General features: G+C 69.7%; 49 protein-coding genes and 1 tRNA gene (1 of these 50 only partly in view). 22 read left to right on the forward strand and 28 right to left on the reverse strand.

What is annotated here, in order from left to right:
• Window positions 1-127: 127 nt before the first annotated feature.
• The 5 genes from ABZY89_RS08630 to ABZY89_RS08650 form a co-directional block, all read right to left on the reverse strand.
• A complete protein-coding gene (locus tag ABZY89_RS08630) occupies window positions 128-1,765 on the reverse strand; it encodes a polyketide antibiotic transporter (protein ID WP_355226325.1) in 1,638 nt (545 codons plus the stop codon).
• Window positions 1,765-2,700, reverse strand: coding sequence for an ABC transporter ATP-binding protein (locus ABZY89_RS08635; RefSeq protein ID WP_355226326.1), 936 nt, complete (start codon window positions 2,698-2,700; stop codon window positions 1,765-1,767). Before ABZY89_RS08635 ends, ABZY89_RS08630 begins: the two co-directional genes overlap by 1 nt.
• A gap of 55 nt (window positions 2,701-2,755) precedes the next feature.
• A complete protein-coding gene (locus ABZY89_RS08640; RefSeq protein ID WP_355226327.1) occupies window positions 2,756-3,427 on the reverse strand; it encodes a TetR family transcriptional regulator in 672 nt (223 codons plus the stop codon).
• A gap of 47 nt (window positions 3,428-3,474) precedes the next feature.
• Window positions 3,475-4,377, reverse strand: coding sequence for a hypothetical protein (locus tag ABZY89_RS08645; RefSeq protein WP_355226329.1), 903 nt, complete (start codon window positions 4,375-4,377; stop codon window positions 3,475-3,477).
• Window positions 4,378-4,478: 101 nt separating this feature from the next.
• Window positions 4,479-6,020: a carboxyl transferase domain-containing protein gene (locus ABZY89_RS08650; protein WP_355226330.1), complete on the reverse strand. Its 1,542-nt coding sequence runs from the start codon at window positions 6,018-6,020 to the stop codon at window positions 4,479-4,481.
• Window positions 6,021-6,126: 106 nt separating this feature from the next.
• Here ABZY89_RS08650 and ABZY89_RS08655 point away from each other — a divergent pair, with 106 nt between their 5' ends.
• From ABZY89_RS08655 to nagB, 6 genes are all read left to right on the forward strand, one after another.
• Window positions 6,127-7,251, forward strand: a complete 1,125-nt coding sequence (locus ABZY89_RS08655; protein ID WP_355226332.1) for an LLM class flavin-dependent oxidoreductase — start codon at window positions 6,127-6,129, stop codon at window positions 7,249-7,251.
• A 364-nt stretch (window positions 7,252-7,615) separates the two neighbouring features.
• Entirely contained in the window at window positions 7,616-8,071 is a 456-nt protein-coding gene (locus tag ABZY89_RS08660) for an HNH endonuclease (protein ID WP_350718554.1), read from the forward strand.
• A 195-nt stretch (window positions 8,072-8,266) separates the two neighbouring features.
• Window positions 8,267-9,385 (forward strand): ROK family transcriptional regulator, encoded by a 1,119-nt coding sequence (locus ABZY89_RS08665; RefSeq protein ID WP_355226334.1) that lies wholly within the window; start codon window positions 8,267-8,269, stop codon window positions 9,383-9,385.
• Entirely contained in the window at window positions 9,385-10,833 is a 1,449-nt protein-coding gene (locus ABZY89_RS08670) for a glycoside hydrolase family 3 N-terminal domain-containing protein (protein ID WP_355226336.1), read from the forward strand. The genes ABZY89_RS08665 and ABZY89_RS08670 overlap by 1 nt, the downstream gene beginning before the upstream one ends.
• The gene (locus ABZY89_RS08675) at window positions 10,830-11,735 is read left to right on the forward strand and encodes an ROK family protein (RefSeq protein WP_355226338.1); all 906 of its coding nucleotides are present in this window, start codon (window positions 10,830-10,832) and stop codon (window positions 11,733-11,735) included. Before ABZY89_RS08670 ends, ABZY89_RS08675 begins: the two co-directional genes overlap by 4 nt.
• Before the next feature lies 1 nt (window position 11,736).
• Window positions 11,737-12,534 (forward strand): glucosamine-6-phosphate deaminase, encoded by a 798-nt coding sequence (gene nagB, locus ABZY89_RS08680; protein ID WP_355226340.1) that lies wholly within the window; start codon window positions 11,737-11,739, stop codon window positions 12,532-12,534.
• Window positions 12,535-12,542: 8 nt separating this feature from the next.
• On the opposite strand, the gene galT is transcribed toward nagB, so the two are convergent.
• From galT to ABZY89_RS08700, 4 genes are all read right to left on the reverse strand, one after another.
• Complete coding sequence (galT, locus tag ABZY89_RS08685; protein WP_355226342.1) at window positions 12,543-13,637, reverse strand: galactose-1-phosphate uridylyltransferase; 1,095 nt, start codon at window positions 13,635-13,637, stop codon at window positions 12,543-12,545.
• A gap of 24 nt (window positions 13,638-13,661) precedes the next feature.
• The gene (locus ABZY89_RS08690) at window positions 13,662-15,230 is read right to left on the reverse strand and encodes a serine/threonine-protein kinase (protein ID WP_355226344.1); all 1,569 of its coding nucleotides are present in this window, start codon (window positions 15,228-15,230) and stop codon (window positions 13,662-13,664) included.
• A gap of 79 nt (window positions 15,231-15,309) precedes the next feature.
• The gene (locus ABZY89_RS08695) at window positions 15,310-16,644 is read right to left on the reverse strand and encodes an FHA domain-containing protein (RefSeq protein ID WP_355226346.1); all 1,335 of its coding nucleotides are present in this window, start codon (window positions 16,642-16,644) and stop codon (window positions 15,310-15,312) included.
• The gene (locus ABZY89_RS08700) at window positions 16,637-17,464 is read right to left on the reverse strand and encodes a PP2C family serine/threonine-protein phosphatase (protein ID WP_355226347.1); all 828 of its coding nucleotides are present in this window, start codon (window positions 17,462-17,464) and stop codon (window positions 16,637-16,639) included. The genes ABZY89_RS08695 and ABZY89_RS08700 overlap by 8 nt, the downstream gene beginning before the upstream one ends.
• 232 nt (window positions 17,465-17,696) lie before the next feature.
• Between ABZY89_RS08700 and ABZY89_RS08705 the strand changes: the two genes are divergently transcribed.
• From ABZY89_RS08705 to ABZY89_RS08720, 4 genes are read left to right on the forward strand one after another with little or no spacing between them, the layout of a single operon-like run.
• Window positions 17,697-24,008, forward strand: a complete 6,312-nt coding sequence (locus tag ABZY89_RS08705) for an Ig-like domain-containing protein (protein ID WP_355226349.1) — start codon at window positions 17,697-17,699, stop codon at window positions 24,006-24,008.
• A 10-nt stretch (window positions 24,009-24,018) separates the two neighbouring features.
• Entirely contained in the window at window positions 24,019-24,987 is a 969-nt protein-coding gene (locus tag ABZY89_RS08710; RefSeq protein WP_355226351.1) for a MoxR family ATPase, read from the forward strand.
• Window position 24,988: 1 nt separating this feature from the next.
• Window positions 24,989-26,260, forward strand: a complete 1,272-nt coding sequence (locus ABZY89_RS08715; RefSeq protein ID WP_355226353.1) for a DUF58 domain-containing protein — start codon at window positions 24,989-24,991, stop codon at window positions 26,258-26,260.
• Entirely contained in the window at window positions 26,257-28,494 is a 2,238-nt protein-coding gene (locus tag ABZY89_RS08720) for a transglutaminaseTgpA domain-containing protein (protein WP_355226354.1), read from the forward strand. The genes ABZY89_RS08715 and ABZY89_RS08720 overlap by 4 nt, the downstream gene beginning before the upstream one ends.
• 1 nt (window position 28,495) lies before the next feature.
• Here ABZY89_RS08720 and ABZY89_RS08725 read toward each other — a convergent pair whose 3' ends face one another.
• The 3 genes from ABZY89_RS08725 to ABZY89_RS08735 all read right to left on the reverse strand — a co-directional run bounded on the left by ABZY89_RS08725 (window position 28,496) and on the right by ABZY89_RS08735 (window position 30,892).
• A complete protein-coding gene (locus tag ABZY89_RS08725; RefSeq protein ID WP_355226356.1) occupies window positions 28,496-28,882 on the reverse strand; it encodes a PPOX class F420-dependent oxidoreductase in 387 nt (128 codons plus the stop codon).
• 12 nt (window positions 28,883-28,894) lie between these two features.
• Window positions 28,895-30,307, reverse strand: coding sequence for an FAD-dependent oxidoreductase (locus ABZY89_RS08730; protein ID WP_355226357.1), 1,413 nt, complete (start codon window positions 30,305-30,307; stop codon window positions 28,895-28,897).
• Between the two features lie 120 nt (window positions 30,308-30,427).
• A complete protein-coding gene (locus tag ABZY89_RS08735) occupies window positions 30,428-30,892 on the reverse strand; it encodes a DUF4383 domain-containing protein (protein WP_355226359.1) in 465 nt (154 codons plus the stop codon).
• Between the two features lie 104 nt (window positions 30,893-30,996).
• Here ABZY89_RS08735 and ABZY89_RS08740 point away from each other — a divergent pair, with 104 nt between their 5' ends.
• The 4 genes from ABZY89_RS08740 to ABZY89_RS08755 all read left to right on the forward strand — a co-directional run bounded on the left by ABZY89_RS08740 (window position 30,997) and on the right by ABZY89_RS08755 (window position 32,686).
• Window positions 30,997-31,527: a DinB family protein gene (locus ABZY89_RS08740; RefSeq protein WP_355226361.1), complete on the forward strand. Its 531-nt coding sequence runs from the start codon at window positions 30,997-30,999 to the stop codon at window positions 31,525-31,527.
• 1 nt (window position 31,528) lies between these two features.
• On the forward strand, window positions 31,529-31,936 hold the full coding sequence (locus ABZY89_RS08745; RefSeq protein ID WP_355226363.1) for a VOC family protein: 408 nt from the start codon (window positions 31,529-31,531) through the stop codon (window positions 31,934-31,936).
• Between the two features lie 61 nt (window positions 31,937-31,997).
• On the forward strand, window positions 31,998-32,267 hold the full coding sequence (locus tag ABZY89_RS08750) for a type II toxin-antitoxin system prevent-host-death family antitoxin (protein WP_355226365.1): 270 nt from the start codon (window positions 31,998-32,000) through the stop codon (window positions 32,265-32,267).
• Window positions 32,267-32,686, forward strand: coding sequence for a PIN domain-containing protein (locus tag ABZY89_RS08755; protein WP_355226367.1), 420 nt, complete (start codon window positions 32,267-32,269; stop codon window positions 32,684-32,686). Before ABZY89_RS08750 ends, ABZY89_RS08755 begins: the two co-directional genes overlap by 1 nt.
• On the opposite strand, the gene ABZY89_RS08760 is transcribed toward ABZY89_RS08755, so the two are convergent.
• Entirely contained in the window at window positions 32,667-33,824 is a 1,158-nt protein-coding gene (locus tag ABZY89_RS08760) for a helix-turn-helix domain-containing protein (protein ID WP_355226368.1), read from the reverse strand. The two genes, ABZY89_RS08755 and ABZY89_RS08760, sit on opposite strands and share 20 nt — an antisense overlap.
• Window positions 33,825-33,919: 95 nt before the next feature.
• Between ABZY89_RS08760 and ABZY89_RS08765 the strand changes: the two genes are divergently transcribed.
• From ABZY89_RS08765 to ABZY89_RS08775, 3 genes are all read left to right on the forward strand, one after another.
• Window positions 33,920-35,080: a ferredoxin reductase gene (locus ABZY89_RS08765; RefSeq protein WP_355226370.1), complete on the forward strand. Its 1,161-nt coding sequence runs from the start codon at window positions 33,920-33,922 to the stop codon at window positions 35,078-35,080.
• Between the two features lie 46 nt (window positions 35,081-35,126).
• Window positions 35,127-36,377 carry an acyl-CoA desaturase gene (locus ABZY89_RS08770; RefSeq protein WP_355226372.1) on the forward strand — a complete coding sequence of 417 codons (1,251 nt, stop codon included), beginning with the start codon at window positions 35,127-35,129 and terminating at the stop codon, window positions 36,375-36,377.
• A gap of 194 nt (window positions 36,378-36,571) precedes the next feature.
• A complete protein-coding gene (locus ABZY89_RS08775; protein ID WP_355226373.1) occupies window positions 36,572-37,123 on the forward strand; it encodes a hypothetical protein in 552 nt (183 codons plus the stop codon).
• Here ABZY89_RS08775 and ABZY89_RS08780 read toward each other — a convergent pair.
• Window positions 37,120-37,848 (reverse strand): peptidase E, encoded by a 729-nt coding sequence (locus ABZY89_RS08780; protein WP_355226375.1) that lies wholly within the window; start codon window positions 37,846-37,848, stop codon window positions 37,120-37,122. The two genes, ABZY89_RS08775 and ABZY89_RS08780, sit on opposite strands and share 4 nt — an antisense overlap.
• Before the next feature lie 72 nt (window positions 37,849-37,920).
• On the reverse strand, window positions 37,921-40,983 hold the full coding sequence (locus tag ABZY89_RS08785) for a M4 family metallopeptidase (protein WP_355226377.1): 3,063 nt from the start codon (window positions 40,981-40,983) through the stop codon (window positions 37,921-37,923).
• Between the two features lie 165 nt (window positions 40,984-41,148).
• On the opposite strand from ABZY89_RS08785, the gene ABZY89_RS08790 reads away from it, so the two are divergent.
• Window positions 41,149-41,448 carry a WhiB family transcriptional regulator gene (locus ABZY89_RS08790; protein WP_045547698.1) on the forward strand — a complete coding sequence of 100 codons (300 nt, stop codon included), beginning with the start codon at window positions 41,149-41,151 and terminating at the stop codon, window positions 41,446-41,448.
• On the opposite strand, the gene ABZY89_RS08795 is transcribed toward ABZY89_RS08790, so the two are convergent.
• Window positions 41,445-42,362 (reverse strand): sigma-70 family RNA polymerase sigma factor, encoded by a 918-nt coding sequence (locus ABZY89_RS08795; RefSeq protein WP_355226378.1) that lies wholly within the window; start codon window positions 42,360-42,362, stop codon window positions 41,445-41,447. The two genes, ABZY89_RS08790 and ABZY89_RS08795, sit on opposite strands and share 4 nt — an antisense overlap.
• A 146-nt stretch (window positions 42,363-42,508) precedes the next feature.
• Here ABZY89_RS08795 and ABZY89_RS08800 point away from each other — a divergent pair, with 146 nt between their 5' ends.
• Window positions 42,509-42,973, forward strand: a complete 465-nt coding sequence (locus ABZY89_RS08800; protein WP_355226380.1) for a carboxymuconolactone decarboxylase family protein — start codon at window positions 42,509-42,511, stop codon at window positions 42,971-42,973.
• A gap of 25 nt (window positions 42,974-42,998) precedes the next feature.
• Here the strand turns inward: ABZY89_RS08800 and pgm are convergent, their stop codons facing one another.
• Window positions 42,999-44,666 carry a phosphoglucomutase (alpha-D-glucose-1,6-bisphosphate-dependent) gene (gene pgm / locus ABZY89_RS08805; protein ID WP_355226382.1) on the reverse strand — a complete coding sequence of 556 codons (1,668 nt, stop codon included), beginning with the start codon at window positions 44,664-44,666 and terminating at the stop codon, window positions 42,999-43,001.
• A gap of 38 nt (window positions 44,667-44,704) precedes the next feature.
• Between pgm and ABZY89_RS08810 the strand changes: the two genes are divergently transcribed.
• Window positions 44,705-45,496: a crotonase/enoyl-CoA hydratase family protein gene (locus ABZY89_RS08810; RefSeq protein ID WP_355226383.1), complete on the forward strand. Its 792-nt coding sequence runs from the start codon at window positions 44,705-44,707 to the stop codon at window positions 45,494-45,496.
• Here the strand turns inward: ABZY89_RS08810 and ABZY89_RS08815 are convergent.
• From ABZY89_RS08815 to ABZY89_RS08825, 3 genes are all read right to left on the reverse strand, one after another.
• Window positions 45,478-46,278 carry a hypothetical protein gene (locus ABZY89_RS08815; RefSeq protein WP_355226385.1) on the reverse strand — a complete coding sequence of 267 codons (801 nt, stop codon included), beginning with the start codon at window positions 46,276-46,278 and terminating at the stop codon, window positions 45,478-45,480. The genes ABZY89_RS08810 and ABZY89_RS08815 overlap by 19 nt on opposite strands.
• An 80-nt stretch (window positions 46,279-46,358) precedes the next feature.
• Window positions 46,359-47,300: an oxidoreductase gene (locus ABZY89_RS08820; RefSeq protein ID WP_355226387.1), complete on the reverse strand. Its 942-nt coding sequence runs from the start codon at window positions 47,298-47,300 to the stop codon at window positions 46,359-46,361.
• Window positions 47,301-47,359: 59 nt separating this feature from the next.
• Window positions 47,360-47,968, reverse strand: a complete 609-nt coding sequence (locus ABZY89_RS08825) for a LysE/ArgO family amino acid transporter (RefSeq protein ID WP_355226389.1) — start codon at window positions 47,966-47,968, stop codon at window positions 47,360-47,362.
• 74 nt (window positions 47,969-48,042) lie between these two features.
• On the opposite strand from ABZY89_RS08825, the gene ABZY89_RS08830 reads away from it, so the two are divergent.
• Window positions 48,043-48,957 carry a LysR family transcriptional regulator ArgP gene (locus tag ABZY89_RS08830; protein WP_355226391.1) on the forward strand — a complete coding sequence of 305 codons (915 nt, stop codon included), beginning with the start codon at window positions 48,043-48,045 and terminating at the stop codon, window positions 48,955-48,957.
• Here ABZY89_RS08830 and ABZY89_RS08835 read toward each other — a convergent pair.
• The 4 genes from ABZY89_RS08835 to ABZY89_RS08850 form a co-directional block, all read right to left on the reverse strand.
• Window positions 48,936-49,283 carry a DUF6458 family protein gene (locus tag ABZY89_RS08835; protein WP_355226392.1) on the reverse strand — a complete coding sequence of 116 codons (348 nt, stop codon included), beginning with the start codon at window positions 49,281-49,283 and terminating at the stop codon, window positions 48,936-48,938. The genes ABZY89_RS08830 and ABZY89_RS08835 overlap by 22 nt on opposite strands.
• 91 nt (window positions 49,284-49,374) lie before the next feature.
• Window positions 49,375-50,598 carry an MFS transporter gene (locus tag ABZY89_RS08840; protein WP_355226393.1) on the reverse strand — a complete coding sequence of 408 codons (1,224 nt, stop codon included), beginning with the start codon at window positions 50,596-50,598 and terminating at the stop codon, window positions 49,375-49,377.
• A gap of 99 nt (window positions 50,599-50,697) precedes the next feature.
• Window positions 50,698-52,551, reverse strand: a complete 1,854-nt coding sequence (locus ABZY89_RS08845) for an acyl-CoA dehydrogenase (RefSeq protein ID WP_355226395.1) — start codon at window positions 52,549-52,551, stop codon at window positions 50,698-50,700.
• Window positions 52,552-52,667: 116 nt separating this feature from the next.
• Window positions 52,668-53,912: an MFS transporter gene (locus ABZY89_RS08850; RefSeq protein ID WP_355226397.1), complete on the reverse strand. Its 1,245-nt coding sequence runs from the start codon at window positions 53,910-53,912 to the stop codon at window positions 52,668-52,670.
• Between the two features lie 72 nt (window positions 53,913-53,984).
• Between ABZY89_RS08850 and ABZY89_RS08855 the strand changes: the two genes are divergently transcribed.
• Entirely contained in the window at window positions 53,985-54,437 is a 453-nt protein-coding gene (locus tag ABZY89_RS08855) for a nuclear transport factor 2 family protein (RefSeq protein WP_355226399.1), read from the forward strand.
• Window positions 54,438-54,529: 92 nt separating this feature from the next.
• Here the strand turns inward: ABZY89_RS08855 and ABZY89_RS08860 are convergent, their stop codons facing one another.
• The 4 genes from ABZY89_RS08860 to ABZY89_RS08875 form a co-directional block, all read right to left on the reverse strand.
• Window positions 54,530-55,162: a DUF2461 domain-containing protein gene (locus ABZY89_RS08860; protein ID WP_355226401.1), complete on the reverse strand. Its 633-nt coding sequence runs from the start codon at window positions 55,160-55,162 to the stop codon at window positions 54,530-54,532.
• Between the two features lie 35 nt (window positions 55,163-55,197).
• Complete coding sequence (locus ABZY89_RS08865; protein WP_355226403.1) at window positions 55,198-56,574, reverse strand: adenylosuccinate lyase family protein; 1,377 nt, start codon at window positions 56,572-56,574, stop codon at window positions 55,198-55,200.
• A gap of 158 nt (window positions 56,575-56,732) precedes the next feature.
• A tRNA-Gly gene (locus ABZY89_RS08870) sits at window positions 56,733-56,808 on the reverse strand.
• 50 nt (window positions 56,809-56,858) lie between these two features.
• Window positions 56,859-56,979: the 3' portion of an SGNH/GDSL hydrolase family protein gene (locus tag ABZY89_RS08875; protein WP_355226405.1), read on the reverse strand. The gene runs 662 nt beyond the window's last position; the window shows 121 of its 783 coding nt (coding positions 663-783); its start codon lies off the right edge, out of view; the stop codon is at window positions 56,859-56,861.

Here is a 56,979-nt window from a genome sequence, read left to right on the forward strand (position 1 = left end):
GCACCTACAAGCCACTCGAGAGCCAGCAGGACGGCGCCGACCTGCAGATGCAGGCGGCCAAGTCAGCTCGCGTCGAGACCGTCGCCCACTCGACCGGCGTATGTGACGCCTCGGCAGTGGCCTGGGGTCAGGCGGGGATGTTCCTGCGCCGGAAGCCGACGAAGGAGACCAGCAGCAGGATCGCGGCGACGGCGCTGAGGCCGATCATGTGCGAGGCCTCGATGGGCTCCTGCGGGTAGCGGCCGACCCACCAGAAGGGGGAGATGCCGGCGATCGAGTCCGGGAGGTCGAACAGCGGGCCGAACATGCCGGTGATGCACGTGAACGCGAAGAGCGCCCAGATGACCGGCGTGATCTTCGGGACCCAGGCATAGAGGGCCGCGGTGACAGCCATGAAGACCGCGACCGCCGGCAGGAACGCCGCGCCGCCCTTCAGGAAGGTCCCCAGCTCGACCTCACCGTTGACCAGCGCCCCTGCCCACAGCGCGAGGGCACCCGAGATCATGGTCAGTACGAACGCGCCGACCGCCACGACCGCGAGGTGCGAGCCGAACCAGCGACCGCGTGAGACCGGCTTGGCGAGCGTGATCTCGAGTCGGCCTTCGGTCTCCTCCGTCTTGGCCCGCAGGGTGGTGGCGATCGCGTACCCGGCTGCGGCCAGTGCGGCGTACAGGATCATGATCGCCAGGAACCCGGTGAGCGGGTCGTCGCCGAACATCTCGGTCCCGCCGGGCACGTCCGTCATCATCTCCTCGACTCCCTCGCCGAGGTAGGTGCCGGTCGCCCCGAACATGACGAAGGTGCCGAGGAACCACCAGAACAGAGCCGTACGCTGCTGGCGCCACGCCATCGCGATCGGGGACGAGAGGGTCCCGGTCGCCTCGGCCCGACCGGAGCGGCCGGCGAGCAGTGCGCCGTCGAAGTCGCGCTTCGAGGCCAGGAAGGCCCCGAGGGCGAGGAGCACCAGGACGGCCACGACGCTCAGCGCCAGCGGCCACCAGCGCAGGTCGACGTACGCCCTCATCTGCTGTGTCCACGCGATCGGCGAGAGCCAGGAGAGCCAGGTCCCGTGCTCGCCGGGCTCGGCCTGCAGGTCACCGATGCCGCGCACGAGCACCGCAACGCCGAGCACCGCGAGCGCGAGGCCGGTGGCGCCGCGCCCGTGGGTGGTCAGCTGCGAGGTGACCAGCGCGACGGCGGCGAAGACCAGGCCGCTGACGGCGATCGACGTGGACAGGGCGAAGGTGTCCTCGACCGCAAGGTCGCCGGCGGAGATCAGCAGCGCGCTACCGAGGACCGCGAAGACGACGTTGGCGATGACCACCGTCAGGAGCGAGGCGGCGACCGCCGCGTGCCGGCCGACCACGCGGGAACGGACCAGCTCCGCCCGCCCGCTCTCCTCCTCGGCGCGGGTGTTGCGGACGACCTCGAACATGTTCATGACCCCGAGCAGAGCGATCATCCACAGGGTCATCTCGTTGGCGAACATGGCGCCGATCGTGTAGTCGTCGAGCCCGTAGTTCGGCCCGCCGAGGAACACCGACGCCGGCTGCTCCATCAGCGCAGCGCGCCCCTCGCGGTCCTCGGCCGTGGGGTAGACGGTGCTGAGCGCGGTGACGAAGTAGGCGTACAGCGCGAGCAGCGAGACCGTCCAGACGGTCAGCCGCACCCGGTCGCGCCGCAGCATGAAGCGGGTCAGGTGCCAGGTGCCGGCGAAGGAGGTCAGTGGCGTACGCCGGGGGAGGGCCGGAGCAAGCGTGCTCATCACGCCTCCTCCGTCTCGATGACGTCGCCGTAGTGCCGCATGAAGAGCTCCTCGAGCGACGGCGGCGTGATGGTCAGGCCACGTACGTCGAGGTCGGTCAGGGTCTTGAGCACGTCCCCGACGGCGTGGTTGTCCACGTCGAAGGCGACTCGGGTCCCGGCGCCGTTCTGGCTGGTCACCAGGTCGTTGACGGCCTGCAGTCCGCTCAGCGCCGACGGGTCGCCACCGACGGTCGCGATGACGGCGGAACGGGTCAGGTGGCGCAGCTCGTCGAGCGTGCCGGACTCGACGGCGACCCCGGCCCGGATGATCGTGACGGTGTCGCAGACCTTCTCGACCTCGCTGAGGATGTGGCTGGAGAGCAGCACCGACGAGCCCGCGGCCTTGGCCTCCCGGGCGTATTCGGTGAAGACAGCCTCCATCAACGGGTCCAGACCGGAGGTCGGCTCGTCGAAGATGTAGAGCTCGGACTCGTCGAGGAAGGCCGCGACCAGGGCGACCTTCTGGCGGTTGCCCTTGGAGTAGGTGCGCGCCTTCTTGGTCGGGTCGAGCTGGAACCGCTCCAGCAGCTCGGCCCGGCGTGCCTTGCGCCTGGCCTTGTCGCCGCCCGGCTTGAGGCGGGTGAGGTAGTCGATGCACTCGCCGCCGGTGAGGTTGGGCCACAGCGACACGTCGCCAGGGACGTACGAGATCCGCTTGTGCAGCTGGACGGCGTCGCTCCAGGCGTCACCGCCGAACAGCTTGGCGGCGCCGGCGTCGGCGCGCAGCAGCCCGAGCAGGACCTTGATGGTGGTGGACTTGCCGGCTCCGTTGGGGCCGAGGAAGCCGGCCACCTGGCCGGGCTGGACGGTCAGGTCGAGGCCGTCGAGGGCCTTGAAGGAACCGAAGGACTTGTGCAGGCCCGCGATCTCGACCGCGGGGATGTTGTCGGACATGGGAACTCGCTTCCGCGTTGGGAGGATAGGAGGACGTACGCCGACGGGCCTGGCGTCATGCAGACGGGGGCTCCGTGGCGGCGTCCTGCGGCGGGTCCGGGACATAGAGCAGGTATTCGTCGAGCATCCGGCGGGTCGTGAACACGCCCTGCGTGTAGAGCTCGATCATCGGCAGGTAGCTCGTGGACAGGAAGCCACGCACCATGCCGCTGATGTCGCTCGGGTCCTGGGGCGGGTTGAGGGTGAGCTCGAGCATGAGCGTGCCGAGGGCGGAGAGGACCAGATAACGGGCCCTGGCCGTCTCGTCGCGGCTGGGCTTGATCAGCCCGGCCTCGATGCCGTGCTTGGTGTAGCCGACCGCGTCCTCGATCATCTGCTCGATGAAGGTGCGGCCGACCGGCCCGCCGTCCTGCAGGGAGCGGAGGACGTAGCCGAGCATCGGCGCGTACTCGTCCGCGGCGGCGAACCGGTGCAGGATGCCCTGGCCCGAGGCCAGCTCGTCGATCGTCTCGTTCTTCGCCGCCCGGATCTCGGCGAGCACCCGCTCATCACACTCCGCGTGGAGCTCGTCCTTGGAGCCGAAGTGATGGATCACCAGGGCCGGGCTGACCCCGGCGTCGGTCGCGATCGAGCGGACCGAGGCACCGAAACCGTCGCGTGCGAACCGCAGGATCGCCGCGTCGCGGATCCGCTCGCGGGTCGTCGGGTCGCCAGGGGCTGAACGCATGTTTAATCCTAAACACGTGTTCAGCCCCTGCGCAAGGGGTTACCCGATCAGTTGATGGTCCAGGTGAAGTCGACGGCGATCGGGAAGTGGTCGGAGAGCATCAGGCCGGTGCCGTCCTCGCGGAAGTCGGCGTCCAGGTTGCGGTAGGAGGTCGCGCTCAGGTCGACCCCGCCGCCGTCGCGGTAGAGCACCTTGTCGACGACCTCGCACTCCACGCCCGGGTTCACCTCCGGGCACCCCAGGGCGGGGCTGCCGCGGTCAGGCTCGTCCCCGCTGCGTACGAGCTCCACCCAGGCGTCGGTGAGGCCGTTGGCGGCGGCGAAGTCGGAGATCCGGTCGCCCACTCTGGTGTAGCGGGTGTTGGTGTCGCCCATGGCCAGGACGGCGTTGCCGGCGGAGTGCTCGGAGATGTACGCCGTGAGCTGCTCGAGGTTGCCGCGGCGAGCGGCCTCGTCCAGGCTGTCGTCGCCGGCGTCGGCGTGCAGGTTGTAGACATCGATCCAGGTGTCCGGGGCGATCTGCGCGCGGTGGAAGGTGAAGCCCTTCGGGGTCAGGCAGTCGGCCTGGTTGATCCAGCAGTCGTCCCAGGTGACGCGGTCGAGCGCCTCGTACGGCTGGTGGTGCAGGCTGTTCAGCCCGCTCCCGAACGGCACTCCGCCCGAGGTCGGGGTGCGGTGGGCGTGCACGTCGGTCTCGTAGAGGTAGGCGTGGTAGTTGAAGTCCTCCTGGACGTTGACGATGTCGAAGCCGTCGATGCGCCGGCCGATCTCGTTGGTGGCGGACTTGCGTGGCGTCGGGGCGCTGGAGATGGCCTCGGGGAGGCCGGCGATGTTGTACGTCAGCGCACTGAAGCTGCCTTCGGCCGCCTGCGCTGGGGCGCCGATGAGGGGAAGGGCCGCGGCGAGCGAGGTCGTGGCGGCGAGGGCGAGGAGACGCTTGATCTGAGGCACGAGAAACTCCGATCGAGTGTGGGGGTCGAGGGGCTCGTCGCGAGCCCACCCCATCGTGGCGGAGTTCATGGTGCGTGTCCGAAGATCTCCTGCGTACGTCCTCAGCCCGCGTAGCGAGCGGCCCGAGCCGTCGGCTCGCCCGGCCCGGAGGCGAGGAGCGCGAGCAGCTCGTCCTCGAGGACCTCTCCGACCCGGCGGCAGAACGTCTCCGGCTCGTCGGCGGCATCGGGGGACTCCGCGACGATCCGGTCGACCACGCCGATCTGCTGAAGGTCGACGGCGAGCACTCGCTGTGCCTCGGCCATCTCGGCGGCGTGGTCGGAGTCGCCGTACACGATCGCGCTCGCACCCTCCGGCGGAAGCGGGGAGAGCCAGGCGTGCTGGGCGGCGACCACCCGGTCGGCGGGGAGGAACGCGAGCGCACCACCGCCGTTGCCCTCGCCCAGCATCAGGCTCAGCGTCGGGGTCTCGACGTTGACGAGGGTGCCCAACGTACGTGCGATCTCGCCGGCGATGCCGCCGTTCTCCGCCTCCGCCGACAGTGCGGCGCCGGGGGTGTCGATGACGGTGACGACGGGGAGCCCGAGCCCGGCGGCGAGCTTCATCCCGCGCTGCGCCTCGCGCAGGCCCTCCGGCCCGAGGGGCTGGTGTGCCTGCTCGCGCCGGTCCTGGGCCAGCACCAGACATGGCGCCGAACCGAACCGCGCCAGCGCGATGATCAGGCCCGGGTCTCGCTCGCCCTGCCCGGTGCCGTTGAGGGGTACGACGTCCGAGGCCGCGATCCGGAGCAGCGCCCGCGCTCCCGGCCGGTCCGCGCGCCGGGACCGCGTGATCGCATCCCAGGTGTCGATCGCCGAGAAGTCGGCCCCGTCGGTCGAGGCGTCACCCGCTGACCTCTCGGCCGACGCGAGCGACGCCTCGGCCGACGTGGGTGACTTCTCGGGGCGGAGATCGAGGATGGTGAGGACACGGTCGACGAGCCCAGCGAGCTCGTCGGGAGGTACGACGCCGTCGACGAGGCCGTGGGCGAAGAGGTTCTCCGCGACCTGGACGCCGGAGGGGAAGGGGCGGCCGTTGAGCACCTCGTAGACCTTCGGACCGAGGAATCCGAGGAGCGCCGCGGGCTCGGCGACGGTGACGTGTCCCAGGGATCCCCACGAGGCCATCACGCCGCCGGTGGTGGGGTGGCGCAGGTAGACGAGGTAGGGGAGACCGGCGGCCTTGTGACGGGTGACCGCCTCGGCGATACGCACCATCTGCACGAACGCCGGCGTACCCTCCTGCATCCGGGTCCCGCCCGAGGCCGGACCGGCCAGCAGCGGCAGCCCCTCGCGGGTCGCCCGCTCCACGGCCGCGATCAGCCGCTCGGCCGACGCGCGCCCGATCGACCCGGCCAGGAACCGAAACTCGGAGAGCACCACGGCCACCCGCCGCCCGGCGATCCGGGCCTCGCCGGTGACCACCGACTCGTCGGTCCCGGCCCGCTCCCGGGCGCGCACCAGGTCGGCGGCGTACGCCTCGGGGACCTCGCCGGCTCGATTGCCTCGGGCTCCGCTTCGGCCGTGGACGGGCGGGGTGTCCCAGGACGTCCAGGTGCCGGGGTCGAGGACGAGGTCGATCAGCTCAGCGGAGGTCAGGCCCATGGATCGGACGATACCCAGGAATTGGCTCAGTGGCTGAGCCTGTCCCGAGGAGCGACACCAGATGCGTTAGTCTATTAACTCAATAGACAATTCGAAGGAGTCTGGAATGAGCGCCCCCACGAACCCCGAGCTCCTCTGGTATCTGCCCAACTTCGTCGAGGCCGGCCACCGTGGCGACACCGCAGCGACGGAGGACGGCTACGGCACCCTCGACCACCAGGTCGGCCTCGCCGAGGCGGTCGAGGACGCCGGTTGGACCGGTGCCCTGCTCGGCACCAGCTGGGGGAGGCCCGACACCTTCACCGTCGCGACGGCCCTGGCCGCGCGCACCACGACCTTCGAGCCGCTCGTCGCGATCCGCCCGGGGTACTGGCGCCCGGCCAACTTCGCCACCTCGGCCGCCACCCTCGACCAGCTCAGCCGCGGCCGGGTGCGGGTCAACATCGTCTCCGGCCAGGACGACCTGGCCGCGTATGGCGACCGCGAGGACTCGCGCGCGGTCCGCTATGCGCGGACGAAGGAGTTCATGCGGCTGGTGCGGCGGCTGTGGACCGAGGAGAACGTCACCTTCGACGGCGACCACTTCCAGGTCGCCGGCTCCACGATCACCCCGCGGCCGTACGCCGTCGAGGGCCGCCCGCACCCCAGGCTCTACTTCGGCGGCGCCTCCCCGGAGGCCGAGGCGGTTGCCGCCACCGAGGCCGACGTACAGCTCTTCTGGGGTGAGCCGCTGGACGGCATCGCGGAGCGGGTCGAGCGCCTGCAAGGCCTCGAGCGGACGCTGGACCGCGACCTGGAGCCGCTGCAGTTCGGGCTGAGGATCACCACGCTGATCCGCGACACCCGCGAGGAGGCCTGGCGCGACGCGGAGGAGAAGGTGCGCCGGATGGCCGACTCAGTCGGGGACCGCGAGTTCCGCCGTGGTCGGTCAGCGGTCGGACAGAGCCGGCTCCTCGACCTCGCCGACCGTGGCGACGTGCTCGACGAGTGCCTCTACACCGCTCCCGGGAAGTACGGCGGCGGTGGCGCCGGAACCACCTGGCTGGTCGGCTCCGCCGACGACGTCGCCGCCGCGCTGGGCCGCTACCAGGAGCTCGGCGTGACCCACTTCGTCCTCTCGGACACGCCCTACCGGACCGAGGTCACCCGGGTCGGCGAGGCGCTGATCCCGAGGCTCCGCGAGGCGGACCGGGGCGCGCTAACGGGCCCAAACGGCGTACGTCGGTCGTAGTTAACCGGAAAGACACGCTCCTGACCTGGGAAAACCGTTGGTAGCTGGAGGGTGTTCGCTCTATTCTGGTAGCACCCGGTTTCGCCGCCGGGTGCCACCACTTGACCTTTTGAAGGGCCCACCATGAGCACGCAGCACTCGACCACCGCCCCGGCGGCCTGGTCGCTGACCGCTGCGCACGAGCGCGACCCTCATGCCCGCGGGAGCCGACAGTGACCTGGGTGCATAGCCGCACCGGATCACTCCGGGCCGCTCCTGCGAGACATGTCTGTCTCGTCGGGGCGGCCCCCTTTTTGTTTCAGCCCAGTGTTTCCACCCGATCTGCACGCGATCTCTATCCGACTCTCCTGGGAGGTAACCGAGTATGACCACGACCATGGGCGCCGTGACCCTGTATAACGCCTCCTTCGAGCCGCTCGGAAGGGTGTCGTTCAAGCACGCCGTGCGGATGCTGTTCCGTGAGGTGGCGGTGGTTCACGAGCAACAGGGCGACAAGATGATCGGGCCACATCCATGGCCCAAGGCGGTGCGGCTCGTCCGCTATATCGCCATGCATTGGATGTACCGGCCGGCCGGCTACTCCCGAGAGGGAGTGCTCAAGCGCGACCAGCATCGTTGTGCTTACTGCGGCGGCCACGCCCGCACCATCGACCACTTGCTGCCACAGTCGCGCGGCGGCAGATGGACGTGGATGAACACCGTGGCGGCGTGCGGCAAGTGCAACGGCCGCAAGGGCAACCGCACCCCGGAGGAGGCCCACATGGTTCTCCGCATCGAGCCGTACGTCCCGACCCGTGCCCAGCTTGCCGCCATCATCTGACCCGCCGAGAGGTCAGTTTCTGCCCTCGAGGAGTCGATTTCTGGTCGCGAAGCGTCAGTTTCTGGTGCCGAGTGCTCCGGAAGCTGACGTCTCGATGTCAGAAACTGACCCTTCGGCGTCAGAATGTGACCTCTCGGCGAGGAAAATGCCGTGTCGACTTGACGCAGCATTAATAAGTACGATGGACTAACAAACATGTCCAAGGCGAGACGTCGTACGTTGCGGCCGATCGGTAAGTTGCTGCAGGAGGATGCGCGGCGGCATCACCGATCCCTGGTGCTTCAGCACCTCTTCGCGGTCGGTCCGGCGAGCCGCGCCGACCTGGCTCGATCCTCCGGTCTGACCCGGGCGACGGTCTCCGATCTGGTGGGCAGCCTGCTTGAGGACGGGCTCGTCGAGGAGCTCGGCGCGCCGGTGGAGAGCCGGGTCGGGAAGCCGCCGATGCTGGTCGGTCTCGCCGCCGACGCCACGCACATCGTGACCATCGACGTCTCCGGTGACGACCAGGTCGCCGGAGCCGTGCTCAACCTGACCGGCGATGTCATCCACCGCACCACCAGGTGCCGGGAGGGCCGCACCGGAAGCGAGGCCGTACGCCTCGTGAAGGAGCTGGTCACCGAGCTGATCGCGAGCACCGACCGGCCGATCCTCGGCATCGGGATCGGTAGCCCCGGTGTCGTCGCGGCCGACGGCACCGTGGTCGCCGCGCCCAACCTCGGCTGGACCGATGTCGCGCTGGCCGATCAGGTGCGCCGTGAGACCGGCCGACCGACGTACGTCGCCAACGACGCCAACACCGCGGTGCTGGGGGAGTACACCTTCGGGCAGTCCGGCGACGGCGGGCTGATGCTCGTGAGGGTCGGCACCGGTGTCGGTGCGGGCTTGGTGCTCGAAGGGGCGCTGCTGCACGGGTTCGTCGACGCCGCCGGTGAGGTCGGGCACGTGACCGTCGACCCCGACGGCCCGCTGTGCGCGTGCGGCCGCCAGGGCTGCCTGGAGACCTTCCTCGCGGTGCCGCGCCTGCGGGAGCGCCTCGAGACAGCCCACGACGATGCGCTCGTGGAAGCCGGCGAACATCTTGGAAAGGCATTGGCCCCTGTGGTCGGAACCCTGAATCTTCACGAGCTGGTCCTCTCCGGGCCGGCCGACCTGCTGGACGGACCGCTGCGCGAGACCGCCGACCGGATCATCCGCGAGCGGACGATGCCGGTCAGCGGCGAGCCGCTGGAGTTCCGTACGTCGACGCTCGGCGAGGACGTCGTCATCGTCGGCGCCGCAGTGCTGGTCCTCGCCGGAGAGCTGGGGGTGTCGTGATGCCTTCCCCGACCACCGTCGAGACCCTGGCGCTGCGCGTCCAGGTCTCCGCCTTCGCCGGCCCCACCCTGCCGCCCGGCTACGCCGACCTGCTCCGCGAGGGCCTGGGTGGAATCTGCCTCTTCGGCCCGAACACCGAGGCCGGTGAGGATTCCGTACGCAGCCTGGCGGCCGAGATCCGGGCCGCGTCCGAAGAGGGCGGCTGGGCGCCGGTGATCACCATCGACGAGGAGGGCGGGGACGTGACCCGCCTGGAGGCGCTCACCGGTTCCTCGGTGCTCGGCGCCGCCGCCCTCGGCGCGGCCGACGACCTGGCGCTGACCGAGGAGACCGGCCGGGCGGTCGGGTTCCGGCTGGCGCGAGCCGGTATCAACCTCAACCTGGCACCCGTCGCGGACGTGAACTCCAACCCCGACAACCCGGTGATCGCGACCCGGTCGTTCTCCCACGACGCCGGCGTGGCCGCCAAGCACGTGGCCGCATGGGTGAAGGGCCTGGAGTCGACCGGCGTCGCCGCCTGCGTCAAGCACTTCCCGGGCCACGGCGACACCGGCCAGGACAGCCACGTCTCGCTCCCGGTCCTCGACGCCGACCTGGCGACGCTGCGCGACCGTGAGCTGGTCCCGTTCCTGGCGGCTGCCGAGGCCGGTGCCGCCTCGGTGATGACCTCCCACATCGTGGTGCCGGCACTGGACCCCGAGCTGCCCGGCACCCTCTCCGCGCCGGTGCTGGGCCTGCTGCGCGAGCTCGGCTACGACGGACCGATCGTCTCCGACGCCCTCGACATGGCCGGTGCGTCGGCGAGCCGAGGCATCCCGGCCGCTGCGGTGCTCTCGCTCAAGGCGGGCGCTGACCTGCTCCTGCTCGGCCCCGACAAGCCCACCTCGCTGGTCCACGAGACGACCGCCGCGATCGTGGCCGCGGTCGAGTCCGGTGAGCTGCCGCTGGAGCGGCTCCAGGACGCGGTCGCGCGCATCGACCGGCTGCTCGCCGACCTCGCCGACACGCAGCGGCCGGACGGCGCGCTCGACCCCCGGTTCGAGGAACGCTCCGTCGAGGGCGCTCGCCGGGCGCTCGCGACGGCCAGCGACGACATCAGCGAGATCCCGCACCTCGCCGGAGCCCAGGTCGTGACCGTCGACACCGAGGCCAACATCGCCGTGGGCGACGTGCCGTGGGGGCTGCCGCCGGACATCGTGATCCGTCCCGGCGACCCGCTCCCGGACCTCCCCGACGCACCCCTCATCGTGCAGGTACGTGACGCGCACCGCCGCCCCGAGGTCGGCCGGACCGTCGCCGAGCTCCCGGGCGTCGCGGTGCTGGTGGAGTGGGGGTGGCCCGGGGCGTACGACCGGAGGGGCGTGCCTCGACTGTGTCCACAGGGGTTCTCCCTGCCGGGCGTGGCAGCTGTCACCGAGGTGCTGCGACGATCGGGCTGGAACCGATGAACGGCGCACGGGTAGGCCTCGACATCGGCGGCACCAAGATCCACGGCATCGCGATCGGCGCCGACGGGGCGGTGCTGGCCGAGGACCGAGCCGCCACCACCCCCGGCGGCGAGGGCGTCGTCAAGAGTGCGGCCGCGGTGGTCGCGAGCCTGCGTGACGCGCTCGACGGCGGCGAGATCCGCTCGATCGGGGTCGGCATCCCCGGCATCGTCGACACCCGCGCCGGCACCGTGAAGCATGCGGTCAACCTGGGCCTGGACGGCGACGCCTTCCCGCTCGCGGAGCTGCTCGGCGCCCGCACCGGAACGGTCGTCACCCTCGAGAACGACACCAACGCGGCGACCCTCGGCGCGCACGCCGTCGAAGACGTCGACGACCTGGTCTACCTCTCGCTCGGTACCGGTCTGGCGGCCGGTCTCTACCTCAGCGGCGCGCTCCGCCGAGGCTTCCACGGCGCCGCCGGAGAGGTCGGTCACCTCCCGGTCGACCCGGAGGGTCCGGTGTGCGGATGCGGTCAGCGCGGCTGCCTCGAGCTGGTCGCCTCCGGTGCCGCGCTCGCGGCGGCTTGGCCGACTGCCACCGGCCACCCCGCCGCGGCGCTCTTCGCGGCAGCCGCCTCGGGCGACCCGGCGGCCGTGATCGTGCGGGACCGGTTCGCCGACGGCGTCGCCGCGGCCGTACGCTCCCTCGCTCTCGCCGTCGACCCCGAACGCTTCGTCATCGGCGGGGGTGTTGCGACGGTCGGCGAGCCGCTGCGAGAGGCGATCGCGCTCGCGCTGGCCCGCCAGACCGAGACCTCGCCTTTCCTCGCCTCCCTCGAGCTCGCCTCGCGCCTGCGGGTGGTCTCGGCCGCCCCGGTCGCCGCCATCGGCGCCGCCCTCATCACCCCGACGAAGGACTGACATGGAAGTAGTTGTCCTCGACACCCCCGCCGAGGTGGCATCCCTCGCCGCGGACACGATCGAAGACGTCGTACGCCGCCGGGCGGCCGCCGGCACCCCCGCGGTGCTCGGGCTGGCCACCGGCTCGACGCCGCTGGCGACGTACGAGGAGCTCATCCGGCGCGCCCGGGACGGTCGTGGGCCGTCCTACGACGGTGTGGAGACGTTCAACCTGGACGAGTACGTCGGCCTCCCCGACGGGCACGAGCAGTCCTATCTGGCGACCATCCGGCGCGAGTTCACCGACGCGATCGGCATCCCGCCCGAGCGGGTCCACGGACCCGACCCGACCGAGGAGACGCTGCCGACGGCGGGGGAGCGCTACGAGGCGGCGATCGTGGCTGCGGGCGGGATCGAGGTGCAGATCCTCGGCATCGGCTCCGACGGCCACCTGGCCTTCAACGAGCCCGGCTCGTCGCTGGCCTCGCTGACCCGGATCAAGACGCTCACCGCCACGACGCGCAAGGACAACGCGCGCTTCTTCGGCTCACCCGAAGCCGTGCCGCACCACGTGCTCACCCAGGGCCTCGGCACCATCACCCGCGCCGGCCACCTGCTCCTCCTCGCCACAGGCGAGGGCAAGGCCGAGGCGGTCGCCGCCGCGGTCGAGGGGCCGGTCTCGGCGACCTGCCCGGCGTCGGTCCTGCAGCTCCACGGCCACGTCTCGGTCCTCCTGGACGAGGCCGCCGCCTCCCGGCTCGTACGCCGCGACTACTACCGCGAGGTCTACGCCGGGAAGCCGGACTGGCAGGGGCTCTAGAGCCGGCCTCAGAACGCAGCGCGGAGCCGCTCGGCAGCGGTCTCCGGCGGGATGTCGTTGACCCAGAGCGCGACGCCGGACTCGATGCCGGCCAGGTACTTCAGCCGCCCCGGCGCCCGCCGGATGGTGAAGATCTCGGCGGCCAGGTGCCAGGTGTCCTCGCGGCCGGTCGGGGCCTGCTGCCAGCCGGCGATGTAGGGCACCGGGCCGGCGTCGTCGAGCCCGTCCATCCGCCGCAGGCACTCCTGGTACAGCGAGGCGAGGTCGTCCATCTCCTCGGCGGTCAGTCCGGGCAGCGAACCCACGTGGCGCCGTGGCACGACGCGGATCTCGTAGGGCCAACGACCGGCGTAGGGGACGTACGCCACGAACGTCCCGTTCTCGGCCACCACCCGCGACCCGTCGGCGATCTCATCGGAGAGCACCGCACACTGCAGGCACTCGCCGGTCTCGTCGCGATGGGCGTCGGCGGCGTTCACCAGGGACTCGATCCGCGGCGGCAGCACCGGCATCGCGTAGATCTGCCCGTGCGGGTGCTGCAGCGTCACCCCGATCTCCTCGCCGCGGTTCTCGAAGCAGAAGACGTACGCCACCTCCGGCATCGCCGTCAGCTGCTCGGTGCGGTGGGCGAGCGCCGCGAGCACCGTGCGCACCCGCTCGGGAGGAAGGTCCACGAAGCTCTGCTCGTGGTCGCTGGTGAAGCAGACCACCTCGCACCGGCCACGCCCCGGCTGGGAGACGAACGGCTCCCCGGTCGCCTCACCGACCGCGACCGTCGAGAGCGCGGGGAACCGGTTCTCGAAGGCGACCACGTCGTAGCTCTCGGCCGGGATCTCGGTGAGCCGCCCGTCGACCGACGGGCACAGCGGGCACTCGTCCGAGGGTGGCTTGAACGTACGCGTCTGCCGGTGACCCGCCACCGCGGTCCAGGTCGCGGTCAGCCGGTCCCAGCGCAGCTGCGACCCGCCCGCCCGCGGCTCCAGCGGCCGCTCGTCGTGCACCGACCGCAGCGTCGGCTGCTCGTCGAAGAACCAGATCTCGCGTCCGTCCGCCAGCTTCGCTGACGTCGCCACCGGGTTGGTTGGCGCAGGGGTGTTCGGCATGCGCCCAGTATCGCCTGCGCCGCGCTACTTGCTGACGCAGGCCTGGGCAGCGCCCTGGGAGACGTTGCCGTTCTCGCCGAGGGAGCGGACCTGGATGCAGACCTTGGTGGCGCCTTCCAGACGTACGACCGCCTTGGGGCGGTCCACGTTGCCGCTGGTGGAGTTGTCGCCGACCCACTTGTAGCCGGTCGCTCCGGGCACGCCGGACCAGGTGAAGACGGCGCGGTTGCCCTTGAGGGTGCCCTTGACCTTGCCCGGGGCGGCGGGGCCGGTGACACCGGGGAGGTCGGTCTCGACAGGCGGGGGCGGGACCTCGTCGGGCTTCTCGTCCTCACCGCCGCGGGAGAGCACGATGCCGATGGCGGCGGCGACGAGGAAGAGGACGACGACGCCGATGATCGCCGGGGTCTTGCTGCGGCTCTCCGAAGGGCGCGCGCCGGTGAGGACCGAGGGGCCCTCCTCCGTCCGCGGGTAGCTGAACCGGGTGCGGTCGGCCGAGGCCGAGCCGGCATCAGCCACCGGCGCCGACGCGAGCGCTGCTGGCGGCTGGGTGATCGGCGCCTGCGCGAGCACCTGGGACGGCGGCTTGAGCTCGGTGGCCTTCTCCATCTCCGGGTCGGAGGGCGGAGAGGGGAGACGCGAACGGCCCGAGCCCGTGGTCGGACCCTCGCCCCGCGCGGCCGGGATGTCGGGAACGACCGGGATCGACCCGCTGCCACCGGCATCGCGGTCGAGGACCTGCACCTCGGTGCGTCCCAGCCGCAGCTCCTGCTCGATCCGCTGGAAGTGGCGGGCCAGGTCGAGGACCGTCCGCGGCCGGTAGGTCGGGTCCTTCGCCATCGCCTGCTGCAGCACTCGGTCCAGCGACGGAGGTACGTCGGGCCGGCCCGTGGCCGGCGGAGCGGTGTGCAGGATGCGGGAGAAGACGGCGCGGTCGGAGTTGTTACCCCGCTCCGCGAAGGGCGAGCGGCCAACGAGCAGGTGCCAGACGGTCGCGGCCAGCGAGTAGACGTCGGAGGCGACCGAACCGTTGGACGCCGAGGTGAGGACCTCGGGCGGCGACCACGGCAGCGAGACCCCGATGTCACCCTCGTCGTCGCGCGGGCGGCCGGCGATGCCGAAGTCGGCCAGACCGGGCACGTCGTAGCGGGAGAGCAGGATGTTGGACGGCTTGATGTCGCGGTGGATGATCCCGGCGCGGTGGGCGGTCTCGACTGCCGACGCCATCTGGATCCCGAAGCGCAGCGCGTCCTGCACCTTCATCGGGTTGTTGCGTACGCGGGCACCGAGGTCGGCGTTGGGGTAGTAGCCCATCACCAGGTAGGGCCGGCCGTCCGGCGTCTCGCCCGCGCTGTGCACCGGAACGATGAACGGGTGCTCGGCCAGCTCGGCCATCACCGCTGCCTCCGCGGCGAACTGCGCCCGCTGCGCCTCGGCGAGGTCGGAGGACCGCATCAGCTTCACCGCGACCCGGACCTTCGGGTGGTGGCGCTCATAGAGGTAGACGTCGGCGAAACCGCCCGAACCGAGCCTGCCCAGGCAGTTCATCCCGGGCAGCTCGGGGCCGAGCTCCGGGTGTGGTGTCTGAGTCACGCGACCACATCCGTAGCGCAAGCGCCAGGATACGGACGTGGCCGCGTGATGATTCGATGGCTCACTCGCTGGCGCTCGTTCACCCGAGGACCTCGTAGTTCAGGTTGATCGAGCCGGCCAGGCTCACCACGGCGCCGGGCTCCAGGGCGTACTCCTCCATCGGCCGCATCTGCTGCGGACGTCCGCCGGGCAGGGTCAGGTAGGACCCGTTGGCCGAGCCGAGGTCGCGGACGAGCACCTGCCACTCCTCCAGGCGCACCTCGGTGTGCAGCCGGCTGATGTCGGGCAGCATCACCTTCACCAGATGCGGAGGTACGCCACCAGCCCCCGTGTTGCCACTGGCATCGGCGCGCGGCGACCGCCCGAAGACGGCACCGCGGTCCAGGATGACGACCCGGCCGTCGCCGAGCTTGAGCTGGCCCAGCGCGGGGCGCGGGACCGAGACCGGCTGCTGGTGCGGCGGCAGCGCCATCCGGCAGATGCGGCAGGTCGGGGAGTAGGGCGGCGAGGCGTGGCCCTGCGGGCAGTAGACCGCCCACACCGTCGGCCCGCCCGCCGGCGGCACCGGGGTCGGCGTCGCGACGTCGCGGACCCGGGTCGCCATGTCGTTGGGCGGCGTGGGCGCCGGCGCCGGCATCGGGGGAGGAGGCACGGAGGGACGAGCCGCGGGCGGCGCGGCGGGCGGGGGCGACGGCTGCCGGTCCGGCGGGCCCCACGCGTTCGGGTCGGGCTTCTTGGCACCCTTCTTCCGCCACGGAAGCCCGTCGATGATGCCCTTCTTGGACTCGGGCGCAGGCTGGGGCGGTGCCACCGGTGGCGGCGGCACTGGCGACGGGGGAGGGCTCTGGAAGGACGGGACGCTCGGCACGCCAGGAGGGGGCGACGCGGGCGGCGGAGAGGCCGCCAGGTCCGAGCGCCGGATGGTGTGGTCCAGCGGCATCATGGTCGATTCGGCCTGAACCTGAGCATAGAAGTCGGGGTCGAAGACGACGTCCAGCGAGCGTGCGTGGGCGGTGTCGACCAGCGGCTGGTCCTCCTCCATCCCGCCCCAGGCCCCGTTGGCGAGCTCGGCGCGCTCGGGGACGGCGGCGAAGTGGCCGTCGGCCCACTTGCCGGAGACGTCGATGCCGTCGATGAAGACCGGCACCTCGTTGACGACGGCGGTCACCTTGGCTGGGGAGCGCACGGCGTACCGCACCCGCGGGCCCTCGCGCCCGATCAGTGCGAAGCCGGGGGCTCGCGGTCCGTCGACGGAGAGCAGCCCGGCGATCGCGTCGACCGGATGGGGGTCGGCCAGCGCGGCCTGGACGCCGCCGACCCGCGGGTCACCGGGCCCGAGCTGCACCAGCGCCCAGCACCGGTCGCCCTTCAACGCGAGCCAGTGCCCAGCACAGTAGGTAGCGGTATCACTCATGGGACGACGAGACGTCCCCTGCGGATCGGGAGGAGCCTGATGTCGAGACGTCAGTCTCCGCGGGCGCGGTGAAGAGCGAGGGAGGGGGTGTCACGAGTACCACAGTGACATTGTCCCGCCCGCCCGATGCAACCGCAGCGTCCACCAGCCTCTGGGCGAGGTTGTCGATGCTTCCGCCCACACCGAGTGTCTTGGACGCGATCTCATGGATCTCGTGGTCCTCGAGCTCGCCGGTGAGGCCGTCGGAGCAGAGCAGGAAGAGGTCGTCGGGGGAGACGGCCATCAGCCAGGTGTCCGCCACCGGCGACGGGTAGGTGCCGAGCGACCGCGTGATGACGTTGCGCAGCGGGTGGACGCGGGCCTCCGCGGCGGTGATCATCCCGGCCTCGACCATGACGGCGACCTCGGAATGGTCGATGGTCACCTGCGTGACGCCGGCCGGCGAGAGCCGGTAGACGCGCGAGTCGCCGACGTTGAAGACCAGCCAGTGGGGTGCGCCCTCCGACTCGACGAGGGCAACCCCGGTCAGGGTGGTGCCCATGCCCTGCTTCTCGGAGTTGCGCGCCGCCTCCGAGGTGATCGCGGAGTTGGCGGCGTGGACGGCGTCCTGGATGTCCTCGGGGACCGGGCAGATGGTCGCGAAGCGGCTCTGGAAGGTCTCGACCGCGAGGGCACTGGCGACATCGCCGCTGGCATGACCGCCCATCCCGTCGGCGACGACCGCCACCGCGGGCAGCATGACGAACGAGTCCTCGTTCACCTCGCGGACCCGGCCGACATCAGTCGCCCCCGCGGCACGCAGGGCTGGGTAAGCGGTCATGCTGTTCCTTTGCGGTGCCAATTATCTGGGGCATCCCGGGCAGGATGCGAAAATAGTGGTGCTGGAAGCGGACACTTTAGAACATCCCGTACGGTATCGGTGAGCGTGTTCACTGAGCCGTGTGCCACGTTTGGCTAGTTCGTGTGGCTTCTACCCTGAGGCGCGCCTAGAGTAAGCCAGACTTTTTGTGTCGGCTGGCCATTTGGCATGGAAGGACTTGGGGAGAGTCTTGGTGGCACGTTTCGGGATGGCGCCCGGGTGGATGCGGCGTCATCGGACCTCCATCGCGTCCTGGGCAGCTCTTGCCGTCGTTGCGAGCGGTTTGACCGTCTACGCGATCCAGTCGACCGGCTACCCCGTGCACAAGGCCGATCTCGACGACGGCGGCATCTGGGTGACCAACCAGTCCTGGGGCACCCTGGGCCGCCAGAACCGCCCCGTCGCCCAGCTCGACGGTGTCGTCTGGGCGGGCAACGAGACCGGGTCCAGGTCCGAGCGCGCCGGCCTCGACGTGGTGCAGAACGGCATCGCGGTGGCCTCCGTCGACCGCGACGCCCGCACCATCACGCCGGTCAACACCAAGCTCGCCGAGGGCATCGACGACGACGCGGTGACCGTGAAGGACAGCCGTGTGGTGATGGGTGGCAACACCATCGGCGTCGCCGAGCAGAAGACCGGCAAGGTCTGGCTCACCTCCGTCGACCCGACCGCCGGCGTCGGCGACCTCTCCGACCTCTCCGGCTCCACGAAGCCCACCGAGACGGTCGGCGCCGACGCGGTGCTCACCATCGGCACCGACGGGACTGCGTACGCCGTCTCGGCCGCCAAGCGGACGCTGACCTCCTTCGCCCCGGACGGTGAGCGGTTCGCCGATCCCGAGGAGACCAAGCTCCCGAAGGCTCCTGAGTACGCGGAGACCCCGACCTCGGCGACCGTCGTCGGCGACGACGTCATCACCCTCGACCAGGCCGGCTGGCTGCTCGGCGCCTCCAAGGGCTCCGACATCGCCGTGGACTTCGGTGACACCGCGGAGAGCGCGGTCCTCCAGCAGCCCTCCGTCAAGGCCAAGGAGGTGCTCGTCGGCGACGCGACGGGCCTCAAGGCCGTCGCCCTGAGCAACGGCGAGATCCGCCACGTCGCCGAGTCCGCCGGTGACCCGGCCGCCCCGGTCCGGCTCGGCGACTGCGTCTTCGGTGCCTGGGCCAACGGCTCGACCGGCTCGGTGGTGACCCAGTGCGGCGAGGGCGAGCCGATCCTGGGCGAGATCCCGACCCTCGGCCCGGCGGCCGAGCTGGAGTTCCGGATCAACCGTGGCCAGCTGGTGCTCAACGACCTGCGCAACGGTGATGTCTGGGAGATCGACGGCGCCGACATCAAGAAGATCTCCAACTGGGAGGCGTTCCAGCCGCAGACCCAGAAGCAGAACCAGAAGAAGGACAAGCAGCAGCAGCAGACCAAGGCCGCCCAGGCGCCGAAGGCCAAGGACGACCAGCTCGGTGCCCGCGCCGGACGCACCACGGTCCTGCACGTCCTCGACAACGACTCCTCGGCCAAGGACTCGATCCTGAGCGTGGTCTCGGTCGGCGAGGCCTCCGTCAAGGGCGTCGAGGCCACCATCGCCCCCGACCGGCAGTCGGTCCTGGTGACCGCCCCCGAGTCGGCGCAGGGGAAGAAGACCAGCTTCAAATACACCGTCGACGACGGGATGAAGGGCAAGGCCGGCCAGGACGACGCCAGCGTCGAGCTCAGCATCGAGGGCTCGGGCGGCACCGGCAAGCCGACACTGCGTGAGCACTACACCCCGACCGACTACACCGTCGCCGCCGGCGGCACCGTGGAGATCCCGGTGGTCGGCGACTGGCGCGACGAGCGCTACGGCGACCCGGTCACCGCTCAGTCCCCGACCGCGTCCAAGGGCAAGGCGAGCGTGACCCCTGACGGGCTGCTGCGCTACACCGCCGCCGCGGACGCGTCCGGCAACGAGAACCTCGGCTATCAGGTCAGCACCGGCGGCAAGCCGTCGAAGGACAAGGTGCGGATCAACATCGTCGCCGGAGCGACCACCGCCTCCCCGGAGCCGAAGGACGACGTCGCAGAGGGCACCCAGGGCTCCTGGGTGATGATCCGCCCGCTCGACAACGACATCCCCGGCGCCGACCCGTCCAACCTCGACGCGAGCCTCACCCTCGCCGGCGACGTCCCTCCCAAGGGCGGCCTCGAGGTGAGCACCGACCGGGAGACCGGCGTCGTGCGCGCCCGAGGGAGCTCGCCGGGCACCTACCAGCTCAGCTACAACGCCGGGTTCGGAGCCGCGAAGCCCGCCGCTGCGAAGATCCGCGTCGACGTCAAACCGGCCTCCCAGGCGGCGGACGAGCCGATCGCGACGCCGGACACGACCGCCGTCCTCGGCACCTCGACCCGCACCCTCGACGTCCTCGCCAACGACTACGACTCCCGGGGCCGGCTGCTCGCCGTGACCCATGCCGAGCCGGTCGGCGACAGCGACCTGACGGTCGCGGTGCTCGACGGGCGCTGGCTGCGGATCCAGGCGTCCAAGCCCGACATGGACCCGTCCACCCAGGCGATCCGCTACACGATCAGCAACGGCGCGGCCGAGGCCGAGGGGTCGGTGACGGTGAGCCAGCGACCGGCGCTGCGCGGCGCCGAGAACGCCCCCGAGGCGGTCGACGACGAGGCCACGGTCAGGGCCGCCGACTCCGTCTCGATCCCGGTCCTCGACAACGACTCGACGCCCTCGGGCGACCCGGTCGGCCTGGTCGTCGACCAGACCATCGAGACCAAGGGTCAGCTGCAGGTGCTGGGCCAGCCGACGGTCGGTGAGGCCTACATCGACGGCAACCGGGTCCGCTACGTCGCCCCCGAAGACGTGAAGGGGCCGGTCGACGTCGACGTCCGCTACGTCGTGCAGAACACCGGCGACCCCTCCGCGGAGCACTCCTCGGGCAACATCCGCATCCACGTCAAGCCGCTGCCGAAGAAGAAGGCCGACAACTCCGCGCCTGCGCCGAAGGCGCTGGAGTCGCGGGTGGTCCAGGGCGACGAGGTCACGCTGCGGCTGCCCACGGTCGGCACCGACCCCGACGGCGACTCGGTCTCCGTGACCAGGATCAACAGCGCGCCCGCGTACGGCCGCGTCCTGGCCCACGGCGCCAACACGATCACCTACCAGGCCTTCCCCAACGCCGCGGGCACCGACGAGTTCACCTACGAGGTCAGCGACCCGTTCGGTGCCGTCGCGACCGGCACGGTGCGGATCGCCGTCGTCGCGCCCGGCGCGCCCCAGCGCCCGGTCGCCGTCGACGACCTGGTCACGCTCGACCCCGCCAAGAAGCTGACCTACGACGTGCTCGCCAACGACCTGCGTACGCCTGGGACCGAGCTGCACCTGGCCTCGACCGACGCGACCGAGGGCTCCAACGTCAAGCAGCGCTCCGACGGCATCGTCACCGTCCAGGGCGGCTCCGGCGAGCCGTTCCAGCACGTCCCCTACCGCGCCACCACGGGGCTCCACGAGGACACCGGCGAGCTCGCGATCCGCTTTCAGGAGGGTTACGACAATCCGCCGATGGCGGGGATCGTGGTCGCCCACCCCGAGGGCGACTCGTCGACCACCACCGTCGACGTGATGACGAAGGTGACCGACATCGACGACTCGCTCGAGGACCTCACCGTCGACGCGGTCAAGGGTCCCTCGGTCGGCGAGGACGAGTCCAAGCCGAAGATCGACGACGGCAAGGTCACCCTGCCGGTCGGCGACAACACCCGGGTGTGGACCTTCCGGGTCACCGACCCCGACGGCGCCCAGGCGGTCGGCTCGATCTACGTCCCCGCTCGGCCCAAGGACGCCCCCTACCTGAAGCCGGGCTCCGAGCTCCAGCTCAACCCGGGCGAGACGAAGAACGTCGACATCACCGACTACGTCGAGGACCCCGAGGGCGACCCGGTCGTGCTGACCACGACCGACAAGATCGTGGCCGCTCCCGAGGGCATGCTCAACACCGGCGACACCACCGCGACCACTGTGAAGGTCACCGCCGGTGAGACCAAGGGTCCGGCGACCCTGACGTTCGAGGTCGCCGACCGTGAGAAGATCACCTCCGCCGACGCCCACCTCTCGGTGATCTCGCTGCCGGTCCAGATCGGCAAGGAGGAGCCGGAGATCAACTGTCCGAGCACCCCGGTCGAGGTCCCGGAGAGCGGCAACGGCGCGCTGGTCGACATCGCCGCCATCTGCCACGTGTGGACCGCCGACCCGGGCGACGCCGACGACCTCGACTTCACCGCCGAGGTCGGCGACGGGCTCGACGGGGTCGAGGTCAAGCCCGAGGACGGCGGCCTGCGGCTCACCGCCGAGCACGCCGACGCCGGTGCCCAGGGCGCCCTGGAGATCGGCGTCGAGGGCACGGACGCGACCGGACAGCTCCTGGTCACCGTCATCGCGTTGCCCGCCCCGTCGCTCTCGCCGATCAAGCCGCTGCAGACCGAGGCCGGAAAGACGGTCGCGATCGACATCGCCGACTATCTGCAGACACCGGTGCCCTCGGAGTCTCAGGAGGTGGTGATCACCAAGCTCGACCCGGTCGACGGCGACTCGCCCGACATGGGCAAGGCCAGCGGTTCGAAGATCACCTTCAACACGCCCGAGGAGGGTCATGGCCACTATCGCTACGCGATCGAGGTCAGCGACTCCGGCAAGGACTCCAAGCGGGTCAAGGCCACCGGCGTCATCGAGGTGGACGTCATCGACGTTCCGGGTGCGCCGACGGGGCTGCGTACGACCTCCGACTTCCTCTCCAACGTGGTCGCACTCTCGTGGAACGCGCCGAAGGACAACGGCGACGACCCGATCCAGCGCTACGAGGTGGAGGCCAACGGCGACCACGTCCAGGACTGTCCGTCGACCTCGTGCCGGATCACCGGGCTGAAGAACGGCGTCGTCTACGACTTCCGGGTGCGCGCGGTGAACTCCGTGGGCCCGAGCCGCGAGTGGAGCAACTCGGCCGAGGGCGAGCCCGACGCCTACACCGGTCCGGTGCAGAACCTCCGGGTCACCCGTCAGCGCGACCACAAGGTCGAGCTGAGCTGGAGCAAGCCGGCCCCGTGCGACTGCTCGGACGTGCAGAAATACCGGATCAGCTGGCCGGGCGGCGGCATCAAGGACATCTCCGCAGGTCAGACGACCTATCCGGCGGCGGTCAGCTCCAACGGCGACCCGGTGCAGTTCACCGTCGTGCCGCTCAACGACAAGGGCGTCAAGACCAACAAGGGCCCCTCCGCGACGGTCGAGGGGATGGGTGCCGGCAAGCCGGACACCCCCGCGACCCCGACCTTCGAGTGGGCCAACACGGCGAACAACTCCGGCAAGGCGGTGACCGTCTCGTGGAGCCCGGTCGCGGCCAACGGCCCGGCGCCGGTCACCTATGAGGTACGCCGCACCGGCGGCACCGGCGAGAAGATCGTCTGCTCCTGGGTGGCCGAGACCAGCTGCCGCGACGACGTCGCCAACGACGGCACGATCTACACGTACGCCGTCAGGGCCCGGAACGCTGAGGCGACCTCGCCGCGCGAGACCGGGTCCGGCGGCTCGCCGGAGGCGCACATCTCGAGCTACTCCGCGGGCGGCAAGGTCGAGGCGGCCGCGACCCCCGACGCGGTCTCCTTCGCGTCGGCGACGGCCACCGGGAACAACGGCGAGGCCGAGATCGTCTTCACGCCGCGCGCCTCCCACGGAAAGACCAACATCGTCGAGTGCGTACGGAACGGCTCGTCGTGCGGGTCGTGGACGTATTCGCCGGAGGGCGCCGGTCAGCAGACCAAGACGATCTCGGGCTTCACCAATGGGGCGGCCACCAATGTCCAACTCCGGTCGTGCAACGGCTCTGGAGGCGGCACCGGTGCTGGGACGGCCTGCGGGGCATGGGCGACGAAGTCCGTGACCACCTATGGTCCGTTGGGTCAGCCGAGCATTTCGCTGACCCGTGACGGCAACAAGATCACGTGGACGATCAATTTCAACGGTAACGGCAAGACAGGCACCTACCGAGTGACCGGTTCCAACGGCCTGGGGACAGTAGGGAACGGCACCGTGACTGCTGGCGCAGGCTCCGCCCGCAACACTGTCAGCAACCTCGAATGGGACAGGAGCTACACGTTCACTGTCACCGTCAGCGACTCTGGCCGGGCAAGTAAGTCGGCTGAGGATTCGATCAGGACCGCGCCTCCTCCGGACCCGATCCTCGAGGTGAACAAGGCCGGGGAGTGCTCGGGCGCATCCTGCCCCGAGCCGGACGTGGCGTGTGGCGGCACCTGTTGGTACGTCGGCTCGACCATCACCGACCTCGCCTTCCCCGGCAAGACCTGGGAGTGCAGCACCAACTCCACCACCTCGCGTTGGAATGTGAACATCGGGAGCAACGGCAAGGGCACGGGCAGCGGTCGCGGCTGGGTCGGCGCCAACACCCCGTTCCGAGTGACCTGCACGACCTCCGGTCGACCCAATCTTTCGAAGAACGTTACGTGGTAGGAGAGAAGAAATGACCGTCACGACCGAGCAGGCTCGTTGGTTCCACGAGACCTTCGAGAAGCTTGCCGACAACGTCGAGAAGGCGGTGCTGGGCAAGCGCAACGTGATCCGCCTGGTGCTGACCGCGCTGCTCTCCGAGGGCCACCTGCTCCTCGAGGACTACCCCGGCACGGGCAAGACCCAGCTCGCCCGCGCACTGGCCAACACGGTCCAGGGTTCGCACGCCCGCATCCAGTTCACGCCGGACCTGCTTCCGTCCGACGTCACCGGTGTGACCGTCTACGACCAGGGCAAGGGCGCCTTCGAGTTCCACCCGGGCCCAATCTTCCACTCGATCGTGCTGGCGGACGAGATCAACCGCGCCTCCCCGAAGACTCAGTCGGCGCTCCTGGAGGTCATGGAGGAGGGCCGGGTCACCGTCGACGGCGCCACCCGCGACGTCGGCCGGCCGTTCATGGTGATCGCGACCCAGAACCCGATCGAGCAGGCCGGGACCTACCGGCTGCCCGAGGCGCAGCTGGACCGCTTCCTGATGAAGACGTCGGTCGGCTACCCCGACCAGAACGCCACCGTCGAGCTGCTGATGAACTCCTCGGTCCGCGACCGCGCCACGCTGGTCACCCCGATCATCACCGCCCCGACGGTCACCCAGATGGCCGAGATGGCCGACCAGGTCTACATCGACGCCGCGATCGTCGCCTACGTCTCCGCGCTGGTCGACGAGTCTCGTCGCCACAAGCACGTACGCCTCGGGGCCTCGATGCGTGGCTGCCTCGCCCTGGTGCGCACCGCCAAGGTGTGGGCGCTCGCGGAGGGCCGCTCCCAGGTGCTGCCCGACGACGTCAAGTCGCTCGCCGAGCCGGTGCTCTGCCACCGCCTGATCCTCGACCCGGAGGCGATGTTCAACGGCGTCACGGTCGAGGACGTCATCGGCGACCTGCTCACCTCGGTCCCGGCTCCCACTGAGCGTGTCGCCTGAGATGAGCAGGCTCAGTGTCCGCAACATTGTTGCTGACCTGCGGAAACGACTCGCGCCGGTAGCGTCCGGGGCGGGTTCGGTCTACTCGTTCGTCGCCGACCGGGTCCGTCCGTGGTTCGGCACGGTGACCTCGATCGGCTGGGGTGTGCTGCTCCTCGGCGCGCTGGCCTGGGTCGCCGCGACCGCGCTCGGCTGGATCGAGGCGTCCGTGGTGGCGATGGCGGCGCTGTTCCTCGTGATCGGCGCGGCCTTCTTCATGATCGGGCGCACCCGGCTCGCGGTGGCGACCGTGGTCGAGCCGCCGCGCGTCGCGGTCGGCCAGGCCCTCACCGGCGAGCTGCGTGCCCGCAACGAGGCGCGCGGCCCGCTCGTCTCGACGAGCCTGGAGTTCCCCATCGGAGCGGGTGGGGTGACGTACGACCTGCCGATGCTGCTTCCCGGCGCCGAGCACACCGAGCTGTTCGTGGTGCCGACCCAGCGCCGCGGAGTGATCGACGTCGGTCCCGTCCGGACGGTGCGTGGCGACCCGCTCGGGCTCTTCCGGCGGGTGCAGGAGTGGACCGACCGCACCGAGGTGTTCGTCCACCCGCGCACCACCCACCTAGAGCCCTTCGGGGTCGGTCTGGTCCGTGACCTCGAGGGGTCAACGGCACAGAACACCTCGATGAGCGACCTCGCCTTCCACGCGCTGCGTGAGTACGTCCCGGGCGACGACCTGCGCCACATCCACTGGCGCTCCTCGGCACGCCACGGGCAGCTGCTCGTGCGCCAGTTCCTCGACACCCGCCGCTCCCACATCGTCGTCATCGTCGACTCCTCGCCGATGTCCTACGACAGCGAGGACGAGTACGAGACCGCGATGTCGATCGCGGGCTCCCTGCTGCGCCGCGGGATCCTGGACGAGTTCGACGTCTCGTTCGCTACCGGCGACGTGCTGATGGTGCGCGCCACCGCAGCGAGCGGGGGAGGGCGTACGGCTCTCGACGCCTGCTCCCGGGCGAAACCGCAGCAGACCAACCTGATCGAGATCGCCGCCGAGGCGGCCCGGCAGGCGCCGGACGCGTCGCTGGTGATGCTGGTGACCGGGCGCTACCCGGAGTTCGTCGCGCTGCAGCGCGCCGCCGGCCAGTTCTCGGTCGATGCCACCACCGTCGCCGTCCGGGTCGACTCCTCGCAGCGCGCCGGCTTCAAGGCCGTCGCCGACCTGCCGATGATCACCCTGCCCGACCTGGACCAGCTGCCGATCGTGCTGTCGAAGGGGTTGTCCGGATGAAGAAGCACCACGCCGTCGACGCCCTCCTCCTGTTCCTGCTCGGCACCATCGCGTTCCTCGGCTTCGACGACACCTATGCCGGCTGGACCTACCTGGTCGCCGGCGTCGCCGGGCTGCTGCTCGGGATCCTCATCTCCTTCGTCGGCCGCGGACAGCCGGTGGTCGTGCTGGCGGTCGGGCTCCTGGCCGCGTTCTTCGTGCTCGGCGGCGCGGTCGCGCTGCACGGGATCGGCGACCTCTCGTTCCTGCCGGTCCCCGACACGATCGGCACCCTCGCCGAAAACTCCGTGCACGGCTGGAAGCGACTGCTGACCACGCTGCCGCCGGTCGACGGCGGAGCGCTGCTGACGATCCCGTACATCCTCGGCCTGCTCGCCGGCTGCCTCGGCTTCGCGCTGGCGGTGCGGATGAAGGCGGCGCTGCCGCCGGTGCTCGTCGCGTTCGCGCTGATGGCCGGAGTGATCCTGCTCGGCGTGCAGGACCCGTCCAAGACCGCCCTGCTCGGCGCCCTCTTCGGAGCGATCGCGATCACCTGGCTGTGCATCCGCGGCATGCGGGCCCGTGCCCTCGCCGCCGGCGGCCGCCGCCTCTCGCGGACCGCCATCGGAGCCGCCCTGTGCCTCGGCGCGGCCGGGCTGGCGTTCCTCGCCGGGCCGCTGCTCCCGGGGCTCGCGCCCGAGCGCACCGTGCTGCGCGGCGAGATCGAGCCGCCGTTCAACGTCGGGCAGTACCCGTCGCCCCTGGCCGGCTACCGCGTCTACACCAAGGGCTACCAGACGCCGGAGGACGACCGCCGGCTCTACGAGAAGGACCTGTTCACCGTCTCAGGCCTGCCCGAAGGGACCCGGGTCCGGGTCGCCGCGATGGATTCGTACGACGGCACCGTCTGGCGCGCGGCCAACGACTCCGGCGAGACCGAAGGTCCCGACGACACCTTCCAGAAGATCAGCTCGACGCTGCGCAACCCGCTCGCCGACGGCAAGCAGGTGCGCGGCACGATCACGATCGGCGAGGACTTCGGCGGCGTCTGGGTGCCGCTGCCGACCGCCCTCACGCACATCTCGTTCGACGGTCCTGACACCGACTCGTTCCGCTACAACCTGGCGACGTCCACCGGTGTCCTGCCGTCGGCGCTGAAGCCCGGCGACTCCTACTCCTTCACCGCCTCGGTCGCCGACGAGAAGGTCGGGGAGAAGAGCGAGAACTGGTCGGGCGGGTCGCCGATCGGCGACGAGGCCGCCCAGTTCCAGGCGCTCGCCGCCGAGTACGCCGGCGGTGGTGACTCACCGATCAGCAACGCGCTCGCGGTGGCGGAGAAGCTCAAGGAGGAGGGCACCTACACCGACGGGGAGCCGCCCAACCAGCAGTACCCGGCCGGTCACTCCCTGCGTCGTCTCGCCGACTTCACCGCGAAGGGCGGCCAGCTCGCAGGCAACGACGAGCAGTACGCCGCGCTGATGGCGATCCTGGCCAACCAGGTCGGCGTGCCGGCGCGGGTGGTCCTGGGTGCCGTCGTCGGCTCCGACGGTGTCGTCCAGGGCAAGGACATGCACGCCTGGGTCGAGCTGCGGATGTCGGACGGGTCCTGGGCCACCCTGGACTGGTCCGAGTTCATGAACACCGAGAAGCCGCCCGAGCAGAACGCCCCTCAGCCCGAGGAGCTCGTCACCGGCAAGGTCGTCCCGCCGCCGGCTCCCGTACGCCCGCCCGCGACCTCCGGCGACCCGCTGGACGAGTCGGTCAACCAGAAGGCCAACTCGCGGCCCGACGGGTTCACGCTGCCCGGCTGGCTGATCGCCGTCTTCACGTACGTCGGCATCCCGCTGCTTCTCATCGCAGCCCTGTGCGGGGCGATCATCGGCGCCAAGATCTGGCGGCGACATCGCCGGCGGACACGCGGGACCCCGGTCGCCCGTCTCTCCGGTGGCTGGCGCGAGACCCTCGACCACGCCCGTGACTTCGGGGTCGGGGTGCCCGTGGGTGCCACCCGCCGCGAGCAGGCCTCCGCGCTGTCCGCGTCGCCGGGCATGGACGGTGCGCCGGGGCTGGCGCTGCTCACCGACACCACCATGTTTGCTGAGGCCGGGCCGCAGGACGACGAGGTCGCAGCCTTCTGGGAGCAGGTCGGGACGCTTCGTACGTCGATCTCCGACTCACGCACGAGGTGGCAGCGCATCCGGGCGGCGATCAACCCGCTCTCGCTGGTGCCGGCTCGGCTGTTCCGGAAGCGCTGAGTCAGTCACCGAGCCCGTAGTCCCTGATCGAGTCCGCCGTGATCCGGAGGACCTCCCGTGAGGTCCCCGGCATCGGCGGATCCACGTCCGTGAGCGCCTCGGCGGTGCCGCGGATCTCGACCATCCGCGGCTTCCACGGGTTGGTGGACTCGAGATCGTCGACCACGAAGGCCACCTGGGCGTGCTTCTGGGCGTTCCTGAACTTCCGTGATCGGCCCATCTCGTAGCCGCCGATGACGATCCGGTGCTCCTCGTCGATCGTGAACCCCACGGGGTTGTTCTGCAGACCGCCGTCAGGGGCGAGGGTCGCGAGCCTGCCCAGCGGCTGGGTGCGGAGGTAGCGCAGCTGCGTGTCGGTGAACTTCATGTCACCAGCGTCGGTGCTCATGTCGGCTTGAGGTCAAGCCTGATCCGGATCGTCGGCGCCGGGGCGTGCGAGCGGTCTCATGGCGGGCCCGTCCAGGACGGAGCCGTCGGGGGAGAACCGGGAGCCGTGGCAGGTGCAGTCCCAGCTGGTCTCGGCCTGGTTCCAGTGCAGGGGGCAGCCGAGATGGCTGCACCGGGCGCTCACGGTGTGCAAGGCGCCCGCCGGGTCCCGGTAGCCGCCGACGGTGTCGCCGTCGAGGTCGACCAGGCCGCCCTGGCCCGGTTGCAGCTCGGACACCGGACGGGCCTCGGGGTCCTGGCGACGGCCCGCGACGAGCTCCTCGCCGACCTTCAGGTTGTCCTTGATGAGCCGGCCGACGCTCCTGACGTCGCCGATGCGGCTGGCGTCGAACACCGGTAGCCACGGGTTGTCGGTGCCGGAGAGAAGATCGGCGAGCATCATCGCGGCCGCGGTCCCGCTGTTCAGGCCCCACTTCTGGAAGCCGGTGGCCACCAGGATCCTCTCGCTCGTCGGTGGATAGCCGACGTACGGCAACCGGTCCGGGGTGAGGTAGTCCTGCGATGACCAGCGGTAGTCGATCGCCTCGACGTCGAAGGTGGTGCGGGTCCAGCTTTCGAGGTCGGCGTACTTCGCCTCGGTGTCGGGTTCGGCGCCGGTCTCGTGGCCGTTGCCGACCACGATCAGCCCGTTCGGGCCGGGATCCAGCCACGGCCGGGTCGAGCGGCTGGGCGAGTCGATGCTGATCGCCATGCTGGTCGGCGCCGGGCCGCGCAGGCGGACCGCCAACCCGTACGAGCGAGAGGGCCTGGTTCGCGCGAAGTAGCCGCCGAGCAGGCCGGGCGGGAGCAGCGAAGCGACGACCACCTGGTTGGCCACCACCGTCCCGGCGGGCGTGCTGAGCTGGACGGTTCGGTCGCTCTTCTCGTCGATGTCGATGACCCGTGTTCCCTCGCGTACCTGCCCTCCGGCCGCGGTGAACGCGTCGGCGAGGCCCGCCAGGTATCTGCCGGGGTGGAAGTGGATCTGGTCGTCGAACGCAACCGCGGCCTCGACGTCGAAGGGCAGGTCGGTGCGCTCGGTCAGCCGCGCGGGGAGCCCTAGCCGAGCAGCGGCGCGGACCTCGTCCTCGATCCGGGATCGCTGCTCCGACTGCCGGGTATAGGCCAGCGCCGGCGCTCGGGTCAGGTCGCAGCTGATCTCCAGCTCCGAGGCGAGGTCGGCGACCAGCTCGACCCCGGCGCGCATCGCGCTGGCGTACAGCCGGGCGTCGTCCTCGCCGTGCCGCTCGACCAGCTCGGCGTAGATCAGCCCGTGCTGCGCGGTCACCTTCCCGGTGCTGTACCCCGTGGTGCCTCCACCCACGGTCGCGGCCTCCAGGACGGCGACTTGGAGGCCGCGCCGCTGTGCGAGGAGCGCAGTCGTCAACCCGACGATGCCTCCACCCACCACGGCCACATCGACTGCGAGATCAGCCTTCCGACCGGTTTCCGGGGTGATGGACCGCGGCCTTTCGGCCGTGGCCAGCCACACGCTCGTGCGCTCCATTCAGAGTGCGCCGGGTCGATCCGCTGTGCCCGGGGTCCGTCCCAGTCCCAGGCCGAGTGCCAGCATCCCGATGCCCAGCACCAGATGAAGCCAGTTGTCGGCGCCGTTGACCGGCACGAAGTTCGCGCTGCTGCCGTGGTCGACAGCCAGGCCGTAGATCAACAGGACCATGTAGATCGCCCCGCCGGCGATCAGGTAGGCGCGGGCTCCGCTCCAGCTGGTGGCCAGTACGAGGCCGGCGATGCCGAACAGGAGGTGCACGATGTTGTGCAGGATCGACACCTGGAAGATGCCGAGGAGCAGGGCGGTGGACTCGTGGCCGGCGAAGGCCATCGAGTCATAGTCGGTGGTGACGCCCGGGATGAACCCGAGGACTCCGACGAGCAGGAACGTTCCGGCCACGACCGTCGCTGCGGTCTGCAGCGTCGTTGCTGTCATGGACCGATAGGCAGTGGCGTCAGTCATGGCTGGTTCGGTACCCAGTTCGCCGGGGCCGCATGCCGCTCCACGGCTGCGTCGCCCCGTTAATCGGAAGGCTTGCGTCCGGAATCCGGCCTAGCGTGAGCGGCATGACGATCGAGATGACCCCGGTGATGGACGAGACCGGGACGCTGCTCAGCACGCTCGACCGGATCCGGCGTACGTTCGCCTGGAAATGCGGCGGGTTGAGCGATGAGCAGCTGCGCCAGCGGCTGGAGCCGTCCAGGATCACCCTCGGCTGGCTCCTCAAGCACCTCGCGTTCTGCGAGGACCACTACTTCACCGCGATCCTCGCCGGCAACGGCTACCCGGACGTCTGGGCGTCCTACGGCCCGGATGAGGAGGGCTGGGACTGGAAGACCGAGGCCGAGGACACCGCCGATGGGCTGATGGAGCTGTGGGAAGGTGCGGTCGCCCGCTCCCGCCGGTCGACCGCCGAAGCCCTCGGCAGGAACGGGATGGACACGCTGGCGACCAACCCCGAGTGGCAGGTCGAGGCCAACGCCCGCCGCTACGTCGCCGACATGATCGAGGAGTACGCCCGCCACACCGGCCACGCCGACCTGATCCGCGAGTCCATCGACGGCCTAGTCGGCGAGGACCCGCGAGACGGTGAATGAGATGGCCGGGATCAGGGGCGCCACAGGATGGATCGGGGTCAACCTCGCCTGTACCGACCCGCTCGCACTCGCCACCTTCTATGCGGACCTGTTCGGCTGGGAGGTCAGCAGCTCCGAACCGACGTACGCCACCGTTCTCATCCGTGATCCGTCGGGCAGCGCAACTCACAGCAACCTCGCCTTCGAGCTCGACCGCCACTACCGGCGGCCGGTCTGGCCGAGCGAGCCCAACGGCCAGCAGCAGATGGTGCACCTGGACATCGGAGTAACCGACGTGGTCGCGGCAGTCGAGGACGCCGTCGGCCTCGGTGCGCGGCTCGCAGACTTTCAGCCCCAGGACGACGTACGCGTCATGCTCGACCCCGAGGGCCACCCTTTCTGTCTCTACCTCGATCAGCCAGAAAGCTAGCGGCGCCTTAGCCCCGGTCGCTTCTGTAGAAAAGTTCTACGAGCCGGGTTATCGTAGATGCATGAGCGAAGTTCGCGTGGGGGAGTTGAACCAGCAGACGGGTCGGGTCCTGCGGCGCGTCCAGAATGGCGAGTCGTTACTCGTCACGGATCACGGCCGTCCGATTGCGGTGATCTCGCCCGCTCCGAAGAGCAGGTTCGACCAGATGGTGGCTCTCGGCCAGGTCCGCATGCCGAAGGGCACTGGCGGGGGGTGGAGGTCCGTGAAAGGCGTGTCGCGGGACGAGGACCTGGACGAGGTCCTCGCTGAGCTGCGCGAGGAGAGCATCTGATGCTTGTCTACGTCGACACCTCGGCGGCGGGTCGAATCCTGCTGAACCATGCCGACAGGCCGGCGTTGGAGGACCACCTGGACGAAGTCCTGGAGCGTGGCGATCGGCTGATCTCATCAGACCTCCTCGACATCGAGCTGGCTCGGCTCTGCGTGCGGATGGACCTTGATCCGGCTGACGTCGAGCGGGTCTGTGAAGACGTCCACTTCATGGGCATCCTTCCCGAAGTCGTCGAGTCGGCGAAGGACATCAAGCAGACACTCAAGTCGCTGGACGCCATCCATCTCGGCACCGCGCTTCTGCTGGCTGATGAAGCTGAAGGAGAAGAGGCTGTCGAGCAGGTGGTGACCTACGACAAGCGAATGGCCCAGGTCGCCGAAGAGCTCGGCTTCGAGGTGGTCAGCCCAGGGCGACGGTGAGGGCGAGGAGCATCGCGGGGTCGTCCAGCCGGTCCCCGTACACGTCGCGCAGCTGCCCCATCCGGTAGCGGACGGTCTGGGGGTGGATGAAGAGGTCGGCGGCGACCTCGTCGCGCCGGCCCTGGTGGAGGAGCCAGGAGCGGAGGGTCTCGGTGAGCTTCTCGGCGGTGGCGGGGCGCAGGTCGGCCAAGGGGGCGAGGACCTGGGCTCGCAGGTCCTCGCGGGCGTCGGTATCGGCGGAGAGGACCAGCTCGACCAGGTGCTGCTCGGTGTCGGAGCCGAGGCCCGCGTCCTGGGCGCGACGGGCGCGCTCGTACGAGACCCGAGCCTCGCGCCACGGCTTGGCGGGACCGGCGACCGACCGGCGACCCTCCAGCGCCTTCATCAGCGCCCGGCGCCGGCGGCCGTGTGCGTCGGGGACCAGCAGCAGGGTGTGGTCATCGAGGTCGCGCAGGTCGTCGTGTTCCAGGGTGCCCTGGTTGACCTTGGCGAGGATGGTGCCGACCTGGGAGTTGGGGACGAGCACGGCGGTCAGCGTGCTCGGCGGGGTCCATTCGGCCCGTACGGCCGCGTCGTCGAGCTCCTCCGGGGTCGTCTCGGCCAGCAGCTTGCGGGCGAGCCGCTCGCGAAGCTGTCGGCGTACGCGTCCGGTCGTGGCGCGCTCGTCGGCATGCCCGGCCGCCGAGGCCTCCGAGATCTCGTCGATCCAGGCGAAGACCAGCGCGGAGAACTCCACGAGCATCGCCGGTGCCATGCCGCCCTCGACAGCCTTGCCCGCGAGCTCTCGCCAGGCCACCCGGGCGCCGATGCGGTACGCGGCGAGCAGGGCCTCCATCGTGCGCCCGCTCCGAGCCTCGCCGCGCCCCAGGTCGTAGGCACCCTGGAGGGCCGGCGGAGTGGCGGCCGAGACGTCGGCGGGAAGGCCCGCGCCCGACGCGAGCGAGAGGAAGCCGCCCAGCGCCACGCCCACCGCGGTGCGGATGGTCTCGCCCATGTGTCCCGAGAGCGCGTCCTGGTAGGGCGGCACCTCGGCGATGATCGCGGCGACCACGTCCTCGCCGACCTGGGGGAGCACGGCGCGGATCGAGGCGACGACCTCGGGCGTCAGGTGGACGTCATAGGACGAAAGAGCGGGCACATCTCGGGAACTTTTGTTCGTCACGTATAAATCCGCCTATCAGATTCACGTCGCTAACACAGGAGTTTACCTCGAATAAGTAGCACCATGGATACATGGCTGAGATCTCTACATCCCCCGCCCTGTTCGCCCCGGGCGAGGTCAGGCGACCCGCGCTGCGGGAGAGGCTCTCCCGCAAGGTGTGGGGAGTCGCCGAGAAGATCGCCACGCCCCTGGCGCCGGCCGACTACCTGGACATGTTCAACCCGCTCCGACCCGGCGCTGACCTGCGAGGACGCGTCGTCAAGGTGACCCCGGAGACCGCCGATGCGGCCACCATCGAGATCAAGCCGGGCGCCGACTGGAACGGCCACACCCCGGGTCAGTACGTCCGCGTGGGTGTCGATGTCAACGGCGTACGCCACTGGCGCGCCTACTCCCTGACCCACGGCCCCCGCAAGGACGGCCTCATCTCGATCACGGTCAAGGCCGTGCCCGACGGCAAGGTCTCCAGCCACCTGGTGCGCCGCCTGCGCCCCGGCAAGATCGTCCACCTCGAGCAGGCTGCCGGCGACTTCGTCCTGCCCAGCGACCTGCGCGGCCACAAGTTCCTGATGGTCACCGCCGGCTCCGGCGTGACCCCGGTCATCGGGATGCTGCGCAACCTCTTCCCGGTCACCGACGAGGGCGTCGTCGAGCACCAGCGGCTCGACGTCACCGTCGTCCACGTCGCCCCGAGCCGCCCCGACTCGATCTTCATCCGCAACCTCGAGTCCCTCGCCGAGGCCGGCGCGATCCGCCTCGTCACCCGCTACACCGGCTCCGAGGGCCGCATCGACATCGACACCCTCACCGAGCTCGTCCCCGACCTGAGGGAGCGCAAGGCGTACGCCTGCGGTCCCGCGGGTCTCCTCGACAACCTCCAGGCCTGGTACGACGAGGCCGGCCTGCCCCTCCAGACCGAGCAGTTCCGACTGGCCACCGTGGTGACCAGCGAGGGCGGCACCGTCGCCTTCACCGGCAAGACCGTCGACGCACCTGGTGACAGGCCGATCCTCGACGCCGCCGAAGAGGCCGGCGTCCTCATGCCGAGCGGCTGCCGTATGGGCATCTGCTTCGGCTGTGTGCTCCCGATGAAGGAGGGCGCAGTCCGCGACCTCCGCAACGGCGAGCTCACCGTCGCCCGCCCGGGTGAGACCGGTCCCGAAGGGGTACCGATCCAGACCTGCATCTCCGCCGCTGCCGGCGAGTGCGTCATCGACCACCCTGCCTCCTGAGCCAAGCTCAAACGACCAGCCCCCACAAGACGAGAGCGAGACAGCCATGACCATCGCACCCGATGCCCCGGCCTACACCGGCCCGATCGCCCACCTGACCCGCGACGACATCGAGCAGCTCGGCCGCGAGCTCGACGCCATCCGCCAAGAGGTCATCGACACCCGCGGTGAGCGCGACGCTGCCTACATCCACAAGGTCATCAAGGTCCAGCGCTCGCTGGAGCTCGGCTCCCGTGCCGTCCTGCTCGCGAGCATCTTCCCGCCGGCGTTCGTCGTCGGCACCGTCGGTCTCTCGATCGCCAAGATCCTGGACAACATGGAGATCGGCCACAACATCATGCACGGCCAGTGGGACTGGATGCGTGACCCGAAGATCCACTCCACCGTGTGGGAGTGGGACAACGCCTCGACGAGCGAGGGATGGAAGCACTCCCACAACGAGCTGCACCACACCTACACGAACATCGTCGGCAAGGACAACGACCTCGGCTGGGGCATCATGCGCGTCGACGAGGAGCAGCGCTGGACGCCGTCGAGCCTGTTCCAGCCCGCGATGAACTTCATCAACATGTGCATCTTCGAGTATGGCATCGCGATGTACGACCTCGAGCTCGGCCGAGTGATCCGGCAGAAGAAGAAGGGTCGCCGCCCGTCCGCCGAGTGGCAGATGTCGGCGAAGCGTACGCTCGCCAAGATCCGCCGCCAGGCGTTCAAGGACTACGTCGCCCACCCGCTCGTCTCGATGGTGACCCTCTCCGGTCCGACCACGCTGCTGGCCAACGTGATCGCCAACTTCACGCGCAACGTCTGGACCCACTCGGTGATCATGTGCGGCCACTTCCCCGAGGGCGTCGAGACCTTCGAACTCAAGGACATCCCGGAGAACGAGACCCGCGGTGAGTGGTACGTCCGGCAGATGCTCGGCTCGGCCAACATCTCCGGCTCGAAGTTCCTGCACGTCATGTCCGGCAACCTGTCCCACCAGATCGAGCACCACATCTTCCCGGACCTGCCCTCGAACCGCTACGCCGAGATCGCCCCCAAGGTCCGAGCGCTCTTCGAGAAGTACGACCTCAACTACCACACCGCGCCGATGCCGCAGCAGGTCGCTTCAGCGTGGCACAAGGTCGTGCGCCTCTCGCTGCCCAACGGCTTCCTCGAGTCCACCAACGTGCGCAACGCCCCTTCGCAGGTCGTCAAGCTCGTCAAGGCGGTCCGCGGCGACACCCGCACCCGTCGTCGCCTGCTCAAGGAGTTCGAGGCTGCCGGCGCGGCCTCGGTCGGCAAGGCCATCTAGTTCGATACGACGGGGAGTTCTGCAGGGTGTACCAGTCGGTAACCCCTGCCGAACTCCCCGTCGTTTCCGTCGGGCGTCGTACGCGCCCGAGCGCCGCAGAGGAACACGTCGGTCACACCTGGACCACGGTGACGAATGTCGTATGGACATCCCCCGCCAGGACCGGTAGACAACTAGCCACTATGGAGAACGAGTTGATTCCCGGAACCGGGTCGCCGACCGCGGTGCGCAGCTATGTGACCGCCAACAAGCCGAACCCGTCGGCGCTCGCCGAGGGTCTGTGGGTGCTTCCTCCCGACGTGCTCTCCAGCGGTGACCGCGCGATCCTCTTCGACCAGTACAAGCTCTACGTCGCCGAGGCCGAGCGGCTCAGCGTGCGGCGTACGCTGACCAGCGCGTTCCTGCTGGTCCTCAACGTCGGGCTCCTGGTCGCCGGCACCGCGCTCGTGGCCAGCGCTCCGGAACGGCCCTGGATCTTCACGGTCGCCCTGATCGCCGCCCTCGGCTCGTGCCTCGGCTGGTTCTGGATCATCCGCTCCTACCGGCAGATGGCGAGCGGGAAGTACTCCGTCATCTCCCACCTCGAGAAGCAGCTCCCTGCGGCGCCCGGCGTCGCGGAGTGGTCGGCCGTCGGCCTCGGTCGCGACAGCTCGCGCTACCTGCCGATGAGCAACGTCGAGGTATGGGCGCCCGCGCTCTTCGGCTTCTGCCACCTCGCGACGTACGCCCTGCTCTACCTGCCCTAGTCGAGCACTCTGACCTCGAGCGGGGTCTCGCCGTCCGGTCCGACGGCGTAGGCGACTCCGTCGGGCCGCTCGCTGATCGCCTCGACCAGCTCGCCGTCGCGCCACAGCAGGGCGACACCGTCATCGGCCGCGTAGCCCGAGGGCAGCGCCCCGGAGCCCACGAACCGGACGTACGTCTCGCGCCGGTCCTCCTCGCCGAGGTAGTGCGGGCAGAACGAACCGGGGAGGAAGCCCAGCCCGTCGGGGAGCGGCGCGGTGGGGCCGAAGGAGTCGGTCGAGGAGGCCTCGTACCAGCAGTTGGCCCCGGCCGAGATCCCGGCGAGGATCGTCCCGCCGGCGGCCGCCTTCTCCAGCAGGGCGGGCAGCCCGTGCAGCCGCCACACCGCGAGCAGGTTGGCGGTGGACCCGCCGCCGACGTAGACGATGTCCTGGTCGAGCAGCTGCTCGAGGTCGTTGATCGGAAGCTCGTGCCCCTCGGGCGCCTTGTTGAACAGCGACAGCACCTTCGCCTCGGAACGGCCGGCGTACGCGGCGAGGAACTTGTCGTGGTAGCTGTCCGCGTCCCCGCTCGCGGTGCCGATGAAGCAGACCTTGGGCCGCCCTTTCCCGGTTGGGTCCGCCCCGCTCAGCCGGTTGAGCTCCGCATCGAGGGGAGAGACCTCCCGCCCGTGCACCTCCGGCATCGAGAAGCCGCCACCGCCCATGGTCAGGATCGTTCCGCGCATGGCGTGAGTGTAGGGACACAGAGGGCCCCGCCGAACTGGTTTGTTCGGCGGGGCCCGGTGAAGGTGTGACGGCTACTTGACCCTGACGGTCACCGTCTCCGTGATCGCCTCGTTGTACCGGTCACCCGAGTAGACCACCTTGTAGGTGTGGGTGCCTCGGATCGCCCGGAATGTCGCCTCCTCCTTCTTGAGGGTGAAGCGGCCGACGCGAATGCCGCTCTCGCTGACGACGATCTGGCCGGAGGCGCGCTTGCCGTCGACGGTGATCTCGACCTTGCCGCGCTTCGGCGAGGTGGCGGAGATCTCCGGGACCGCCTTCTCGGTGCAGTAGCTCACCGAGACGTTGTCGACGGCCCAGCCCTCGACGCCGTTGCAGCCGTCGCGACCGAGGTCGAAGCGGAACTTCACGGTGTCACCGGCGTCGGCGATCGCATCGAGGTCGACGATCGTCGTGCCCCACTGACCGGTGAACTTGCCACCGTCGGTGCCCGTCCAGGCGGGCTCGCTGGCGAGGTAGCCGCTGTCGGGGTCCATCGTCGCGCCCGGTGCGTTGAACAGGTACGCAGCCTGGTCGACGAGCGTGAAGTCGCCACCGTTGACCGACACCTTGACGTTGCCGCCGTCCCAGCCGGACTCGGTGCGCACCGAGTGGTCGAACGTGAGGCGAGGCGTCTGGCCTGCGGGCACGGTGATCTCCGGGGAGATCAGGCCGTTGCGGCTGGTGATGTCACCAGTCGCGTCACCGCACTGGCCCTCGACGGGGTCGGGGCCCCACGCCGCCTTGGTCTCGTTGCCCTCGACGCCGCTCAGGGTCTCCCAGGGGTAGTCGTTGCCGGGGACCAGGGACTCGGCGTCCTGGGTCCAACCGGTCAGACCGTCCTCGAAGTCCTCGGTGTAGGTGGTGACCTCGTTGGTGCCCTCGCCACACAGGGCGGGGGTGTTCGGGTCGAGCATCGGGCCGAAGTTGCACTGGACCGGCTCGTCGGCGAGCTCGGTGGCCGTGTTGGCCGCCGCGACCGCCGAGCAGTCAGCGGCCGTGATCGGCTCCATAGCCGGAGCCGCGGCCTCGCCACCCGGAGTCTCGCCGCCGCCGGTCTGCGGCGTCGAGGTTCCCAGGGTGAGCTTCTTGAGCGAGGTCACGCCGGTCAGGTCGGCGCACGAGGAGACCATCGCCTGGGCGTACTCGGGGAAGCCCGAGGTCGGCGTCAGGTAGTTGGTCTGGGCGTGCCAGATCAGGTTGGCCGCCTTGTCCAGGCCGATGCCGGCCACGGTGACGTCGTTGTAGGCGCCGCCGTCCACGAGCAGGGCGTAGTGGTGGTTGATGACACCCGAGTTGGAGTGCACGCCGCCGGAGTCGTCGGTGGTGCAGTGGTACTCCTCGTCGGAGACCTTGCCCGGGTCGCCGTAGCAGGTCGGGTTCCACATGTCGCGGATCGCGCCGCCGAAGGCGGTGGAGTCCTCACCCATCAGCCAGCGTACGGACTCGTCCTTGGACTCGGCCGAGGCGTCCTTGATGGTGATGTTGACCGTGCCGGTGGCGTTCTTGATCTTCTGACCGGTGGCGTAGTCGGTGGTCGCACCGTAGATGTCGGCGTTGCCGGAGATCGAGCCGATCGGCTGGCCCTCCAGGAAACCGATCACGATGCCCTCGGCGCCGGCCGCGGACGCGTTGGCGACCTTCTGGGTGAAGGCGCAGACGCCGCGGTCGACGAAGACGAACTTGCCGGCGATGTCGGCGGCGTTGGTGAAGGCGCCACAGCCGTTGGTCGGGCTGCCGTCGGCGGGGTCGTCCTGACCCACGACGATGTCGGAGGTCACGCCCGCGGTCGGGAAGACCGGGCCGAAGTTGGCCGCGGCGGCCGGGCAGGCGCCCGCGACGTCGGCGGGGGAGTTGATCGTCAGCTCGATCGCCCCGCGCGTGGAGGAGGAGCAGTGCCCATCCGTACGGGCCACGTCGTCGGTGGTGTTCTCACGCGTGTTGAGGAAGTCGAGCGTGTTGCCCCACATGTCGGAGTACGCCTCGTTGAGCGCACCCGGCTGCCACTGGTAGATCAGGCCGGAGGTGTGCTCGGTGTAGGCGTGGCCCCACTCGTGCGCCACCACGTCGTCGGAGGTGACCCCGGAGCAGTAGTTGGTGGTCGCGCCGTTCCAGTTGGCGTTCGGGCACGAGATCGCCGGGTCGTTGTTGACCGTGACCATCTTCGCGCCGGAGCCGTCGTAGGAGTCGCGGCCGAAGGTGTTCTTGAAGAGCCAGTAGGACTCGCCGGTGGTGGCGACCTCGTTCTGCTGGTCCTGGTCGAGGGTGCCCGGGAAGGCGTCGTTCTCGACCCAGACGGTCGCGTCGTCGCCGGTGTCGGGCGTGTTGTGCTTCTCGACCAGCTCTCGCTCGTTGGCCGAGTGGATCATGGAGTAGCGGTTGACAGGCTTGCCGCTGGCGGCGTCGATCACGACGGTCTCGCGCACGGTGGACCGGTTGGACACCTCGACGACCCAGGCGAGCAGGCTCTTGCCGCTCACGCCCTGGGCGGCGCCCATGCGGTAGATGTTGAGGTCGGCCTTGACGACGTCGACGCCGGTGGCGTCGACCTTGCTGTCGGTGTGGGCCTCGGCCGGCTTGGACTTCACCAGCTCCAGCGCCTTGGCGCTGGCCTTCTCCTTCGACCACTTCGGGGTCGTGCTGAGGTCGAGGTTCGGGGCGGCGAAACCGTTGACCGAGGTCAGGTCGCCAGCCTTGTCGACGTGGGCCTTCAGGACGCCGCCGAAGACCGGCACGTCCTTGTAGGCCTGCTCGAACTCGACCGTCCACCCCGCCGGGGTGGTGCTGACCTTCGACTGGTCGAGCTGGCCGGCCTCGGCGCCGAAGACCGGGGCGTACTTGTCGAGATATTCGCGTGCCTTCGCGGCCGCCTCCGACTTGCTGTCAGCGGCGACGCCGGGCAGCAGGTCGCCCTTGGTGGACGCGTAGCCGATCAGGCCGGTGGCGCCCTCCTTCTTGAGCGTGACGGTCTGATCGGCCGCGGCCTTCAGTTGGTCGATGCCGCTGGGATCCGGTTCCGCGGCGAAGGCGGCGATCGGTGTGGCCACCAGGCCTGCCGCGACGAGCGCAAGGCTGATTCCTTGCTTTCCGAGCTTCACGGGTTGCTCCTCTCGGGGTTCCGCCGCGTCGAGTCGCGGCGATTTCGCATCGTAGAGAGATTTGCGATGAAGAAGGGTGCAAACGCGAAACACGAGTCCGAAACGATTCGCCCTCGGGAGATTCTCAGTGGAAGCTCCTCAGGGGAGATCTAAGGTAGTTTCCCGATGTGCGGGCCTACCTCAGGCGCAGATTCTCGAGGGGTGCCCTTGGAGATCATCCCGCCTTTGTACGCCGCCGGCCTTCCGTGCCACGGAGACGACTCTGCGTTGTGGTTCTCAGAGTCCCCTGCCGCCCTCGAGGTGGCCAAAGATCGCTGCCTCGACTGCCCGGTGATGCGTGAGTGTCTCTCCGGTGCTCTGGCCCGCTCCGAACCCTGGGGCGTCTGGGGCGGCGAGATCGTCGAACGCGGCCAGGTGGTCACCCACAAGCGTGGCCGTGGCCGACCCCGCCGCCAGGCCGCCTAACCCTGGCTGTGCGCTGACTCCATGCCCAGGCTCTCGGCGAGCTTCGCGACCTGGGCGGGGGCGGCGTACGCCTCGATCTCGGTGATCCGCCCGTCGACCACGGTGAACGCCATGACGCTGTAGAGCTTCCCGTGGAAGGTGATCGCGACGCCGGCGGCGCCGTTGACGAGGGCGGAGTGGGTGACGCGGTCGGCGTGGGCGTACATGACGGCATTGCCCGCGACCTTGGCCGCGCCGCGGTAGGTGGTGATCCCGGAGCCGAGATCGGCGTGCAGGACGACGTCGGGGTGGAGCGCACCGATCAGGCGGTCCAGGTCGCCGTCCTGGGCGGCCGCGAAGAACGCGTCCACGACCTCGCGCTGCGCGGTGACCTCGCGGTCCGGCCCACTCCCTTCAGCACTGCGTCCTCGGACTCGGCGCCGCGCGCGGCTGGCGAGCTGACGGGTCGAATCGGAGGAGCGATCGAGCATCGTCGCGATCTCGTCGAACGGCACGGCGAAGAGATCATGGAGTACGAAGGCCAGCCGCTCGTCCGGGGAGAGCTGGTCGAGCACGACGAGGAGGGCGATGCTGACCGAGTCGGCGAGCATCGCGCGCTCCGCGGGGTCTTGGGTGGTGGCGTCGTCGAGCACGACCGTGGGCTCCGGCAGTCGGCCCCCGGGTAGCTCGGAGTCGAGAGGCAGCTCGCCGCGGGTCTTGCGCGAGCGGAGCATGTTGAGCGAGACACGTGCCACCACGGTCGTCAGCCAGCCGCCGATGTTGTCGATCTCGTCGGCGTCGCTCCGGCTCAGCCGGAGCCAGGCGTCCTGGACGGCATCCTCGGCCTCGGAAGTCGATCCGAGCATCCGGTAGGCCACCCCGAACAGGTGCCGCCGCTCCTCCTCGAAACGCTCGGCCAGCCACTCCTGCTGCATCGTCGGTCCTCTCGATCGTCGGCCCGTACAGTCCAGGCCCCTATGGACCCGACCCGCGAAGCAGACCAGATGTGACCGCTTCCGTGAAAGAAATTTTTCTTTCAGCGGCCTGTCACATCGGTGTGCCGGGGCGGGTCAGGGATGGCATGAGCAACCGAATGAAGAACCCCGCAGAAGTCATCCCGCAGGCATTCAAGGGCATCGGCAACCTCCTGGCCGCCGTGGCCGAGGGCGGCCTCCCCGAGACCACGACCGAGCTCGTCGCCATCCGGGTGAGCCAGCTCAACGGCTGCGCCGCCTGCCTCCAGGGTCATGCCGTACGTCTCGCCGAGGTCGGCCTGCCGATCGAGAAGGTCGTCGGCCTGGCCGCCTTCCGCGAGTCGCCGTTCTTCGACGAGGCCGAGAAGGCAGCCCTCTCCCTCGCCGATGCCCTCACCCGTCTCGCCGACTCCGAGGACGCCGTGCCGGACGAGCTCTGGCGTGAGGTCACCAAGCACTACGACGAGAAGCAGACCGCTGCCCTGGTCCTCTGCATCGCCACCCACAACCTCTTCAACCGGGTGAACGTGACGGTGCGGGAGGACGCCGAGCACCCGTTCTGGATGCGTTGATCTCGGGGCTGGGGCGAACGGGAGGTCAGGCCAGGGCGGCGGAGACGACCGCCTTGGCCTCCTCCTGGACCTTCGCCAGGTGCTCTGGCCCGCGGAAGGACTCGGCGTAGATCTTGTAGACGTCCTCGGTCCCCGACGGCCGGGCCGCGAACCAGGCCGACTCGGTGGTCACCTTCAGGCCGCCGATGGCTGCACCGTTGCCCGGGGCCTCTGTGAGCTTGGCGGTGATCTCCTCACCGGCCAGGCTCGTCGCGGTCACGGCCTCGGGGGAGAGGGCGGCGAGCTTCGCCTTCTCTTCGCGCGAGGCGGGGGCGTCGATCCGGGCGTACGCCGGGGCACCGTGCTCCGCGACGAGCTCCGCGTAGCGCTGTGACGGCGTCTTCCCGGTGCGCGCCAGGATCTCGGAGGCGAGCAGGGCGAGGATGATGCCGTCCTTATCGGTGGTCCACACGGTTCCGTCGAAGCGCAGGAACGAGGCGCCCGCCGACTCCTCGCCACCGAAGCCGAACGAGCCGTCGATCAGCCCCGGCACGAACCACTTGAACCCGACCGGCACCTCGACCAGCGGCTTGTCGAGCGCGCCGGCGACCCGGTCGATCATCGATGACGAGACCAGGGTCTTGCCGATGCGCACGGTCGCCGGCCAGTCGGGACGCGCGCCGCCGAAGAGGTGGTCGATCGCGACCGCGAGGAAGTGGTTGGGGTTCATCAGCCCGGCGTCGCGGGTGACGATCCCGTGGCGGTCGGAGTCGGCGTCGTTGCCGGTGGCGATGTCGAACTCCGGGGTGTTCTCCACGAAGCGCACCAGCTCGGCCATCGCGCTGGGGGAGGAGCAGTCCATCCGGATCTTGCCGTCCCAGTCCAGCGGCATGAAGCGCCAGGTCGGGTCGACCAGCTCGTTGACCACGTTGAGGTCGATCTTGTGCCGCTCGGCGATCTCGCCCCAGTAGGCGACCGAGGCTCCACCCAGCGGGTCGGCAGCGATCTTCACCCCTGCATCGCGGATGGCGGCCAGGTCGACCACGTTGGGCAGGTCGTCGACGTAGGAGCCCAGGAAGTCGTACGCCTCGGCTCGTCGCTTCGCGGCGGCGAACGGCACTCGCTTGACGCCGGTGAGCCCGGCGCGGATCAGCTCGTTGGCGCGCGCGGCGATGACCTTGGTCGCGTCGGAGTCGGCGGGACCGCCGTGGGGCGGGTTGTACTTGAAGCCGCCGTCGGAGGGCGGGTTGTGGGACGGGGTCACCACGATCCCGTCGGCGAGACCGGATCCTCCGGTGGTCGAGCTTGTCGAGACCCGTCCGGCGTTGGCACGGAGGATCGCGTGCGAGATCGCCGGCGTGGGCGTGTAGCCGTCGCGGTCGTCCACCAGGACGCGTACGTCATTGGCGACCAGCACCTCCAGCGCGCTCGCCCACGCGGGCTCGGAGAGGCCGTGGGTGTCGCGGCCGATGAACAGCGGCCCGTCGATTCCCTGCGAGGTCCGGTAGTCGACGATCGCCTGGGTCGTGGCCAGGATGTGAGTCTCGTTGAAGGCTGACTTGAGCGAGGACCCACGATGCCCCGAGGTGCCGAAGACGACCTGCTGGGCCGGATCGTCCGGGTCCGGCTGCAGGTTGTAGTAGGAGGCGACCAGGTGAGGTACGTCGACCAGGTCGGCGGGCGTAGCGAGCGTTCCAGCGCGTGGGTCAGCCATGTGCCCCATCATGCCTACTGCCCCGTAATGTTCTCCCCATGCCCCTCGTCACCACCGAAATCAACGACGGCATCGCCCAGGTGCGTCTCAACCGCCCGGACAAGCTCAACGCGCTGACCCTCGAGCTGCTCCAGGAGCTGGTCGACACCGCCAAGGAGCTCGGCAAGAACCACGACCTGCGCGCCGTGGTCATCGCCGGTGAGGGGGACGCGTTCACCGCCGGTCTCGACTTCGCCTCGGTCCTGCGTGACCCGAAGAAGATCGTCGGCGCCTTCCTGCCCAGGCCCTTTCGTGGGACCAACCTCTTCCAGGAGTCGGTGTGGGCCTGGCGCCGGCTGCCGGTCCCGGTGATCGCGGCCGTCCACGGCCACTGCCTCGGCGGTGGCGTACAGATCGCCCTCGGCGCCGACTTCCGCATCGCCGAGCCCGACTCGCAGTGGTCGATCCTCGAGGGCAAGTGGGGCATCATCCCCGACATGACCGGCATCCGGTCGCTCTCGGAGGTCGTCGGCATCGACACCGCCAAGAAGCTCACCATGACCGCCGAACAGTTCTCCGGCGAGCGTGCCTACGAGCTGGGTCTGGTCACCGAGCTCTCCGCCGACCCGGTGGCCACCGCGACCGCCTTCGCCCGCAAGCTCTCCGAGCGTTCCCCCGACCAGCTCGCTGCCGCCAAGCGCCTCTTCAACGACACCTGGTACGCCCCGATCAAGCGCACCTTCTCCCGCGAGCGCATCGAGCAGCTCCGCCTCCTCTTCGGCGAGAACACCAAGATCGCCCGCGAGGCCGCCTTCAAGCGCGAGAAGCCGACCTACAAGCCCCGCCGCTGACCCGAATCAGCCGAGTCCGCACCTTTGGCGGCCGAATCCTCAGTTGTGGCGGTCGAATCTGTAGTCGTGGGTGACGAAGGTCGAGTTTCGTCGCCCGCTTCTGCAGTTTCGGCTAGGGCGGCTTGCTCGGCGTGCTTGCGGCGGCGCTTGATCTCGCCCTGGGCGATGACGAAGGCGAGGATCACTGGCCAGACGTACTTCAGGTGGTTGGCGACCCACTTGACCCATTCGGGGACCTGTACGTTCGGCAGGTCCGGCCACGGGATCGACGGCCACGGGATGCTGGGGAGGTCGGGGAGCGGCAGGTCGGGGAGGTCCGGCAGGTTCGGGAGCGGGAGGTCGATGTCCGGGAGCGAGATCCGGGAAACGATCCAGGCGACGACCATCGCGGCGACGATGCCGCCGACCACGCCTGCGGCGCCGCCGAGGGTCTCGATGAGCGCGTAGCGCTTGGGGTGGTCGATCACCCGCTGTTCGTACGCAGCGGCCCGCGACCCCGGCTCCGGGGTGAGGTCGACGCCGCCGATGCCGGCCATCCCAGACAGGTCCTCGCCGGGAGCGAAGTAGGTCGCGCGACGCGGCGTACCGAGCCCGGAGTGGATGACGAGCAGGCTGCCCTGCTCCTTGCTCTCCAGCCGGGCCCGGTCGTCGGAGGTCTTCCGGGTGAGGACCTCCTCGCCGTCGACGGTCCACACGAACGTACGGATGATCTCCCCGGTCACCTCGAGATGATGGGCATGCCCGGAGATCGTCCGGGACCAGATCTGGACCTTCTTGCTCACCCTGGTGAATCTAGGATCCGAGGCACCGTCGAGGCATCGGCCGGAGGTAGCGACCGGGCTCAGACTTTGGTCTGGGCCGGTCAGGGGTAGGCGATGCCGGTGGTCTGCTCGGAGAGCTCCCATAGCGCCCGCGCCGCCTCGGGGTCGCGCGCGAGGCGCGAGGCGTTGACCGGCTTCGGCACACCGCGACCCTCGAAGGCGTCGCTCGGCCCGAGGTACGTCCCGGGCTCCAGCCCCGGGTAGGTCGCCGCCATCAGGGCCGGCCAGGCGCCGGCCTCCGGGGTCTGCGCCATCGCCCGTACGGCGGCCTCGCCGATGCTCGCGATCGGCGCGATCATGGTTCGGGAAGCGCCGTTGGCCATCAGACGCGTCGAGGCGAGCCCCGGGTGGGCGGCGTACGCACCGACCGGCAGTCCGGCCTTCTCCAGGCGCCGCTGGAGCTCGAAGGTGAAGAGCAGGTTGGCGAGCTTCGACTGGGAGTAGACGCCCCACGGCGAATAGCGCCCGACCTGCACCGTCGGGAACCCGAGCGGCGCCTTGCGGGCCACCTTGTGCGCCACGCTCGCCATGGTGACGATCCGCCCCTCGCCGCTCTCGGCCAGCGGCTCGAGCAGCAGCCCGGTCAGCAGGAACGGCCCGAAGTGGTTGGTCGCCATCTGCAGGTCGAGGTCGTCCACGGTCCGCGACTGCGGCGTCGCCATCACACCCGCATTGTTGACCAGCAGGTGCAGCGGTCCGCCGCCGTCGAAGGTCGCCGCCGCGATCGCCTCGGCCCCCGCCCGCACCGCCTGGAGCGAGGAGAGATCGAGCGCGACCCGGTCGAGGCTGGCGCCCGGAACCTCCTCGGTCAGAGCCTCCGCTGCCGCGTCGAGCTTCTCCCAGGACCGCCCCGCCAGGATCACGCGTGCCCCCGCAGCCGCGAGGCCGCGCGCGACGAAGTAGCCGATCCCGCCCAGCGTTGGTCCGGTCACCACGGCGTTCTTGCCGGTCAGGTCAGGAATATCGGAGGTCGTCCACGGCATGCGGCCACACTAGGCGGCTGGTCAACACATTGGCCGGATTTGAAAGTCGGCCCGCCCGGTCAGCCCAGTCCGCCCAGTGCGAGCCCGCCCGCGATCGCGAGCATCATGCACCCGATGAGACTGTCGAGCACCTGCCAGGCACGTCGGCTGGCGAGCAGCGGCGCGAGGAGCCGAGCGCCGTAGCCGAGACCGGCGAACCAGATGATGCTGGCCAGGCAGCCGCCGATGGCGAACCCCCATCGCGCCGAGCCGTAGGTCGCCGCGATCGACCCGTGGAGCACAAGTGTGTCGATGTAGACATGCGGGTTGAGCCAGGTGAAGGCGGCCGCCTTGGCGATCACGCGGGGGAGTGTCTCCCGGGGCGCGTCGGCGGCATCCAGCCCCGAGGGCCGCAGCGCCCGCCGGAACGACCCGATGCCGTACCAGCCGAGGAAGACCACCCCGAACCAGCGCAGCACCTCCACCGCCCACCCCGCGTTCTGGACGACCGCTCCCATGCCGGCGACCCCGGCACAGATGAGCAGGAGGTCGGAGACCGCACACACGGCCACCACGGCGAACACGTGCGAGCGCAGGATGCCCTGCCGCAGGACGTACGCGTTCTGGGACCCGATGGCGATGATGAGGCTGAGCCCGGTGAGGAGCCCGGCGAGGCTGGCGTTGATCACATCAGCGACGCTAAGCCGCCTCGCACCTACAGACCAGCGAAAGAATCTTACCGAAGATAAGCCACACTTAAGACATGGCCGTCCTCGACCCGACCCAGCTCGAGACCCTCGTCGTGATCGCCGAGGAAGGCACCTTCGACGCCGCGGCGAGACGCCTCCACATCACCCCGAGCGCAGTCAGCCAGCGGATCCGGGCGCTCGAGCGCGCGGCCGGGCAGGTGCTGGTGCGGCGTACGACCCCCTGCACTCCCACCGAGGCCGGCGAGCCCCTGATCAGGCACGGCCGACAGCTCCGCCTGCTGCTCGACGAGGCTGCCGCGACCCTGAGCGCCGGCGACAGCAGCGACGACACCGTCGTCGACCTCTCCGTCGTGGTCAACGCGGACACTCTCGCGACCTGGTTCCGTCCGGTGCTCGACGAAGTCGCGACCTGGGATCGGACGGCGCTGCGGATCACCGTGGAGGACCAGGGCTACTCGGCCGACGCGCTGCGCCGCGGCGAGGTCCTCGCCGCGGTCACCAGCGAGCCGAAGCCGGTCCAGGGATGCACCGTCGAGCCGCTCGGCCGGCTCCGCTACACCCCGGGTGCCGCCCCGGCGCTCATCGAGCGGCACCGCAAGGGCAGTGGCATCGACTGGGGTGCGATCCCGATGATCGTCTACAACGAGAAGGACCATCTCCAGGACGACGTTCTGGCGGCGCACCGCGCGACCCGGCCACCGGTCGTCCACCGGGTCCCGAGCAGCCACGACTTCCACGAGGCCATCAGGCGCGGCCTCGGCTGGGGGATGCTCCTCGACGCCCAGGCCGAGGCCGACCTCGAGTCAGGCGCGACGGTCCCGCTCCCGGGCGCGAAGCCGATCGACATCCAGCTCTTCTGGCAGCGCTGGCGCCTCGACTCGATCGCGCTCGACGACCTGAGCGAAGCCGTACGCCGCGCCGCCAGGTCGCAGCTACGCCCGGCGCGTCAGCCCCGGCTGCCCGGGTAGCCGCCCTGCGACGGGCCCTGGCCGGGAGGGTAGTTGCCCTGCTGCGGCGGATAGTTGCCCTGCTGAGGCTGGCCCGGGTAGGGAGCCTGAGGCTCGCCGGAGTAGGGCCCGACGTCGTAGCGGCGGTGCTCGACGGCCGTGGTGTGCTGGGAGCGGTTCACCGACAGCAGCACACCGATCGCGATCGCGAGCACGCCGGCGATGGTCAGGATCCAGCCCAGCGGTTCGGTGGCGATGGCGTTGGCGATGTCGTCGGGCAGATCGACCGCTCCGGTGAGCAGGATGAGTCCGAGGACCAGCAGGATGATCCCAAGGCCGATGGTCATGGCAGAACTCCAGACGTGAGAAGGATGGCGTTCAACGCTACCCGCCCATCCCGGCCAGGCATACCGTCCCCTGCATCGCGGTCGACGACACTCAGGCCGTACGCCGCGACCCGGACACCCCACGAGCCGCGACCCCGAGCAGCACCAGCAGCAGCGCGCCGAAGGTGAGCATCGCCGGCTCGGTCGCGACGAACTGCACCAGGATCCCCAGCAGCACCACCGGCACCGTGATCCCGAGATAGGCCATCAGGAAGAGCCCGGCCAGCGCCTCGCCGCGGCTGTTCGCCGGCGCCACCGAGATCACGGTGGCGACCGCCGCCTTGAACGACATCCCCGACCCGGCCCCGGTGACGACGGCCCCGACCACCAGCACCCAGAACGTGCCGGTCAGGAGGGCGCCGACGACCAGGAGCAGCCCGGCGGTCAGCGCGACCAGCCCCGTGGCGTACAGCCGATGGCGAGGCCAGCGCCCGGCCAGCACCTGGAAGAGCGCCGCGGCCCCGAAGATGGAGAACCCGACCACGCCCGCGACGGCGTGCGAGTGCATGCCCAGATCCTCGGCGAGGAACGACGGCACCAGCGAGGTGAAGAAGCCGAACATCGCGAACGCCACGAAGCTCGCCATCCCGGCGGCGAAGTAGGCGCCGCGCGCGTCTGCCGGCACCCGCACCCGCTGCGGTCGGTAGGTCCACCCCGGCTGGTCGGTGTCGACCGTCTCCGGCGCCGCCACGACCGCGAGCAGCCCGAGCACCATGAGGAACGCGAAGACCGCGTACGGCGTGTAGAGCGGTCGCGGCGCCCACTCGGCCAGCGCACCCGCGACCAGGGGTCCCAGACCCAGGCCGCCGATGTTGGCCGCGGTCGCGACCACCTCCGCCCGGGTCGCCGGAGCCTCCGGCCGGCTGCGCCTGTGCAGTTCGGCGAGATGGGCCGTCGCGGTCGCGGTCAGCATCCCGACGCCGAGCCCGGACAGCAGCCGCGCCAGCAGCAGCCAGCCCAGCTCATGGGTCGAGAGGAAGATCAGCGCGGAGAGCACGTTGATCAGCGCCGCCGGCGCCACCACCCGCCGCCGCCCGAACCGGTCCGAGAGGTGGCCGGCGAGGAAGAGTGAGATCGCCACCCCCGCGCCGTACGTCGCGAACACCACCGTGATCACGAACGAGCTCCACCCCTGCTCGTCGACGTAGAAGACGTAGAGCGGCGCCGGCGCGGCCGCGAAGCCCATCGTCACCGCGAACAGGAACGCCACCGACCAGAAACCGCGGGTGTGTTGCGCGGAGTTCGTACGCAGCCGGGGTTCGGTCACAGAGGTCACGTGACTTCTCAACCACCGAGCGTGCCCGAGGAATTCCGCCGGACGCACAGCGGCCCGCCCGGAGAACCGGGCGGGCCGCAGCGTACGAGCGGATCAGCCTCAGAAAGCGGACTCGGGCAGATCCATGATCGAGTTGTCGATCGCCTCGGCGATCGCCCGCTCAGCGGTCAGCTTGGGCAGGTTGTAGGAGGCGAAGAACTTCGCGGCGGCGACCTTGCCGGTGTAGAAGTCCTTGTCCTTGCCCGGGTCACCCGCGAGGGCGGCGAGGGCGATCTCGGCCTGGCGCAGCAGCAGCCACGCGACCACGACGTCGCCGACGGCGAGCAGCAGGCGCGAGGTGTTCTGGGCGACCTTGTAGATGTTGGAGATCTCCTCCTGGGAGGCCATCAGGTCGTTGAACATGTGTCCGACGATCGCGTTGACGTCCTCGAGCGCGGTCGCGAGCAGCGCACGCGACTCCTTGAGCTCGGCGGAGCCCTCGGCGTCGAGGAAGGCCTGGATCTCGCCGGCGATCTGGCCGAGCGCGGCACCCTGGTTCTTCACGATCTTGCGGAAGAAGAAGTCCTGGCCCTGGATCGCGGTGGTGCCCTCGTAGATCGAGTCGATCTTGGCGTCGCGGACGTACTGCTCGATCGGGTACTCCTGGAGGAAGCCCGACCCACCGAAGGTCTGCAGCGACTCGGTGCCGAGCAGCACCCAGGCGCGCTCGGAGCCGTAGCCCTTGACGATCGGCAGCAGCAGGTCGTTGACCGCGGCGGCCAGCTTGTTCTCGTCGGAGCCGTCCTCGGTGAGGACGACCTTCTCCTGCCACGAGGTCGTGTAGTAGACCAGCGCGCGCATGCCCTCGGCGAACGACTTCTGCACCAGCAGCGAGCGGCGCACGTCGGGGTGGTGGGTGATCGTGACGCGCGGGTCCGTCTTGCCGGCGGCGACGAGGTCGGCGCCCTGGACGCGGGTCTTGGCGTACTCGAGAGCGTTCAGGTAGCCGGTCGAGAGGGTGGCGATCGCCTTGGTGCCGACCATCATCCGAGCGTTCTCGATGACGTCGAACATCTGGCGGATGCCGTCGTGCACCTCGCCGAGCAGCCAGCCCTTGGCGGCCTCGCCGCCGCCGACCTGCGGGTCGCCGAAGGTGAGCTCGCAGGTGTTGGACACCTTGATGCCCATCTTGTGCTCGACGTTGGTGACGTACGCACCGTTGCGCTCGCCGGTGAGCTCACCGGTCTCGTGGTCGAAGTGGTACTTCGGCACGAGGAAGAGGGAGAGGCCCTTGGTGCCCGGGCCGCCGACGCCCTCGACGCCCTTCGGGCGAGCGAGGACAAGGTGCATGATGTTCTCCTGCAGGTCCGACTCGGCGCTGGTGATGAAGCGCTTGACGCCGGTGATGTTCCAGGAGCCGTCCTCGTTGGGCGTGGCGAAGGTCTTGCCGGCGCCGACGTCGGAGCCCGCGTCGGGCTCGGTCAGCACCATGGTGGAGCCCCACAGCTTCTCGACCATGAACTTCGCGATGCGCTTGTCGCGCTCGTTGCCGTTCTCGAAGACGACCTTCGAGAAGAACGGGCCGGCGGCGTACATCCAGATCGCCGGGTTGGCCCCGAGCAGCATCTCGGCGGTCGCCCACACGAGCGAGTTCGGCGCCACCTGGCCGCCGATCTCCTCGGGAGTGTGCAGGCTCCAGAAGCCCGACTCCATCCATGCGTCGTACGACTTCTTGAACGCGGCCGGGACCGGAGCGGTGTTCGTCTTGGGGTCGAAGACCGGCGGGTTGCGGTCGGCCTCGACGAACGACTCCGCGAGATCCTCGCGCGAGAGACGCTCGACCTCGGCGAGGATCTCCTTCGCGGTGTCGACGTCCAGGTCCGCGAAGGGACCGGTGCCGAGGACCTTGTCGGTGCCGAAGACCTCGAACAGGTTGAACTCGATGTCGCGGAGATTGCTCTTGTAGTGGCTCACTGATCCACCTTCATAACCTTTGTCGGATTTACCAGTTGCGGGAGCGCCGATCGAGGCGGACTACTGGCGGGTAACATTAAGAATAGGCTCGCCGTCGTGGGGTGGCAAGCCCGGGGCTACTCACAGGTAGGTTTCTTCGTCACAGCGGTGCGCCAGGGGAGCAGCCCGGAGGAGAGCAGAAGTACGCCTCCCGCCGCCGCGATCGCGGTCCGAGGGCTCGTCGCCGCGGCCAGCGCGCCGGCCGCCAGGACGCCGACGGGCTGGGCGACCTTCATCGTGATCGACCATGCCGCCTGCACCCGGGCCATGTGGTCGTCGGCGGTCTCGCGCATGCGGTAGGTGGCGAATGTCGGGTTGAAGACCCCGGCGCAGAGGATCAGCCCGAAGTTGGCGGCGGTGAACCACACGAAGCCCGCCGGGCCGCTCGGGGTGAAGGCGATCGGGATCGTCCAGAGGGTGCGTGCGACCCCGGATCCGAGCAGCACCGCCCGCTCGCCGAGCCGGTTGGTGAGGCGAGGTGCGCACATCGCGCCGAGGATGCCGCCGAGGCAGGGCAGACCCATGGCGACGCCGTACATCCACGGCTCCATGCCGAGCACCCGCAGCGTCAGCACGGTCTGCAGCGGGCTGGTCGCGATCACGCAGGAGCCGAAGAGGGCCGCGTTCAGGAAGAGCGCGCGCAGGTCGCGCCGGGCGAGGATGTAGCGCCAGCCGGCGGTCACCTCGGCGAGCCAGTGCTGCGGCTTCCTTGTCGGTGGTTGCGGTTCCGGCGCACGGATCGAGCGGATGCCGAGCGCGGAGAGCAGGTACGTCACCGCATCGACGAGCACGGTCAGCGTCGGCCCGAAAGCCGAGACGAGCGCGCCGCCGATCGGTGGGCCCGCGGTGAAGGTGGTCCAGAACGTCGTCTCCAGCCGGCTGGTGGCGGCCAGCCTGGCCTCCGGGGCGACCAGTGCCTTCAGATGTGCGCCGGCGGCCGCGGTGAAGGCGAGCTCGCAGGTCGCGGCGAGGATGCCGACGACGCACAGATGGGCGTAGGTGAGCACGTCGAAGACGCCTGCAGCGGGGATGCTGAGCATCGCCGCGAACCGGATCAGTTCGGCGCCGATCATTGTCGGTCGCTTGAACCGGTACTCGATCCACGGCCCGAGCCGGACCCCCGCTGCCGCGGCCGCGAACCCGGACAGCGCGGCCAGCAGCGACACCTGGAACGTCGAGGAGTCGAGCACCAGCACCGCGACCAGCGGTAGGGCGCCGTACGCGATGGTCGACCCGGCCTGGCTCGTCGCCGTCGCCAGCCAGAGCCGGTCGAAATCCCGCCCCGGTGTCGCGGTCCCGCGAGCGGTCTCCGAGACGGTCACCCGGTGACCCTATCCGGGCACGACTCGGCGATCAGGTAGAACACGTTTCAGTTTCCGCGTACGATCTGCCGCATGATCTCCTCCGACGCCATCACCTGGAACGCCCCCGACGACGAACACCCCGCACGTACGGCCGGGCAGCGCTCCTATGCCGCCGTCGCCAAGGGTGACCTCGACGAGTGGCTGACGATCTACGCCGAGGACTGCGTGCTCGAGGACCCTGTCGGGCCGTCGATGTTCGACCCCGAGGGCAAGGGTCACCACGGCCACGAGGGGCTCAAGGCGTTCTGGGAGAAGGCCATCGCCTCGGTCCACAAGTTCGAGTTCGAGATCAACGACTCCTTCGCCAACCCCGGCGGCAACACCTGCGCCAACATCGGCAAGATCAAGACGTCGTTCCCCGACGGCAGCTACACCACCACCGAGCTGATCATGGTCTACACCGTCAACGACGAGGGCCGCATCGCCTCCATGAAGGCCTTCTGGGAGCCCGAGCGCACCATGGCGAGCTTCACCAAGCCCTGACGCCAGATAGTCCGGGACGTTCGGGTCCATCTACCGACTGGTAATGGGCTGAAACGTCCCGGACTATCCCGACCGGCCTCGCACGCAGCAGTTCACGCCACGGCGTGCTCGGCGATCCACTCGACCAGAGGACGTACGGCTCGCCAGTCCTTCTTCACCTCGCCGACCAGGTCGGGGGTGTGGATGATCGGCTCGAAGCCGATGGTGCGGCCGAGGTGGATCGACTTGTGGCGGAGGAGCTCGATCTTGGGGTGGTCCTTGTCGAAGCCGCGCGGGGCGGTCTTGAGGCGGTCGCCGGTGACCTCGTAGCCCTTCTTCTCCGCGACGGCGAGACGTTTCTCCAGGTCAGCGCCGTAGTGGTCGTGGACGATGGCGTCGCGGAAGGCCGCCAGTCGGGGCGGCTCGAACCAGTAGCAGCCGCCACCGGTGCGGATGCCTCGCGGCGAGACCTCGACGTAGTAGCCGGTCTGCGGCGCGACGGCCACGAAGGCTCCCTGGTGGGTCTTGTAGGGGAGCTTGTCCTTCGAGAAACGTACGTCGCGGTAGGGCCGGAAGATCTTGGCGCTGCCGAACTCCTCGGCGAGCTCGTCGGTGAGCGCCTTCATCGGCGCGTGGACCGACTCCTTGTAGATGTGCTTGTGGGCTTCCCAGAACGACTTGGTGTTGTCGACCTCGAGGTCGTCGTAGAAGTCGAGCGCTGCCACGGGAAAACCTTCGAAAGACACGTACGCAGCCTATCGACGTCCGTCGAACGCCAGTCTCAGACGGCGGGAATCTGGATGGTGTCGGCCACCCCGCGCGCGTGCTCGGCCATGGCGCGGGCGATGTTGGCGGACTCGCCGAGGTGGCGACACGGGTCGAGCAGGTCGGCGATCTCGCTGCGGGTGAAGTGCTCGGAGACCTCGGGCGAATCGGCGAGGAGCGAGGCGAAGTCGATGTCGTCGACCGCGGAGCGCTGGGCGAGCTCGAAGACGACGTCATGGGCGACCTGGCGGCCGATGCGCTCGCCGAGCTCGAGCATCAGCGACTCGGAGCCGATCAGGCCGCCGGAGAGAGCCAGGTTGGCGCGCATCCGGGCCTCGTCGAAGGTCAGGCCGGTGAAGATGACCACGAGCCTGGCGAGTACGTCACCGGCCAGGCGAGAGGCCTGCGCGACCGCGTCCTCGAGGATGCCGGTCATGGCGCCGTTGGCCTCGTGGTCGTGGAGCATCGACTCCATCGCCGGGGCGACGAGCCCGCGCAGCTGGGTGGCGGCGGTGATGACGTCGAGGGTGAGCTGCGGGTTGCGCTTGTGGGGCATCGTCGAGGAGCCGATGGTGCCCTCGGGGATCGGCTCGAAGGCCTCCCCGAACTCGGGCTGCATCATCGAGTAGACGTCCTTGCCGATCTTGCCGGCGGTGCCACCGAGCATCCCCAGGATCGAGACCCACTCGACCATGCCGTCGTTGATCGCACGGGACGGGACCGGCATCGAGCCCATGTCGAGCCGGGAGGCCGTCTCGGTCTCGATGGCGCGGGCATGGGAGCCGAAGGAGGCCATGGTGCCGGCCGCGCCGCCCATGAGCAGCCGGAAGACGCGGTCCTCGACTGAGCGGAGCCGGTCGACGTGGGCGGCGATCTCGTCGATCCAGATGGCGACCTTGAAGCCGAAGGTGATCGGGACCGCGTGCTGGGAGTGCGTGCGACCCGGCATCGGCACCTCGGCGCCGGCCTCGGCGACCTTCGACAGCGAACGCAGCAGGTCGCCGAGCAGGTCGAGGATCTTGTCGTGTGCCTGGCGCATCAGGATCAGGTCGGCGGTCTGGGTGATGTTCTGCGTGGTGGCGCCCCAGTGGACCCAGCCACCGTGCTTCGCGCCGACGACCCGGCAGAGCTCCTCGACCAGCGGCGTCAGCGGGTGGCTGTGCTCGGCGGTGGCCTTCTCGATCCGGTCCATGTCGAGCTTGTCCAGATCGGCGGCCTCGGCGATCGCCTCGCCGGCCTCCGCGGGGATCACCTTCACGGCCGCCTCGGCCTCGGCCAGGGCCGCTTCGACGTCGAGTCGCGCCTGGAGTCGCGCCTCGTAGGTGAACAGATCTCCGATGCCGTGGTCGGGGACTCGTCCGTCGGTGAATCGGCTGCTCGAGCCCGCGGGCATGTCGAGTGATCCTTTACGTGTCGTTCACACAATGATTGGAAAACAGAAACCCAATCTTAATGGACGCAAGCCGCAAACGCCCGCGATCGTGTGCTGCGTCACTTGGATCGTGCAAGTGAACTGAAACAGGCCGTGCCACGAGGCACGGCCCGAATCCATGGAGCGGACGACGAGATTCGAACTCGCGACATCAACCTTGGGAAGGTTGCGCTCTACCAACTGAGCTACGTCCGCAGGTGCGACCAGGATGTTACCCCACACACCCAGCCAGGTGTGAAACCGGTTCACGAAAGTCGCGTCATCTGGGGATAGCGGGCCGAGAGCCCGTCGCCGGCGGGGCCGCGGAGCATGCGGCGTACGGCCCAGGGGAGTGCTCGGGCGGCCAGCCGCCGGACCTCGCGGATG

This window comes from Nocardioides sp. NPDC006303, from assembly GCF_040613175.1.
Lineage (GTDB): Bacteria > Actinomycetota > Actinomycetes > Propionibacteriales > Nocardioidaceae > Nocardioides.

What these genes read in the sequence shown, in the direction of transcription:
- ABZY89_RS08630 (WP_355226325.1), bottom strand. Translation starts at nt 1,765, where the DNA reads ATGAGCACGCTTGCTCCGGCCCTCCCCCGGCGTACGCCACTGACCTCC.
- ABZY89_RS08635 (WP_355226326.1), bottom strand. Translation starts at nt 2,700, where the DNA reads ATGTCCGACAACATCCCCGCGGTCGAGATCGCGGGCCTGCACAAGTCC.
- ABZY89_RS08640 (WP_355226327.1), bottom strand. Translation starts at nt 3,427, where the DNA reads ATGCGTTCAGCCCCTGGCGACCCGACGACCCGCGAGCGGATCCGCGAC.
- ABZY89_RS08650 (WP_355226330.1), bottom strand. Translation starts at nt 6,020, where the DNA reads ATGGGCCTGACCTCCGCTGAGCTGATCGACCTCGTCCTCGACCCCGGC.
- ABZY89_RS08655 (WP_355226332.1), top strand. Translation starts at nt 6,127, where the DNA reads ATGAGCGCCCCCACGAACCCCGAGCTCCTCTGGTATCTGCCCAACTTC.
- ABZY89_RS08660 (WP_350718554.1), top strand. Translation starts at nt 7,616, where the DNA reads ATGACCACGACCATGGGCGCCGTGACCCTGTATAACGCCTCCTTCGAG.
- ABZY89_RS08665 (WP_355226334.1), top strand. Translation starts at nt 8,267, where the DNA reads ATGTCCAAGGCGAGACGTCGTACGTTGCGGCCGATCGGTAAGTTGCTG.
- ABZY89_RS08670 (WP_355226336.1), top strand. Translation starts at nt 9,385, where the DNA reads ATGCCTTCCCCGACCACCGTCGAGACCCTGGCGCTGCGCGTCCAGGTC.
- ABZY89_RS08675 (WP_355226338.1), top strand. Translation starts at nt 10,830, where the DNA reads ATGAACGGCGCACGGGTAGGCCTCGACATCGGCGGCACCAAGATCCAC.
- nagB (WP_355226340.1), top strand. Translation starts at nt 11,737, where the DNA reads ATGGAAGTAGTTGTCCTCGACACCCCCGCCGAGGTGGCATCCCTCGCC.
- galT (WP_355226342.1), bottom strand. Translation starts at nt 13,637, where the DNA reads ATGCCGAACACCCCTGCGCCAACCAACCCGGTGGCGACGTCAGCGAAG.
- ABZY89_RS08695 (WP_355226346.1), bottom strand. Translation starts at nt 16,644, where the DNA reads ATGAGTGATACCGCTACCTACTGTGCTGGGCACTGGCTCGCGTTGAAG.
- ABZY89_RS08700 (WP_355226347.1), bottom strand. Translation starts at nt 17,464, where the DNA reads ATGACCGCTTACCCAGCCCTGCGTGCCGCGGGGGCGACTGATGTCGGC.
- ABZY89_RS08710 (WP_355226351.1), top strand. Translation starts at nt 24,019, where the DNA reads ATGACCGTCACGACCGAGCAGGCTCGTTGGTTCCACGAGACCTTCGAG.
- ABZY89_RS08715 (WP_355226353.1), top strand. Translation starts at nt 24,989, where the DNA reads ATGAGCAGGCTCAGTGTCCGCAACATTGTTGCTGACCTGCGGAAACGA.
- ABZY89_RS08720 (WP_355226354.1), top strand. Translation starts at nt 26,257, where the DNA reads ATGAAGAAGCACCACGCCGTCGACGCCCTCCTCCTGTTCCTGCTCGGC.
- ABZY89_RS08725 (WP_355226356.1), bottom strand. Translation starts at nt 28,882, where the DNA reads ATGAGCACCGACGCTGGTGACATGAAGTTCACCGACACGCAGCTGCGC.
- ABZY89_RS08735 (WP_355226359.1), bottom strand. Translation starts at nt 30,892, where the DNA reads ATGACTGACGCCACTGCCTATCGGTCCATGACAGCAACGACGCTGCAG.
- ABZY89_RS08740 (WP_355226361.1), top strand. Translation starts at nt 30,997, where the DNA reads ATGACGATCGAGATGACCCCGGTGATGGACGAGACCGGGACGCTGCTC.
- ABZY89_RS08745 (WP_355226363.1), top strand. Translation starts at nt 31,529, where the DNA reads ATGGCCGGGATCAGGGGCGCCACAGGATGGATCGGGGTCAACCTCGCC.
- ABZY89_RS08750 (WP_355226365.1), top strand. Translation starts at nt 31,998, where the DNA reads ATGAGCGAAGTTCGCGTGGGGGAGTTGAACCAGCAGACGGGTCGGGTC.
- ABZY89_RS08755 (WP_355226367.1), top strand. Translation starts at nt 32,267, where the DNA reads ATGCTTGTCTACGTCGACACCTCGGCGGCGGGTCGAATCCTGCTGAAC.
- ABZY89_RS08765 (WP_355226370.1), top strand. Translation starts at nt 33,920, where the DNA reads ATGGCTGAGATCTCTACATCCCCCGCCCTGTTCGCCCCGGGCGAGGTC.
- ABZY89_RS08770 (WP_355226372.1), top strand. Translation starts at nt 35,127, where the DNA reads ATGACCATCGCACCCGATGCCCCGGCCTACACCGGCCCGATCGCCCAC.
- ABZY89_RS08780 (WP_355226375.1), bottom strand. Translation starts at nt 37,848, where the DNA reads ATGCGCGGAACGATCCTGACCATGGGCGGTGGCGGCTTCTCGATGCCG.
- ABZY89_RS08790 (WP_045547698.1), top strand. Translation starts at nt 41,149, where the DNA reads ATGTGCGGGCCTACCTCAGGCGCAGATTCTCGAGGGGTGCCCTTGGAG.
- ABZY89_RS08795 (WP_355226378.1), bottom strand. Translation starts at nt 42,362, where the DNA reads ATGCAGCAGGAGTGGCTGGCCGAGCGTTTCGAGGAGGAGCGGCGGCAC.
- ABZY89_RS08800 (WP_355226380.1), top strand. Translation starts at nt 42,509, where the DNA reads ATGAGCAACCGAATGAAGAACCCCGCAGAAGTCATCCCGCAGGCATTC.
- pgm (WP_355226382.1), bottom strand. Translation starts at nt 44,666, where the DNA reads ATGGCTGACCCACGCGCTGGAACGCTCGCTACGCCCGCCGACCTGGTC.
- ABZY89_RS08810 (WP_355226383.1), top strand. Translation starts at nt 44,705, where the DNA reads ATGCCCCTCGTCACCACCGAAATCAACGACGGCATCGCCCAGGTGCGT.
- ABZY89_RS08820 (WP_355226387.1), bottom strand. Translation starts at nt 47,300, where the DNA reads ATGCCGTGGACGACCTCCGATATTCCTGACCTGACCGGCAAGAACGCC.
- ABZY89_RS08830 (WP_355226391.1), top strand. Translation starts at nt 48,043, where the DNA reads ATGGCCGTCCTCGACCCGACCCAGCTCGAGACCCTCGTCGTGATCGCC.
- ABZY89_RS08835 (WP_355226392.1), bottom strand. Translation starts at nt 49,283, where the DNA reads ATGACCATCGGCCTTGGGATCATCCTGCTGGTCCTCGGACTCATCCTG.
- ABZY89_RS08855 (WP_355226399.1), top strand. Translation starts at nt 53,985, where the DNA reads ATGATCTCCTCCGACGCCATCACCTGGAACGCCCCCGACGACGAACAC.
- ABZY89_RS08865 (WP_355226403.1), bottom strand. Translation starts at nt 56,574, where the DNA reads ATGCCCGCGGGCTCGAGCAGCCGATTCACCGACGGACGAGTCCCCGAC.